This window comes from Massilia sp. 01N410 (assembly GCF_056399665.1).
In genome coordinates this window covers 1-45,073 of the sequence record NZ_JBFTRV010000031.1, presented here as the reverse complement: position 1 = coordinate 45,073, position 45,073 = coordinate 1, and the positions used below count along the sequence as shown (strand labels likewise).

The window sequence follows — 45,073 nt, the reverse complement described above, 5'->3', positions numbered from 1 at the left end:
AAGTCGAGTTCGAACACGCGCAGCGGCTGCTGCACATAGGTCGAGGGCGTGGCGATGGCGACCAGCGGCAGGATCACGTCGCACTTCTTGACGTGGTACTCGACCCATTCCTTGTTGATCGTGATGTCGCCTTCGAAGAAGTGCATGCGTGACGCATATTCTTCATTGGCGAGAAGATCCCCGATGCGCTCGGAGTTCATGTCCATGCCGTAGACTTCCCAGTCGGTCGTCTCGAGGATGCGCTTGGACAGGTGGTGGCCGATGAAGCCATTGACGCCGAGGATGAGGACTTTTTTCATGTGCTAGCTTTCAAATTGTCGCGGTGATGCGGTGGCGCGGCGTGTGCAATTGTAGTACGGCGCGCCGGGGCGCTCATCATAAACAATCGCCCGTGAAGAATTCGTGAAGAAATAGTGAATTTTTCGTGAAATCCATGCTGTCAGGATCCTTTCAGGCCGAGCAGCACATGGGTGCCTGCGCCTTCGGCGCTATGAACCTCGATTTGCCAGCCGCAGCGCTCGCAGATCTTCTTCACGATCGCCAGGCCGATGCCGAAGCCGTCGCCGCGTCCGCCCGGTGCGCGATAGAAACGTTCAAAAACGTGGGGAAGGGCATCCGCGGCGATGCCGGATCCGGTATCGTCGACCGATAGGGTGCCGTCGCGGTAGGCGACGCGGATCTCGCCTTCTTCCGTGTGGCGCAGGGCATTGTCGATCAGGTTGGACAGCACGATGCCGAAGGCGGGCGCGTTAGCCTGGATACATGCTTCGGCGTCGACGTCGACGACGATGCGCACCGCCTGCTTTTCCAGCCGCTCGGCGTAGCGCTCGACGATGGCGCCGACGAGCTCCGCGAGCCGGACCGGCGCGCCCACCGTCTCGGTCTCGTCGCGCGCGAGGGCAAGCAGGCACTCGACCAGGGCATGCATGTCCTCCGCCGCCTGCTCGATCTGCAGCAGGCGCTGGCGCGACTTGGCGTCGAGCGCGCTGGCCACCGGTTCCAGCAGCTCGCAGCTGGTGCGGATCCGGGTGAGCGGGGTGCGCAGCTCGTGGCTGACGTTGGCGGTGAACTCCTTCTCCCGCTCGACCATCGCAGCCATGCGGCAGTGGTAGTCGTTGACGGCTTCGGCCAGCCCGGCCACTTCGCGCTCGTCATAGCTGGCGGGATCGATCGCGGAGGCGGCGCCGGAGCGCAAGTCCTTCACCTGGCGCGCCAGGCCGCCGACCTGCCGCACCAGCAGCCCGGACAGCCAGTAGGCCAGCCAGACCGTCGGCAGGGCGAACAGCGCGGTGGCGAACATCAGCATGTTCATGCCGTTCTTGAAGTGCCTTTCGTAGACGCTGTAGTCGTAGGCGCGCACCACTCTTTCGCTGCCGAAGTGCGTCACCGCCAGATGGACCTCATGTCCATCCATCATGACTTCGTGCACGCCTTCCGGCAGCGTGGCCAGCGACGGCGGCAGCGTAAACCAGGCGCCGCCTTCCGCCGAGACCCGCGCGCCCACCCTCGGATCGAGCGGGGGCAGGGTTCCCGGTTCGTCGCGCCAGGACTGCAGCAGGTTGCGCATGTCGTCCTCGATGATCGCGTTGATCAGGCGTTCTTCCTGCCCTTCGGCCATGACGCGTATGCCGATCGCCTGCATGACCAGCAGCACCACGCAGGCGGCGAACAGCGCCAGCGCGACCTTCAGCCGCAGGCTAAGGCGCATCGTAGGGATTGCCGGCGCCGATGCGGTAGCCGATGCCGTGTATGGTCTCGATCGGGTTGGGCTCGCCCTCGGCGGTCAGGGCGCGGCGCAGGGTGTGCATGTGCGCGCGCAGGGTGTCGCTGTCGCGCAGCATCTCGCCCCACACGGCGGTTTCGAGTTCGGCGCGGCGCAGGACCTGGCCCGGAGTGGCCATCAGCAGCTGCAGCAGGTGCAGGCATTTGCGCGGCAGCCGGATCGGCCGGCCGGCGCGTTCCACCTCCAGCGTGCGCGGGTCGAGGGTGATGTCCCCGCAGCGCAGCGCGCCCGGAACGACTTGGCCATTGTGGCGCTTGATCAGCGCCGACAGCCGCGCGCCGACTTCCTTCAGCGAAAACGGCTTGACCAGGTAATCGTCGGCGCCGTGGCCGAAGCCTTCCAGCTTGTCGTCCAGCGTGTCTTTCGCCGTCAGCATCAGGACCGGGGTGTCGCGGCGCGCTTCCTCGCGCAGCTTGCGGCACAGGGTGAAGCCGTCCATGCCGGGCAGGGCGACGTCGAGCAGGATCGCGCTCCATTGGGCGCTGACCGCATGATGCAGGCCGGTCACGCCGTCGGCCGCATGTTCCGGGGTATAGCCCGAGGCTTCGAGGTAATCGTAAAGATTGGCGGCGATGGCCGGGTCGTCTTCGATGATGAGTACGCGCATGAGGTGTGCAGGAGGGAGGACGAAGCCTCCATCATGCCATACCTTTAGAGCCGGCGGCCCGCCGCGCAGGCGTCGACCAGCCGCTCCAGGCGGGCGGCGCGGGTTTCGGGCCTTTTCGCACTCGTTATCTGGTGCAGCACGCGCCGGCGGTAGCCGGGCGGGCAGCCGTCGAAATAGGTCCAGGCGGTCGGCTGTTCGCGGAAGCGCGCCAGCTCGGCGGTGGAAAGTTCAGCCGGCGTTTCCCGCTCGTGCGAGTACACGCGCGAACGCTCCTCGGAACGGCGCGCGAAGGCGGCCTCGCCGGCCGGCGCCATCAGGCCCTGCTCCCTCAGCGTCGCCACCTTGTCGATGTTGACCGCGCTCCAGATCGAGCCGGGCTTTCGCGGCGTGAAGCGGATCGTGTAGCGTTCATCGTCGACGCGCTTGCGCACGCCGTCGATCCAGCCGTAGCACAGGGCCTGGTCGACCGATTCGGACCAGCTCATGCTGGGGCGGCCGCTGCCGACCTTGTGGAAGCCGACCAGCAGTTCCGCCGCTTCGTGCGCGTGCGCGGCCAGCCAGGCACGGAAGGCGCCGGCATCGTCGAAGTAGACGGGATCACTCACCGATGCGGACCGTCTCGTCGCGCGCCCGCGCCAGCAGCAGGCTGCGTTCGCGCTCGTTCTGCGTGAGGCCGGCGGCGCGTTCGAATTCGGCGCGCGCCTCGGCGTGGCGGCCCAGTTTGGCCAGCAGGTCGCCACGCACGCTGGGCAGCAGGTGGTAGTTGGCCAGCCGCGGTTCGTCCAGCAGCTGGTCGGCCAGCGCCAGGCCCTCGGCCGGGCCGTAGGCCATGCCCAGCGCCACCGCGCGGTTCAGTTCGACGATGGGCGAGGGCAGCAGGGCGGCCAGGGCGTCATACAGCGCGGCAATGCCGGCCCAGTCGGTGGCGTCCGCCGTTAGCGCGCGCGCATGGCAGGCGGCGATCGCGGCCTGGAGGCCGTAGGGGCCGAGGCTGCCCAGGCGACCGGCGCGCTCCAGCGCCGCCAGGCCGCGCCCGATCAGGAGCCGGTCCCAGCGGCTGCGGTCCTGGTCCAGCAGCAGCACCGGTTCGCCGTTCGGGCCGGTGCGGGCGCGCTCGCGCGAGGACTGGATCTCCATCAGCGCGACCAGGCCGTGCACTTCGCCTTCCTCGGTGGCCAGCTCGGCCAGCACCCGGCCCAGGCGCAGCGCCTCGCGGCACAGGCCCGGCCGCAGCCAGTCGGCGCCGGCGCTGGCGGAATAGCCTTCGTTATAGATCAGGTAGATCACCTGCAGCACCGAGGCCAGGCGCGGCTTGCGTTCTTCGCCGCGCGGCACCTCGAAGGGCACCCTGGCCTCCGCCAGGGTGCGCTTGGCGCGCACGATGCGCTGGGCCACCGTGGCTTCCGGCACCAGGAAGGCGCGCGCGATCTCGGCGGTCGACAGGCCGCCGATCAGCTTGAGGGTGAGCGCCGCGCGCGCCTCGCCGGACAGCACCGGATGGCAGGAGACGAAGATCAGGCGCAGCACGTCGTCGTCGATCTCGTTGTCCGCCATCTGCGCCAGTTCGGCCAGCTCGTCGGGCTGGCGCTGGCCGTCGCGCAGCTGTTCGTCCATCTCCCACGACAGCTCGCCCTCCTTTCCGGCGCGCATGCTGGCGTGGCGCAGGTGGTCGAGGGCGCGGTGCTTGGCCACCTGCATCAGCCAGGCGCCCGGCCGGTCCGGTACGCCGCCGGACGGCCAGCTTTCCAGCGCCTGCAGCATGGCGTCCTGGGCCAGCTCCTCGGCGATACCGACGTCACGCAGCATGCGTGTCAGCGCGCCGACGATGCGCGCCGACTCCATGCGCCAGACCGCTTCGACGACGCGGCCGATGTCGCTTCCGCTCATGCCTGCACGGATACCTTGCGCAGGGCGGCGTCGAGCTGTTCGGCGCGCAGGCTGGCGTCGGCGCGGCGCTGCTCGTCGTCCATGGCCGGCGCCAGGTCGTCGAGCGTCATCGCTTCGCGGATCTCGACTTCGACATGCGGGCCGGTCGGATAGGGCAGGGTGCGCGCCCAGGCGATCGCATCCGCCATCGAGCCGGCCCGGATCATCCAGAAGCCGGCGATCAGCTCCTTGGCTTCCGCGAAAGGGCCGTCGATGACGTCCGTCTTGCCGCCTTTGAAATGGAGGCGGGCGCCGCGTGCGCTGGACTTCAGGCCGTCGCCGGCCAGCAGCCTGCCCTGTGCCGCCTGCGCGGCGTTGAAGGCGTTCAGGTCGTCGAGCATCTGCTGCGGCGGGATGCGGTCGCGCTCCGTGCCTTCGTCCGAACGCAGGAGGATGACGTAGCGCCGGTCGCCATCGTCGTCGGCCGGCGTGACCTGGGCGCAGCCGCCCGGGCAGCCGGTCTCGCGCAGTTCCAGCATCGCTTCGCCGGTCGGCTGCACGTCGCTCTGCGGCCAGCGCTTCAGCTGCTCGATCGCGGCTTCCTTCGACGCCGCCTCGAACACCGTGAAGCCGGCCACCAGTTCCTTGGCCTCGGCGAAGGGGCCGTCGGTGACGGTGTCGACGCCCGGACCCAGCTTCAGGCGCACGGCGCGGCTGCTGGGGCGCAGGCCCAGGGCCAGCCCGAGCCGGCCCTGGTCCGCCAGCGCCTGGTTGAATTGCTCCATGTCGGCGAGGCCCTGGGCGGACGGCGGCGCGCCCGCTTCGGTGGCCTCGTCGGCCTTGCGGATGACCATGAACTGCATCATCGTCTCCTCAGCGCGCCGCGGCCTGCTCGCGCCGGCGCTCTTCCTGTTCGCGCAGCTCGGGTGTGAGCGCGTCGCCGAAATCCTCGGCAGAAAAGATCTGGCGGATCTCGATGTTGCCCGGCTTCCCGCCGTAGGGATTCGGGCAGCGCCGCATCCACTCGATCGCTTCCTGCTTCGAGCTGACCTCGATGATCCAGAAGCCGGCAATCAGCTCCTTGGACTCGGTGAACGGACCGTCGACCACGGTGCGCTTGTCGCCGTCGAAGACGATGCGCGCGCCCCTGCTGGTCGGGTGCAGGCCTTCGCCGGCCAGCAGCACGCCGGCCTTGACCAGTTCTTCGTTGAACTGGCCCATCTCGGCAAGCTGCTGCCGGGTGGGCATGACGCCGGCCTCGGTGTCGGCATTGGCCTTGACGATCACCATGAATTTCATTGCTGCGCTCCCTGCTGGTCGCCGCAGCCCTGGCTCTGCTGCATCGCCTTCTGCATCTCTTCCTGCATCTGCTCGGGCGTCATGTCGCGCTTGTGGGTCGCGATCGACCAGCGGTGGCCGAAGGGGTCTTCGACCTGGCCGTAGCGGTCGCCCCAGAACATGTCTGCCATCGGCATGACGGGTTTGGCGCCGGCCGCCACCGCCTGCTGCCAGGTCGCGTCGGCATCGTTCACGTACAGGTGGATGAAGACCGGGGTGCCTTTCAGGGCCAGCGGACCGTTGCTGCCCCAGTCGGGAAAGTCGTCGGCCAGCATGACGCGCGAGTCGCCGATGCGGATCTCGGCGTGCATGATCTTGCCGCCGGGGCCGGGCATGCGGCCGATCTCGGTGGCGCCGAAGGCTTTCTTGTAGAACTCCAGCGCCGCGGCCGCGCCGGCGCACACGAGGTGGGGCGTGACGGTGTGGAAGCCTTCGGGGATGGCACGTACCTGTTCTTGCATGATGGATCTCCTTATCCGGTTGTTTTGGGGCCTGCTATCACTACGACGAAGCATGCGGCCCGGTTTCGACATCGCCAGGCCAAAATATTTTCGGAATTTTCGATACGGTATGACGACTGTCGTACGAAGTCGAGAAAAAGATATCCAACAGCGAGGTTTTTCGCAGTCAGGCGCGCTCTATGCGTAGTGCATAACAACCGTAGGCGGTAAGGCATGCCGCCCGCATCCCGCTTCTTGCCGCCAAATCGTTCTCTTTAAAAATGACTCTTGAAATCCTTATTCGTATCCCAATATCGTCCCGGTCTGTTTAACCCCTGAACATAACGAGGACATAAGATGGCTGTTGCCGAAAAAGAAACCCTTGGCTTCCAAGCAGAAGTAAAACAGCTGCTGCAACTGATGATTCACTCCTTGTATTCGAACAAGGAAATCTTCTTGCGCGAACTGATCTCGAACGCCTCCGACGCCGCCGACAAGCTGCGCTTCGAGGCGATCAACAACGATGCCCTGTACGGCAACGATCACGAACTGAAGATCAAGGTCTTGTTCGACAAGGAAGCGAAAACCATCACGATCTCGGACAACGGCATCGGCATGAGCCGTGACGAGGTGATCTCGCACCTGGGCACCATCGCCAAGTCGGGCACCAAGGAATTCTTCAGCAAGCTGTCCGGCGACCAGCAGGCGGACGCCGCCCTGATCGGCCAGTTCGGCGTGGGCTTCTACTCGGCCTTCATCGTGGCCGACCGCGTCACCGTCGAGACCCGCCGCGCAGGCAGCCCGGCTTCCGAGGCGGTGCGCTGGGAATCGACCGGCGAAGGCGACTACACGATCGAAGCGATCGAGAAGACCAGCCGCGGCACCGACATCATCCTGCACCTGCGCGAAGGCGAGGACGAGCTGCTGTCGTCGTGGAAGCTGAAGTCCATCATCCGCAAGTACTCGGACCACATCTCCCTGCCGATCGTGATGAAGAAGGAAGAGTGGGACGAAGAGAAGAAGGAAACCGTCGTCAAGGACGAATTCGAGACCGTGAACCAGGCCTCGGCGCTGTGGGCCCGCTCGAAGTCGGACATCACCAAGGAGCAGTACGAGGAGTTCTACAAGCACATCTCGCACGACTTCCAGGCGCCGCTGGCATACACCCACAACCGCGTCGAAGGCCGCAGCGAATACACCCAGCTGCTGTACGTGCCGAGCCACGCGCCTTTCGACCTGTGGGACCGCAACAAGCGCGGCGGCATCAAGCTGTACGTGAAGCGCGTGTTCATCATGGACGACGCCGAGCAGCTGATGCCGGTCTACCTGCGCTTCGTGAAGGGCGTGATCGACTCGAACGACCTGCCGCTGAACGTCTCGCGCGAAATCCTGCAGGAGTCGCGCGACGTGCGCGTGATCCGCGAAGGCTCGAACAAGCGCGTGCTGGGCATGCTGGAAGAGATGGCGAATTCGGACGAGCAGGAAGGCAAGGATAAATACGCGACCTTCTGGAAGGAGTTCGGCCAGGTGCTGAAGGAGGGCATCGGCGAGGACGCCACCAACAAGGACCGCATCGCCAAGCTGCTGCGCTTCGCCTCGACGAATACCGACTCCAGCGAGCAGACCGTGTCCTTTGCCGACTACGTGTCGCGCATGAAGGAAGGCCAGGAGAAGATCTACTACGTCACCGCCGACAGCTACACCGCGGCGAAGAACAGCCCGCACCTGGAGATCTTCCGCAAGAAGGGCGTGGAAGTGCTGCTGCTGACCGACCGCGTCGACGAGTGGATGCTGTCCTTCCTGAACGACTTCGACGGCAAGGAACTGGTGTCGGTCGCCAAGGGCGGCCTGGACCTGGGCAAGCTGGAAGACGAGGCCGAGAAGAAGGAACACGAAGAGACCGAGACCCAGTACAAGGACCTGGTCGAGAAGATGAAGGGCGCGCTGGCGGATAAGGCCAAGGACGTGCGCGTGACGTTCCGCCTGACCGACTCGCCGGCCTGCCTGGTGGCGGACGAGCACGAGCTGTCGGCCAACCTGGTGCGCATGCTGAAGGCGGCCGGCCAGGACGCGCCGGAGTCGAAGCCCATCCTCGAGATCAACCCGAACCACCCGCTGGTGACGCGCCTGAAGTACGAAGACGCGGACCAGGCGCGCTTCGGCGACTGGGCCCACATCCTGTTCGACCAGGCCATGCTGGCCGAGGGCGGCAACCTGAGCGATCCGGCTTCGTTCGTGAAGCGCCTGAACGAGATGCTGCTGGCGACCGCGAAGTAAGCGAATCAGCTTCCCTGTAAAACGGCCGGTGCAGCGATGCCCGGCCGTTTTTTCATCGTCGCAGGCGGCGCTGCAGGGCGTCGGTCAGCGGCTGCAGCACGGCCGCCGTCGCCGCGATCGCCAGCGCGAGCCCCAGCAGCACGGCCGGATCGCCGCGCCGGAAGGTGAGCAGCGCCTGGCAGGCGCAGATCACCAGGCTGTGCGAGAGGTAGAGCGTGAAGGTGTGCGCCGACACGAAGCGGATGGTCCGTGCGGCGCCCAGCAGCCGGGTGAAGCCGGCGTGGCGTGCGCAGGCGAAATTCGCCAGTACCAGGATCGCCACCAGATAGTCGGACAGCACGCGGTCGGCGCTGCCCATGCGGATGCCGGGGAAGGGCCAGGCGGCGCGCGCCACCAGCCGCAGCCGCTGTTCCGGGTCGTACCAGGTCCACAGGGCCGCCAGCAGCAGCGTGACGGCCCAGCCGGCGCGGGCGATACCGCGCGGGATGACCTGCGTCTTCTGCCAGCGGTACAGGAAGACCCCGGACAGCCACAGCGGCAGCAGCAGCCACAGCCTGGGGCCCATCAGGGCAAGCACGGCCAGGCCCAGCAGGCGCCGGTGTCCCTTCAGGTAGTGCATCGCGCCGAACAGCACGTAGTACCAGGCTTCGTAGTTCAGCGACCAGTAGGGTACCAGCCAGGGCGGCACCTCGACGAAGCTCCACAGCTCGCCCAGGAACAACAGGTGGAAGGGGATGTAGAGCCAGGGCTTGTGCAGCTGGTAGGCGCCGTTTACCGGCAGGTGGAGCAGCTTGATGGCCAGCGCCGCCAGGCCGAAGGCCAGCGCCAGCATCGGCAGTACCACCGAATACAGGCGCGCACAGCGGGCCCTGACGTAGTCGCCCAGCGAGGGGTTGCGCTGCTCGGCGCTGTAGGCGATCACGAAGCCGGACAGCACGAAGAAGGCGATCACGGCTTCGCGCCCGAGGTCGGCGACATGGGCGATCTGGTAGTCGTCGAAGATACGGAAATAGCCGAAGTGGGCCATCACGACCGCGCAGGCGGCCAGGATGCGGACCAGGTCGAGGTAAAGCGAAAACGGCTTGTCCAGCCCGGCCTTCACGGCCGGGGCGGCGCTCAGGGGTGCAATGTCGAGCAGAAGTCCTCCAGCATCCGCTCGCCCTCCGGCCACGGCCCGTAGCCGCTGGCGCCGTTGATGTGTCCCGCGTCGCCGATCTCCACCAGCCTGCTGCCCCAGGCGCCGGCAAAGGCGCGCGCGCGTTCGATGTGCAGGTATTCGTCGTTGGTGCTGGCCACGACCATCGAAGGGAAGGGCAGCGCCTGCATCGGGATCGGCGTGAAGCCGTTCGCGGCGGCCGGATAGGAGGGCGCTTCGACGTCGCTGGGCGCCACCAGGAAGGCGCCGGCGATCTTCAGCGGCGAGCCGGCCTGGAGGCAGGCCCATTGCGCCCACTGCGCCACCAGCATGCAGCCCAGGCTGTGGGCGACCAGGATGGGCCGGCCTTCGCAGGCCGCGATCGCGGCATCCAGCTCCGCCACCCACTCATCGCGTTGCGGGTTGTTCCAGTCGCGGTGGGCGACCCGTTCCCATTTCGAGTACTTGCCTTCCCAGTGGGTCTGCCAGTGCTGCGGGCCCGAGTTCCAGAGGCCGGCCACGATCAGGATGTCGCATTTCATAAGGCGGTCCTCAGTGCAAACAGTTCCGGGAACAATACCACGTCGAGCATCTTGCGCAGGTAGCTGACGCCGGCGGTGCCGCCGGTGCCGGTCTTGAAGCCGATGATGCGCTCCACCGTCGACACGTGGCGGAAGCGCCAGGTGCGGAAGGCGGTCTCCATGTCGACCAGCTTCTCGGCCAGCTCGTACAGGGCCCAGTGGTGTTCGGGGTCGCGGTAGACCTCGAGCCAGGCCGCCAGCACCGAGTCGTCGTGGACGGTCGGCTGGGTCGGATCGACATCCAGGCGCGCCTGCGAGACCGGCAGGCCCGAACGCGCCAGCAGCCGCACCGCCTCGTCGTAGATCGAGGGCGCGTGCAGCTCGCGTTCGAGCAGGGCGTGGTGCTCGGGCATGACCTGGTGCACCGCCAGCATGCTGGCGTTCTTGTTCCCGAGGATGAATTCCAGTTCGCGGTACTGGAAGGACTGGAAGCCGCTCGACGCGCCCAGGTAGGGGCGGATCGCGCTGTACTCGGGCGGGGTCATGGTGGCCAGCACGTCCCAGGCATGCACCAGCTGGTCCATGATGCGCGCCACCCGGGCCAGCATCTTGAAGGCCGGCGGCAGTTCATCCTTGCGGATCTGTTCGCGCACCGCCTGCAGTTCGTGCAGCATCAGTTTGATCCACAGCTCGCTGGTCTGGTGCTGGATGATGAACAGCATCTCGTTGTGGTTCGGCGACAGCGGGTGCTGGGCGCTCAGGATCTGGTTCAGGCCCAGGTAGTCGCCGTAGCTCATGGACTCCTTGAAGTCCATTTTCGCGCCATGCCACTCGGCTTTCTTTTGATCGTCCATGTCGGCTCCTTCAGGTCACCGCGCCGCGCGCCGCATGGGCGTCGTAGCTCTCGTTGTCGAGGATGTCGCGCAGGATCTCGACCGCATCCCAGACGTCGGCGTAGCGCGTGTACAGCGGCGTGAAGCCGAAGCGCATGATCTCCGGCTCGCGGTAGTCGCCGATCACGCCGCGCTCGATCAGGGCCTGCATCACCGCATAGCCTTGCGGGTGGGTGAAGCTGACCTGGCTGCCGCGGCGCGCATGCTCGCGCGGGGTCACCAGGCCGAGCGGGTGTTTCGCGCAGCGCGCTTCGACCAGGGCGATGAAGAGGTCGGTCAGGGCCAGCGACTTGGCGCGGATGGCCTGCATGTCGGTCTCTTCGAAGATCTCCAGTCCGCACTCGACCATGGCCAGCGAGGTCACCGGTTGGGTGCCGCACAGGGCGCGGCCGATGCCGTCCGCCGCCGTGAAGCCGTGCGACATCGCGAATGGCGCCGCATGGCTCCACCAGCCGGTCAGCGGATGGCTGAAGGCGGCCTGGTGGCGCTGCGGTACCCAGATGAAGGCCGGGGCGCCGGGGCCGCCGTTCAGGTATTTATAGGTGCAGCCGACCGCAAAATCAGCGCCGGCGCCATGCAGGTCGAGCGGGACCGCGCCGGCCGAGTGGGCCAGGTCCCAGACCGCCAGCGCGCCGGCCTCCTGGGCGTGCCGGGTCAAGGCCGCCATGTCGTGCTGCCAGCCGGTGCGGTAGTTCACGTGGGTCAGCATCAGGACCGCGCAGTCGGCGTCCACCGCGGCCGCGATCTCTTCCACGCTGTCCACCAGGCGGATCGAATAGCCGCGGTCGAGCCAGCGCGCCAGGCCGTCCGCCATATAGATGTCGGTCGGGAAGTTGCTGCGCTCGGTGACGATGAGCTTGCGTTCCGGCGCTTTCCGGCGCTGGATCTCCAGCGCGGCGGCCAGCGCCTTGAACAGGTTCAGCGAGGTGGTGTCGGTGACCACGACTTCGCCGGCATGCGCGCCGATGAGCGGGGCGAGGCGGTCGCCGAGGCGCTTGGGCAGGTCGAACCAGCCGGCGGTGTTCCAGCTCTTGATCAGGTCCTGGCCCCATTCCAGGGCCACCACCTCGTGGACACGGGCCAGGGATGCGCGCGGACGGGCACCCAGCGAATTACCGTCCAGGTAGATCACGCCGTCGGGCAGTTCGAAGCGGTCGCGCAGCCGCGCCAGCGGATCCTGGGCGTCGAGGGCGGCGCAATCGGCGCGCGAGGATATCGATACTTTAGTGTTCATGCGTTCTCCGTGGCGGGCAGGGCGCGCAGGATCGCGCGTACCGGGCTGGCATCCATGCCGGCCAGTTTCAGGGGCAGGGCGATCAGTTCATAGTCGCCGGGCGGCACCTCGTCCAGCACCACGCCTTCGAGGATCGCCAGGCCGTGGCGGCGCACCGCGTGGTGGGCGTCCAGGGTTTTCGAGTCCTGCGGGTCGAGCGAGGCGGCGTCGGTGCCGACCAGGACCACGCCCCTGGCGGCCAGCAGGGCGATGGTCTCGGGGGCGATGGCCGGGAAGGCCGGGTCCCAGGCCTGCCGGGGCGCGCTGGCGTAGGTACGCAGCAGCACCCGGGGAGGCGTGCCGTCCAGCCGGGCTTCGATGTCCTCCGGCCTCACCGTCTTGACGCCGACGCAGTGGATGACCCGGCAAGGGCCGAGATAAGGCGTGAGTTCGACGGCGTCGATGCTGCGGCCCGTCGGATCGTAATGGGATGGCGCGTCGGTGTGGGCGCCGAGGTGGGTGGTCATGGTCATGCGGCTGACATGGACCGGGCAGCCATCCCGGATTTCCCAGGTGGGGCTGGCCTCGAAAGGGGTGTCGCCGGGCCAGACCGGGATGCCGGCCGAAATCGTCGGGCTGATATCCCAGAGTGTAGGTGCGGGCATGCGTATATAGGAATGAATGCGCGAAGCCGGCAGTGTAGCAAGAAATGCATGATCAAAAAAATTTTCGCGAGAACCCTAAAGTTCCCCGAAACCCGTCCGATAACCCATCCAGATGCCCGCGATTCGGTCGAAAATTTTTTTGCGAAAAAGCCTAAAGTTCTCGAAAAGCCATCCGATAACGGTCTGTAGAGGGACTTGAGGCAGTAAAAAAGTCGAAAAATATTTTGATTCGACCCTAAAGTTCCCAAAACGGTTGACGTTAACCAACGCAGACGCAGATTCTTCTCGGCGTCGACTGGCCCGAGAAGGCCGATTTATTGAACATCTACATCCGCCCGTTTTCATAGGGGCGCGACCCCGATCCGGGAGGGTTTGTCAGACAAACTCCTACGGGTCGTCTTCGTCTTTGCCGGACGAAAAATACAGACACTCTCCAATACACTAAAAGTTTCCTCACAGTCAGAATCTATCTCAACGGCAACACAAACCGCCGACCAGATAGATCACACCGGAGAGATGGAAATGACTGCGAACGACATGATGGCTGAAATTCGTGATGCTAACCTGAGCTACCTGATGCTCGCCCAGCAGATGATTCGCGCCGACAAGGTCACCGCAATTTTCCGCCTCGGCATCTCGGCCGACATCGCCGACCTGATCGAAGGCATGAGCAACGCCCAGATCCTGAAGCTCGCCGGCGGCAACATGATGCTGGCCCGCTTCCGCTTCGACGACACCGCCATCCTGTCGATGCTCACCAGCCACAGCAAGGACCGCGCCCTGGCGCAGTCGCACGCCGCCATCCTGATGGCCGGCCAGCCTGCAGAAGAAATCGCCTAAACCTCCCCGCTGCCCGGCCCCCCGCTGCCTGGTTAGCACCGGGGTAGAGCAGAGTTGGCGCCGGGGTCAGAGCAGAGTTAGCGCTGGGGTCAGAGCCCGAACTTGCTTTTTTGGGGCTCTGGCCCCGATTTGAAGCCACCAGGAGTGAGTAAGTCATGAGCAAAAAAAGCGTAGTCTCGGAAGCCCAGGAAATCCAGCTGGCCATCGAACTGATCCAGCTCGGCGCCCGCCTGCAACTGCTGGAAAGCGAAGTCTCGCTGTCGCGCGAGCGCCTGCTCAAGCTGTACAAGGAACTGAAGGGCGTGTCGCCGCCGAAGGGCATGCTGCCGTTCTCGACCGACTGGTTCCTGACCTGGCAGCCGAACATCCACTCCTCGCTGTACATCAATATCTACAAGTTCCTGGTCGAGCACGCGAACGCCACCGGCGTCCATGCCGTGATGAAGGCCTACAAGCTCTACCTGGAACAGATGCCGCCGGAGCCGGGCGAAGAGCCGCTGCTGTCGTTGACCCGCGCCTGGACCCTGGTGCGCTTCTTCCAGGGTGGCATGCTGGTGCTGGCGCCTTGCTCGAAATGCAAGGGCAAGTACGTGGTCAATGCGCTAGACCTGAATAACGACTACCAGTGCGGCCTGTGCCACATGCCTTCGCGCGCCGGCAAGACCCGCAAGGCCAAGGACGCTGCCGCGCTCGCCGCCGCCTGATCCGTTTCTCCCGGTGAGCGCCGCCGCCTCGCGCCGGATACGGCGCGCCCCCGCCATCCGCGCGCTGCTGCTGCAAATCCTTGCCTTCCCCCTGATGCTGGCCACGGTGTGGCTGCTGGCGCGGGCCGGCATGCCGCTGTCCCTGTTCGGCGTGACCCTGGTCCAGGGCGCCTGGGCGGCGCTGCTGTCCTGGCGCGCCCGGCTGGCGAGCTGGTGGCGCGCCATCCAGTTCCTGTTTCCGCCAGCCCTGCTGCTGGCGCGGCAGGGCGCCGACGCCCTGGCCCTGCCGCCGGCGGCCTTCCTGGCCGTGTTCCTGTTCCTGCTCCTTCTATATTGGTCGACCTTCCGCACCCAGGTGCCGTACTACCCGTCCGGACGCCGGGTCTGGGATGCGGTTGCCGCGCAGTTGCCGGCCGACCGGCCGCTGCGGATCGTCGACATCGGCAGCGGCCTCGGCGGCCTGGTGCTGGAGCTGGCGGGCCGCCGTCCCGACTGCGAAGTCACTGGCATCGAGCTTGCGCCCTTGCCCTGGCTGGCCAGCAGCCTGCGCGCCAGGCTGGCGGGAAGCCGGGCGCGTTTCCTGCGCGGCGATTACGAAAACCTCAATTTCGGCAATTTCGACGTGGTCTTCGCCTACCTGTCGCCGGCTGCCATGGACGCCCTGTGGCGCAAGGCCGCGGCCGAGATGCGTCCCGGCAGTGTACTTATCAGTTACGAATTTACTATTGCCGGGCGCGAGCCCGAGCAGCGCCTTGTAACTGGCGATAGCAGGAAAATTCTTTACATTTGGCACTTTTGAGCCACATTCCCGGCACTTTTACTTGCCCGTAGTTCATTCTCAAGCTAATCTAGTTCCCTACGTAAATATTTCAACCGGGCACGTCCCCGGCTTCACAGAACGGGAGTCCCGTGTTTGTCATTGTTGGTTACGTCATAGTCGTCGCGTCCGTGATTGGCGGTTTCGTCCTGAGCGGCGGCCATGTGGCTGCGCTCATGCAGCCGCTCGAAGTGCTGATGATCGCCGGCGCCGCTCTCGGCGCTTTCTTCGTCGGGAATACCCCGAAGGCCGTGAAGGCCACCATGAAAGCGATCCCGACCCTGTTCAAGGGCTCGAAGTACACGCGCGAGATGTACATGGAGCTGATGTCGCTGATGTTCGACGTGCTGTCCAAGGTCCGCAAGGAAGGCCTGATGTCGATCGAAGGCGACATCGAGACCCCGGAGCAGAGCCCGGTGTTCTCGAAGTATCCGATGGTGCTGGCCGACCACCATATCGTCGAATTCATCACCGATTACCTGCGTCTGATGGTTTCCGGCAACATGGATGCCTTCCAGATCGAGAACTTGATGGACAACGAGATCGAGACCCACCATCATGAGGGCCACGTCCCGGCCCAGTGCATCGCCAAGCTCGGCGACGGCCTGCCGGCTTTCGGTATCGTGGCCGCGGTGATGGGAGTGGTGCACACCATGGAATCGGTCGGCGCGCCGCCGGCGGAGCTGGGCATGCTGATCGCGCACGCGCTGGTCGGCACCTTCCTCGGCATCCTGCTGGCCTACGGCTTCGTCGGTCCGCTGGCCAGCCTGCTGGAACAGAAACTGGAGGAGTCGACCAAGATGTTCCAGACCGTGAAGGTGACCCTGCTGGCCAGCCTGAATGGCTATGCACCGGCGCTGGCGGTCGAATTCGGCCGCAAGGTCCTGTACTCGACCGAGCGTCCGACCTTCGCGGAGCTCGAAGACCACATCAAGAAAGCGAAGAGCAAGTAATGGCGGACGAAGGCCAGCGGCCAATCATCGTCAAGAAGATCAAGAAGGGCGGCCACGGACACCACGGCGGCGCCTGGAAGATCGCCTACGCCGACTTCGTGACGGCGATGATGGCCTTCTTCCTGCTCATGTGGCTGCTCGGCTCGACCACCAAGGGCGACATGGAAGGCATCGCCAACTACTTCAAGACCCCGCTGAAGGTCGCCATGCAGGGCGGCTCGGGCAGCGGCGACAGCGCTTCGATCCTGCGGGGCGGCGGCCAGGACCTGACGCGCCGTAACGGCCAGGTCAAGAAGGGCGAGATCGAAGCCGACAAGAAGACCTACGACCTGAAGGCCGCGCGCGCCGCGCTGGAACACGAGGAAGCGGCCAAGCTGCAGAAGCTGAAGGAACGCATCCAGGCGACCATCGACGCCAATCCGGTCCTGAAGAAGTACAAGAACCAGCTGCTGCTCGACGTCACCAGCGAAGGCCTGCGCATCCAGATCGTGGACGAGAAGAACCGCCCGATGTTCGAGAGCGCCAAGGCCGAGCTGCAGCCCTACACCCGCGACATCCTCGACGTGCTGGCGCTGGTGCTGAACGACGTACCCAACCGCCTCAGCCTGTCGGGCCATACCGATTCCACGCCCTACCAGACCGAGTCGGGCTACAGCAACTGGGAACTGTCGGCCGACCGTGCCAATGCCTCGCGCCGCGAACTGGTGCGCGGCGGCCTGGCCGAGTCCAAGGTGCTGCGCGTGGTCGGCCTGGCGGCCGCCAACCACCTCGATCCGAAAGATCCGTTCAATCCGGTCAACCGCCGCATCAGCATCCTGGTGATGAACAAGCGCACCGAGGAATCGGTGCTGCGCAACGGCGGCAACGGCGGCAATTCGCTGGACGTGCCGGACGATGCCGACGGCGCCGTGAAAGCGGTGGCACAGGCGACGGGTGTCGGGATGGCGCCACCCGTCGGGCGGCGGCCCGACGCGCCAGCGGCAGCGGGGCGCAGTCCCGTGGCGGCTCCGGAACAGGCGGCGAAGTAAGGCGCGGAGTGTACTGGAGGACTCAATGACAAGAAAAAAGATTTTAGGGTCACACGTGAAGCGCCTGCTGTCGGGCGTGTCCGACCACGGTCGGCGCCACCTGAACGAGGTCGAGACCGACCTGGTGCAGACCACGCTGCTGCTCGAGGAAGCCGTCGAGAAGCTCACCTCCAGCTTCATGGCGATCCACCAGGCGGTCGACGCGCGCCAGCAGAGCATCAACCGCCTGCTGGCCGGCGAAGCCCCGTCGGCCGAGGAAAGCGAGAAGCTGACCGGCATGTCGGGCGAGATCGGCCAGCACGTGAACTCGGCGATCACCAGCATGCAGTTCCAGGACATGACCAGCCAGCTGCTCGACCGCACGCTGCGCCGTGTGTCCGGCCTGCGCGAATTCCTGACCACGCTCGGCGAGCACGGCGCCGACATCGCGCCCGACAGCCACAGCGAGGAAATCGTCGAGCGCCTTGGCAAGGTCAGCATGGCGCTGGCGATCCAGTCGCTCGAGCTGCGCAGCATGTTGAGGAAGTCGGTGGAGCAGCGGCATTTGGAGAGTGGCGACGTCGAGCTGTTCTGACCGTATCTGGCTAAACGAACGATAACTATGAAATTCGGGGTCAGAGCCCCTTTAAAAGAAGAACCGGGCTCTGACCCCTTCCCCCCCGAGGAGCACACAGAAAATGGCAAAAACGATTCTTGCGGTTGACGATTCCAGTTCCCTGCGCCAGATGGTGGCGTTCAGCCTGAAGGCCGCCGGCTACCAGGTGGTGGAGGCTGTCGACGGCCAGGATGGCCTGGACAAGGCGAAGCAGCAGACCGTGGACCTGGTCCTGACCGACCAGAACATGCCGAAGATGGACGGCCTCACGCTGATCAAGTCGCTGCGCGCGCTGCCGACCTACCAGAAGGTGCCGATCCTGATGCTCACCACCGAATCGTCGGACGAGATGAAATCGAAGGGCCGCGCCGCCGGCGCCAACGGCTGGCTGGTCAAGCCCTTCGATCCGCAGCGCCTGATCGAGGTGGTCAAGAAAGTCATCGGCTAAGCCGATCAGCGACAAGCGATAAGCGACAATCATGACCATCGACATCAGCCAGTTCTACCAGGTCTTTTTCGACGAGGCGGAAGAACTCCTCGCCGAGAAGGAGCGTCTGCTGCTGGCCGTCGATATCGCCGCGCCGGACGCGGAAGACCTGAATGCGATCTTTCGCACCGCTCACTCGATCAAGGGCGGGGCCTCGACCTTCGGCCTGAACGACATGAGCGAAGTGACCCACGTGCTGGAGTCGCTGCTGGACCGCATCCGCAAGGGCGAGATGGCGCTCACGAGCCAGCACCTCGACGCCTTCCTGGCTGCCAAGGACATCCTCAAGATGCAGCTCGACGGCCACCGCAACGGCGCCTTCGTCGACCAGGAAGCCGTCGCCAACGTGCGCATGATGCTGCACGAGCTGTCCGAAGGCGTCATCGTGCCGAGCCACCAGCCGACCGTGCCGTCATTCCTGCACGCCGAGCAGAAGCAGGAAGTGCGCGAAGGCGCGCACCGCTACAAGATCGAGCTGCCGGAGATTCCCAAGCGCGACGTCGACGCCCTGGTCGACGAACTCGGCCTGCTGGGCCGCGTCTCGGTGACGCCGCTGGCCGGCGGCCGCAGCGCCCTGATCATCATGACCCACGAATCGCTCGACGACATCGTCGCGATCTGCTCGTTCGTGCTGAATCCCGAGGACCTGAAGATCTTCGAGGCCCCGCCGCTGACGCCGGAGCAGCGCGCCATCGAAGCCCTTGAACGCGCCCGCATCGAGGACGAGCAGGGCTACGGTTTCTTCGATCCCTCCGATCCGGTCGATGCGCCGCAGGTCGAGCAGTCCGACGACGAGCGCGGCTACGGCTTCTTCCAGCCGATCGAACAGATCCGCCTCGAAGCCGGCATCGTCGCCGAAGCGACGCCCCTGCCTGCCGTGCAGATCCGCCAGGAAGCGCTCGAAGCGATCGAGGTGGCCTCGGAGAAGAAGGCCGCCAAGAAGGCCGCCGACGCCGCCCACGCGCACGCCGAATCGAGCTCGATCCGCGTCTCGATCGAGAAGGTCGACCAGCTGATCAACCTGGTCGGCGAACTGGTGATCACCCAGGCCATGATCGAGCAGCGGAGCGACGGCCTCGATCCGATGATCCACCAGCGCCTGCTCGCTTCGGTGTCGCAGCTGACCCGCAATACCCGCGACCTGCAGGAAGCGGTGATGTCGATCCGCATGATGCCGATGGACTTCGTGTTCTCGCGCTTCCCGCGCATGGTGCGCGACCTCGCATCCAAGCTGGGCAAGAAGGTCGACTTCATCACCAACGGCGCCGCCACGGAGCTGGACAAGGGCCTGATCGAGCGCATCGTCGATCCGCTGACCCACCTGGTGCGCAACTCGATCGACCACGGCATCGAGATGCCGGCCGCCCGCGTGGCCGCCGGCAAATCGGAGTCGGGCCGCCTGTTCCTGTCCGCCGCCCACCAGGGCGGCAATATCGTGATCGAGGTGGCCGACGACGGCGGCGGCCTGAATCGCGAGCGGATCCTGGCCAAGGCCAGGGAGAACGGCCTGGCGGTGTCGGAGAACATGACGGACGCCGACGTCTGGCAGCTGATCTTCGCGCCGGGCTTCTCGACCGCGGAAATCGTCACCGACGTCTCCGGCCGCGGCGTCGGCATGGACGTCGTCAAGCGCAACATCACCCAGATGGGCGGCACCATCGACATCCGCTCGGCCAAGGGCTTCGGCACCACCATCCTGATCTCGCTGCCGCTGACGCTGGCGATCCTGGACGGCATGTCGATCCGCTGCGGCGACGAGATCTACATCCTGCCGCTCGGCTTCGTGGTCGAGTCCCTGCAGCCGGCACGAAGCGACGTCAAGGAGATCGCCGGCCAGGGCAGGGTGGTCAAGGTGCGCGGCGAATACCTGCCGCTGGTTCCGCTGCACCAGATGTTCAACATCGCGCCCTGCTTCACCGATCCTGCCGAAGGCATCCTGGTGATCCTCGAGACCGAAGGCCGCAAGGCCGCGCTGTTCGTCGACGAACTGGTCGGCCAGCAGCAGGTCGTGGTGAAGAACCTCGAATCCAACTACCGCAAGGTGGCCGGGATCTCCGGCGCCACCATCCTCGGCGATGGCGGCGTGGCGCTGATCCTGGACGTGGCGGCGCTGCTGCGCTCGTCGCGTCAGCTGACGGACGATACCGTCGTTTTATAAAAACTCTCTGAACCTAGGAACCGACATGTCCACTCAACCGACCACCAAACCGGCCGACGCTCGCGACGGCAGCGGCAGCGAATATCTCGCCTTCACCCTCGGCTCCGAGGAGTACGGCATCGACATCCTGAAAGTGCAGGAGATCCGCGGCTACGAAGCCGTGACCCGCATCGCCAACGCCCCCGAATTCATCAAGGGCGTAATCAACCTGCGTGGCATCATCATTCCGGTGGTGGACATGCGCATCAAGTTCAACCTTGGCACCCCGACCTACGACCAGTTCACCGTCGTGATCATCCTGAACATCGGCGGCCGCATCATGGGCATGGTCGTGGACAGCGTGTCGGACGTCACCACCCTGATGCCGGAGCAGATCAAGCCGGCGCCGGAAATGGGCACCGCCTTCAATTCCGACTACCTGATGGGCCTCGGCACCGTCGACGAGCGCATGCTGATCCTGATCGACATCGACCGCCTGATGTCGTCCAGCGAAATGGGCCTGATCGACAAGATGGCAGCCTGAGTACGACAGGGTACCGGATTCGCGGCGCAGGGATAGCTTCGTCTTTACAGATCCAAAGGTAATAACGTGCCGCTTCATACCAAGCAGGAAACAGGCAAGGAATTCGAGTTCACACGCGCCGACTTCGAGCGCGTGCGCGGCCTGATCTACCAGCGCGCCGGCATTTCGCTGGCCGACAGCAAGCAGGAGATGGTCTACAGCCGGCTTGCGCGCCGCCTGCGCGCAACCGGCATCGAGTCCTTCTCGCGCTATCTCGACGGCCTCGAAGCCGGAAGGATGCCGCACGAGTGGGAAGCCTTCACGAATGCGCTGACCACCAACCTGACCTCGTTCTTCCGCGAGGCCCATCACTTCCCGCTGCTGGCCGAGCACGCGCTCAAGGCGCGCCGCCGGCATGCCGGGCCGCTGACGATCTGGTGCTCGGCCAGCTCCACCGGCGAAGAACCGTACTCGATCGCGATGACCCTGTGCGAGGCCTTCGACACGCTCACGCCGCCGGTGTCGATCATCGCCACCGACATCGACACCAACGTGCTGGCCACCGCCGGCGCCGGCGTCTATCCGATCGAGCGGGTCGAGAAGCTCGAGACCGCGCGCCTGCGCCGCTTCTTCCTGAAAGGGAAGGGCGCCCAGGAGGGCCTGGTGCGGGTGCGCCCCGAGCTGCGCCAGCTGGTCAGCTTCCGCCCGCTCAACCTGCTGGCCGACGGCTGGGACCTGAAGGGACCGTTCGACGCGATCTTCTGCCGCAACGTGATGATCTACTTCGACAAGGCCACCCAGCGCAAGATCCTGTCGCGCTTCGTGCCCCTGATGAAGCCGGACGCCCTGCTGTTCGCGGGGCACTCCGAGAACTTCCTGTATGTGTCCGACTCGCTGCGCCTGCGCGGCAAGACGGTGTATGAACTGAGCCACGGCTGACCGTCGCTACACTCCGGTACCTATCATGGATACGAACAGCCAATTCGCCACCAACGTCTATTACGACCGCACCTTCGACTGCGACGCTGCCAAGATCCTGCCCGGCGAGTACTACTACACCGGGAAGGACATGCTGATCGTGACGGTGCTGGGCTCCTGCGTCTCGGCCTGCATCCGCGACCGCGTCAGGGGGCTGGGCGGCATGAACCACTTCATGCTGCCGGACGGCGGCGATCCCGGCAACCCGGTGTCGGCCTCGATGCGCTACGGGAGCTATGCGATGGAAGTGCTGATCAACGACCTGCTGAAGGCGGGCGCCCGCCGCGAGCACCTGGAAGCCAAGGTCTTCGGCGGCGGCGCCGTGCTGCGCGGCTTCTCGGCCATGAACGTCGGCGAGCGCAACGCCTCCTTCGTGATGCAGTTCCTGAAGACCGAACGGATCCCGGTGCTGGCCGAAGACCTGAACGACATCTACCCGCGCAAGGTGTACTTCTTCCCGCGCACCGGCAAGGTGCTGGTCAAGAAGCTGATGCAAACCCATAACGATACGCTGGCGAAGCGCGAGCTCGATTACGCCAGCCGCCTCAAGGTCGCGCCGGTCGGCGGCGATATCGACCTGTTCTGACGAAAGGGCCCCACATGAATTCCACGAACAAGATCAAGGTGGCGATCGTCGACGACTCGGCCCTGATCCGCAGCGTGATGACCGAGATCGTCAATTCCCAGCCCGACATGGAAGTGGTCGGGGTGGCCCCCGATCCGCTGGTCGCGCGCGAACTGATCAAGCGGGTCAATCCCGACGTCCTCACGCTCGACGTCGAGATGCCGAAGATGGACGGCCTCGACTTCCTCGAAAAGCTGATGCGCCTGCGCCCGATGCCGGTGCTGATGGTGTCCTCGCTGACCGAGCGCGGTTCCGAGATCACCATGCGCGCGCTGGAACTGGGCGCGGTGGACTTCGTCACCAAGCCGAAGATCTCGATCCAGGCCGGGATGCGCGAGTACACGGAACTCATCACCGACAAGATCCGCGGCGCCGCGCGCGCCCGCATCAAGCCGCGCACCCTGCATGCACCGAGCCAGGGCGCGCCGCTGCCGCAGCTGCGCAGCCCCCTGACCTCGTCGGAAAAACTGATCATCATCGGCGCCTCCACCGGCGGCACCGAGGCGATCCGCGAATTCCTGATGCAGATGCCGTCCGACTGCCCGGGCATCCTGATCGCCCAGCACATGCCGGAAGGTTTCACCAGCTCCTTCGCCAAGCGCCTGGACTCGCTGTGCCGCATCAGCGTCAGCGAAGCCCAGGGCAACGAGCGCGTGCTGCCCGGTCACGCTTATATTGCGCCGGGCCACTCCCATTTGCTGCTGTCTCGTTCGGGCGCGAACTACATGACCAAAATCGAGCAGACCGAACCGGTGAACCGCCACCGGCCTTCGGTGGACGTGCTGTTCCGTTCGGCCGCCCAGGCGGCGGGCAAGAATGCGGTCGGGGTGATCCTGACCGGCATGGGCAAGGACGGCGCCCAGGGCATGCTGGAAATGAAGCAGGCCGGCGCCTACAACTTCGCCCAGGACGAGGCTTCCTGTGTCGTGTTCGGCATGCCGCGCGAGGCGATCGCCATCGGTGCCGCCCATGAAGTGGGCGCCCTGACGGCCCTGCCGGGCATGGTGCTGGGCCAGCTGGCCGCCCAGGGCGGCCGGGCGTTGCGTGTTTGATCCGCGCGAGCGTCTTAACCCTCGGTTTTATCGCCGTAGAGCAACAAAAATGCTATGCTTAGGCCTGCTTTCGCAGTGTCGAAGTCCAACCAACACATACAGATAAAGTAACAACGGAGTATTTCATGGCTGATCCAAAGATGCGTTTTTTAGTTGTTGACGATTTTTCGACGATGCGGCGCATCGTGAAGAATCTGCTGAAGGAACTGGGTTACGCCAACGTTGACGAAGCCGAAGACGGCGTCCAGGGACTGGCCAAGCTGCGCAGCGAGCAATTCGACTTCGTGGTGTCGGACTGGAACATGCCGAACATGGACGGCCTGACCATGCTGCAGAACATCCGCGCCGATCCCGCCCTGGCCAGCCTGCCGGTGCTGATGGTGACCGCCGAAGCCAAGAAGGAAAACATCATCGCGGCCGCCCAGGCCGGCGCCAACGGTTACGTGGTGAAGCCTTTCACCGCGGCGACGCTGGACGAAAAGCTGAACAAGATTTTCGAAAAGATGGGAAAGGCCTGAAATGACTGAGCAGACGGCCGATTCGGGCTCGCACGACGAGGTCCTGAGCCGGATCGGGCACATGACCCGAGCGCTGCACGAGAACCTGCGCGGACTGGGCCTGGACAAGCTGATCGAAAAGGCCGCCAGCGACATCCCGGATGCGCGCGACCGTCTCGATTACGTGGCGCGCCTGTCGGAACAGGCTGCCAAGCGCGTGCTGGACGCCACCGACGCCGCAGGTCCCCTGCAGGACGGCATCGACGCCTCGGCCGTGGAGCTCGGCCGTTCGTGGCAGTCGCTGCTGGACAGCGGCGAGGGCAGCGCGGAATGGCGCGCAATGGCCGAGAAGACCCTCGCCAGCCTGGCCGGATCGCGCAGCGCCGCCAGCGCCACCAAGGGCCACCTGATGGACATCATGATGGCCCAGGACTTCCAGGACCTGACCGGCCAGGTGATCAAGCGCATCACCGGCATCGCCCAGAACCTCGAAAAGCAGCTGGTGCAGGTGCTGGTCGATTTCGCGCCGGCCGAGGTCAAGCGCGAGTTCGATAACAGCCTGCTCAACGGCCCGCAGATCAAACCGGAAGGCAACGCCGAAGTCGTCGCCGACCAGGGCCAGGTCGACGACCTGCTCGACAGCCTCGGCTTCTAAGCTTCACATCCCGGTGCGCCAGCGGACGGCGCATCGCCCTGTTTCACCTCGGCGCTTATCAATAATGCATCAAACCAACTTCATCGTCCGTGAACCTTTGCTTGACCCCAAGCAACGCGTAATTGGTTACGAACTCTGCTGGCAGCAGCAGAGCGGAAGGGAAGTGGGCGCCGACGATCTCGAGTCGCTGGTCGGCTTCGTCGCCGAGCAGCTGGTCGACGAGGAAAACGGCTGGCTGCTGCGCGACAAACTGCTGTTCCTCGACGCCGTGCCGGCCATGCTGTCGACCGACGCCCTGCACGCGCTGCCACCGGAGCGCACCGTGCTGTCCCTGAGCGTGCGCGACCTCGCCAACGTCGACACCCGCGCCGCCGTGCAGGCCCTGCGCGCCGGCGGCGTCGGCATCTCGCTGCGCGGCGCCAACCTCGACCTGCTGGGCCGCAACCTGTCGATCATCGCTTCCTACGCCGAAGTGCGCTTCAGCGGCGCCGACGTGGCGACGCAGGCCCGCACCTACGCCACCGTCAAGCAGTCGACCCTGCGCATGGTGGGCCGCCCGGTCGCCACCTGGGCCGACTTCGACGCCTGCGCGGCGCTGGGCCTGGACGCCTTCGTCGGCAAGCTGCACCTGACCCCGCGCGAGGGCGGCAATGTGAAGGGCATGAACCCGGCCCAGGCCATCATCCTGCAGCTGATGCAGATGGTGCAGAACAACGAGGACGTGCCGAAGATCGAGGCCGTGCTCAAGCGCGACCCGGCCCTGATCTACAAGCTGCTGCGCTTCATCAACTCCGCCGGCTTCGGCGCCGGCCGCCAGGTCGAGTCGCTGCGCCAGGCCATCGCCATGCTGGGCTATGCGCCGCTGTACCGCTGGCTGGTGCTGCTGCTGGCCACCGCCAGCTCGAGCGGCTACTCGCCGGTGCTGATGGAAACCGCCGTGGTGCGCGCCCGTTTGTGCGAGCTGCTGGGCCAGAAATTCCTGCCGCGCGCGGAAAGCGAATACCTGTTCGTGGCCGGCATGTTCTCGCTGCTGGACCGCCTGCTGGGCCTGCCGATGAAGGAAGTGCTGGACACCATCCAGTTGCCGGACGAGGTGGTGCGCGCGCTGCTGACGCGTGGCGGCGTGTATGGACCCTACCTGGCGCTGGCCGAGGCCTGCGAGCTGAATTCGAACCTGGTGGCGTCGATGGCGGCGTCGCTGGAGATCAGTCCGCTGGATGTGAACAAGGCCCATTTGAGTGCGCTGGCTTGGGCGCAGAGTGTTACCACCTGATTTTGGGCCGCGGCGTCTACCGTCGTCCCCGCGAAGGCGGGAACCACGGTGAAGTTTTGCCATCCGGCAAAAATCACCGCTTCATCTGCACCTTGCTCACCGCCCGCTCCAGGCGCTGCTTCATCTGCATGGTGATGTTCGAAATCCTGCACCCGATCTGCACCTGCTCGCCCAGCAGGAAGGTGCGGAAGGGGCGCAGCAGGCGGATCTCGAGGTCGGCCGTGATCGCCAGCGACGGGCCCAGTTCCAGCTCCACGCCCTCCAGCTTCTGGCCGACATACAGTTCGTAGCCCTGGTCGAGCGTCGCGCGCAGGCCTACGCCGCCGCTCGAGAAGTCGTACAGCGGCAGTTCGAACACCTTGCCCAGGTAAGTGAAGCGGGCGCCGTAGCTGCCGCCCAGCGGGCTTTCCAGGCGGGCTTCGGCGCGGCGGTTCAGGACCAGGCAGCTTTCCGGCAGCGGCAGCTCGACGGACTGGCCGCCGCCCGGCACGATGCTCCAGTTGGCGTCGAGCTCGAACTGGATCTTGGCATTGCCGCCCATGGCGGCGACGAAGACCGCCTTGCCCTCGGCGAGGACGCAGTCATCAAGCAGCTCGAGGATGAAGGAGCGGCGGTCCGGATCGACGGCGCCGATGCGCGCCATCACATAGTCCGCGCCCGGCGGATAGATGGTGATGGCTTCGCCGGTCTGGGCCAGGGTCGACAGGCTGTCGAAGATCTGGAAGGCGTCGCTCATCGCGTGCGCGGGCGCGCCAAGCGGAATGCGCTGCACGGCGTCGGACAGTTTGGGCGGACCCTTGCGGATCTGCGTGATGGACGTATCGGTCACGGAACTACTCCTTGAATACTCCTGTAGATTCTAGCAAATCAAGTTGCCATACTCTAAATGAAATTTTCAATAAAGAAAGTAGTGTGGTTCAGATTTCCAGATTATCGATCAGGCGGGTATTGCCCAGCTTGGCGGCGGCCAGCACAACCAGTTGCTCACGAGCAAGGTATTCGTCGTGGCTCGGCGCCCCCAGGTTCATGCGCTTGCGGATCGAGACGTAGTCCGGCTTCCAGCCGCGCGCCGCCAGGCGGTTCATCGCGTCCTGTTCCAGGGCTTCGAGGTCGGCGTGGCCGGCGCGGCTCTGCTCGGCAACGTAGTTCAGGGTCTGGTAGAGGAAGGGCGCCTCGGCCCGTTCTTCGCTCGACAGGTAGCCGTTGCGCGAGGACAGTGCCAGGCCGTCCTCGGCGCGGAAGGTCTCGGCGCCGATGATCTCGGTCGGCAGGGCGAACTGGCGTGCCATGTTCCGCACGATCATCAGCTGCTGGTAATCCTTCTTGCCGAACACGGCCACGCGCGGCTGCACGCAGGAGAACAGCTTGGTGACCACGGTGCAGACGCCGTTGAAGAAGCCGGGGCGGAATTCGCCCTCCAGGATGTTGCCGAGATTATCCGGCGGCTGTACGCGGTATTCCTGCGGCTCCGGATACAGGTCCTTCTCGGTCGGCGCGAACAGCACGTACACGCCTTCCTTCTCCAGCTTCTCGACGTCGGCCTGGAAGGTGCGCGGGTATTTGTCGAAGTCCTCGTTGGGGCCGAACTGCAGGCGGTTGACGAAGATCGAGGCGACCACCGGGTCGCCGTGACGGCGCGCCAGGCGCATCAGCGACAGGTGGCCCTCGTGCAGGTTGCCCATGGTCGGGACGAAGGCGGTGCGCAGTTGGCCGCGCAGTTGGTCGCGCAGTTCGTCGATGGTGGAGATGATTTTCATGGTGTCGTAATAAGGCTCAGGCCGGCGAATAAGCCAGCCGAACATAAATGGGCGCGAATGGTTCGGCCTGGGTGATTTCGATCAGGGTTTCCTTGGCCAGCTCGAGCATGGCGACGAAGTGCACGACCACGACCGGCACGCTGGCATGTCCCGCGAACAGCTCCGAGAATTCGACGAAGCGCTGGGACTGGAGTGTACGCAGGATCGCCGACATGTGCTCGCGCACCGAGAGTTCCTCGCGGCCGATCCGGTGGTGCTGGATCAGCTTGGCGCGGCGCAGCACGTCCATCCAGGCGCGCTGCAGGTCATTGGCGTCGACCTGCGGCCATACCGGCGCCAGCCCTTGCTCGACCGGCAGCGAAGGCCGCTGGAAGTCGCGCTCGTATTGGGGCAGGGCGCCGATCTGCTGGGCCGCCAGCTTGATCTGCTCGTATTCCAGCAGGCGCCGCACCAGTTCCGCGCGCGGGTCGCCGACATCCTCGATCAGCTCGTCCTGGCGCTTGGGCAGCAGCATGCGCGACTTGATCTCGATGAGCATGGCCGCCATCAGGAGATACTCGGCCGCCAGTTCCAGGTTGTGCTTGCGGATCTGCTCGACGTATTCCAGGTATTGCAGGGTCACCTGCGCCATCGGGATGTCGAGGATGTTGAAGTTCTGCTTGCGGATCAGGTACAGCAGCAGGTCGAGCGGACCTTCGAAGGCGTCGAGGAAGACCTCGAGGGCGTCGGGCGGGATGTACAGGTCGTTGGGCAGGCGCAGCAGCGGCTCGCCGTAGAGGCGGGCGATGGTGGCCTCGGCGGCATCGGCCGCCGCGTTCAGGCCGTCTTCCTGGCCGGAAGCGGCAGCCTGGTCCGCGATGGCGCCCTCATCCTGCGGGGAGCCGGCAAGCCCTTCGGGCCCGTCCGGGGCCCCCGGCGCCGGGGCGCCGGCCGCCTGCTCAGGCGCCATCGTCGTCAGCCTCAGCCGTCAGCCGGCTTCAGACCTTGGACTGGTAGGGATAAGCCTGCTGGCGGATGCGCGACTCGTTGACGCGGCGCTGCTCGTCCAGCGACAGCGGCGACTTGTCCCACAGCAGGGCACGGCCGGCGACCTGGCGCTCGTCCATGCCAGGGGTTTTCTCTTTCAGTTCCTTGATGAACTTGGTGTGGTCGGATTCGTAATTCGAGTGTTTCGTGAACAGGCCCATGGCGCTCTTTAGACTCTAAAAAAGGTACAAACGTTCGATTTTACCGCGCTGCAGCGATTACTTATGCAGTTCGTTGAGCTGGCGGGCGATGATGTCGTGGTTGAGCCACAGCACCGGTGCGATCTTCTCGGCCGCGCCGTGGAACATCAGCGGACCGGTGCCTTCCACCACCAGCGAGGACAGGTGGTCGGTGACCAGCGCTTTCCTGTCCTGGTGCAGGGAGGTGATCTCGTCCGAGGTACCGATCATCAGCTCGGCCAGCTCGGGGCTGTTGTCCATCGGCCAGGCTTCGAAGTTGCGGAAGCCGGCGCTGGTCTCGGTCTGCAGATAGGATTCCAGCTTGTCGAGAATGCCCTGGACCGATTCGCCCTCGTTCAGCAGGCTCTGGCAGATGTCCCACTGTTGCTGGGCCCAGGCGCCGCCGCCTTCTTTTTTCAATGCCGTCAGTAGCGGGAACAGCGACAGTTCGACGCCGACGAAGATGTCGGAGGAATTGGTGCGGATTTCCGGGCAGTTGAACACGGTCGCGTAGACGCCCTGTTTCCAGGCCGCTTCGGCGATCGACTCCAGGCGCATCTTGGCGTAGCCCTGGGTGTAGTTGGTATAGGTCTGCCACTTGTACTCGCCGCCGATCAGGACTTCGGTGCCGTGGTAGCCGTAGGCGGTGTAGCGCACTTCGCCGCCTTTCGCCGTGATGCGCTCGCGGATCGGGGCCGAGGCGTCGATCAGGTGCTTGAGCGTATTGGCCGAGACTTCGTCGAAGTTCATCAGGATCAGCTTGCCCAGGTCGCTGTCGAGCAGGGCGCGCGAGGACATGAAGCGCTCGCCGCGGCCTTTGTAGATGCGGTTGGCGATCGCCAGGAAGGCCTTGATGCGCGGGATGCCGCCGGCCATCGTGTGCGCGAAGAACACGTTGGCGCCGTCCGGGATCAGCTTGTCGATTTCAAGCATGGCTTCCTTGGCCGAGCTGGCGAAGCGGGCCACGCCGGCCTGGCGGCACAGCTCGATCTTGTCCCAGTCCAGCTTGTCGTCCTGCCAGCTCTTGAGGGTAATACCGGACAGCATCTCGGTCGGGTTCTGTTCGCCCGCCGGTGCGTCCATGTCGAAACCGGCCATCAGCGGCACGTTGATGATGCGGCCGCCCAGCTTGGCTTCCGCTTCCGCGTGCTCTTCCGCCGTCAGGGCGCGCAGGCTGCCGTCGTCGTTGCGGCGGCCCACGGTGATGCCCAGGATCGTCATGCCGGCCTTGCGCGCCTCGTCGATCAGGCCGTTCACGTAGCCACGGCCGAACAGCTCGCCGAACAGGACGAAGACGTCACCTTGACGGAACAGGTTCGCTTGCGGGATGTGTCGCAGGGCTTTGTATTCGGTCATATTATTCGTTACCACTCAAAAATAAGAAGGACGGGGCGGCACGGATGCGCCCGGTTATTGTTCAAAACGCCGCATTATACTGCCACTGCTGCGCTGAAATTAATAGCTGTTTGCCAATCAACGAATACGCATGCCAGGCTGGGCGCCGGACACCGGCTCCAGCAGGTACAGGCCCGGATTCGCCTTCTCATCCTTGGCCGATGCACACAGCACCATGCCTTCCGAGACGCCGAACTTCATCTTGCGCGGCGCCAGGTTGGCGACCATCACGGTCAGCTTGCCGATCAGCTGCTCAGGCTGGTAAGCCGACTTGATGCCCGAGAAGACATTACGGTAACGGCCTTCGCCCAGGTCCAGGGTGAGGCGCAACAGCTTGCTCGACCCTTCGACATGCTCACAATTGACGATCTTCGCCACGCGCAGGTCGATCCTGGTGAAATCGTCGATCGAAATTTCCGGCGCCAGGTCTTCGACATCGCCCGCTTCCGCTGCCGGCGCGGCGGCTTCGGCAGTGGTGTCGGCAGCGGCAACCGGGGCCGGCGCCGCAGACGTAGCGACGGCCGGCTTGTCGAACAGGTCCTCGACCATCTTGGCGTCCACGCGCTGCATCAGGTGGCTGTAGGCGCCGATGGTGCGGCCCAGCATCGAGTTCCACACGTTCTCGCCCTTGGTATCGTCCCAGGAGAAAGCCGCGTCGCCCAGGAATTCCTGGACACGCGAGGCGACGAAAGGCAGCACCGGCGACAGCATGATGCTCAGCTGGCGGAACAGGATCAGGGCGGTGGTGCAGACATCGTGCAGCTCTGCAGTCTTGCTCTCGTCCTTGGCCAGGATCCAGGGCTTGTTCTCGTCGACGAACTGGTTGGCGACGTCGGCGATTGCCATGATCTCGCGCAGCGCACGGCCGAACTCGCGGGCTTCGTAGCTGGCGGCAATCGCCGCCTGGCGCTCGCCGTCCTCACCGTTCAGGGCGCGGGCAATCCACTGTTTCGCGGTGTCGGACAGTTCCGATGCCAGCTTGCCGTCGAACTTCTTGGCGATGAAGCCGGCGCAGCGGCTGGCGATGTTCACGTACTTGCCGATCAGGTCGCTGTTCACGCGGGCGACGAAGTCGTCGCCGGTGAAGTCCAGGTCCTCGACCTTGCTGTTCAGCTTGAACGCCAGGTAGTAGCGCAGCCACTCCGGATTCATCTTCAGTTCGAGGTAGCGCAGCGGCGAGATGCCGGTGCCGCGCGACTTCGACATCTTTTCGTTATTCACGGTCAGGTGGCCGTGGACATTGACCTTCAGTTTGTCGATCACCGGGTGGCCGGAGAAATTCAGCATGGCCGGCCAGAACAGCAGGTGGAAGGAGACGATGTCCTTGCCGATGAAGTGGACCTGCTCGGCCGCCGGATCTTTCAGGAAGGCTTCGTAGTCGATGCCTTTCTTCTCGAAGTAATTCTTGAGCGAAGCCAGGTAGCCGACTGGCGCATCCAGCCAGACGTAGAAGAACTTGCCCGGTGCATCGGGAATCGGGATGCCGAAGTAGGGCGCGTCGCGGGAAATATCCCAGTCGGCCAGCTTCTCGCCGTTCTCGCCCAGCCACTCCGACACTTTATTCACCATCTCCGGCTGCAGGCGGCCCGGGGTGTTCAGCCATTCCTTCAGGAACTGGAAGCAGCGCGGATCGGACAGCTTGAAGAAGTACTGCTCGGACGGCTTCAGGACCGGCGTCGCGTGGGTGAACACCGAGTACGGATTGATCAGTTCGGTCGGCTGGTAGGCGGCGCCGCAGACTTCGCAGTTGTCGCCGTACTGGTCCTTGGCGTGGCAGACCGGGCACTCGCCCTTGATGTTGCGGTCGGCCAGGAACATGCCCTTGGCCGGATCGTAGAAGCGGTCGACGGTCTTGGTATAGATGAGGCCGGCATCCCGCAGCTTGCGGTAGATGTCCTGCGACAGCTCGACGTTTTCCGGCGAGTCGGTCGAATACCAGTTGTCGAAGGCGATGTGGAAGCCGTCCAGGTACTGGGCGCGGCCGGCGGCAATGCGGGCCACGAATTCCTGCGGCGTCACGCCTTCCTTCTCGGCGGCGATCATGATCGGGGTGCCGTGGGTGTCGTCGGCGCCGACGAAGTGCACCACGCGCTGTTCGCCGCCGTCTTTCTGCATTCGCTGGAAGCGGACCCAGATGTCGGCCTGGATGTATTCCATCATGTGGCCGATGTGGAAGGCGGCGTTGGCGTAGGGCAGGGCGGTGGTGACGAACAGCTTGCGTGTCATGGTCGAAAAGGGAGGTTGATAGGTGAAAAAAAGCATTTTACCAGCGGATGCCCCTGAGCGCGCAGTGGGTAATCAGGCCATTTGCCACTTGAACAAGAGTCGATACGCCAATTTACGATAAACTTGCGCATCACATCCGGAGAACCCCATGAGCACCACTGTAGAAGACGTCAAGGCCGCCCTGGCGGCGGTCGTCGACCCGAATACCAATAAAGACTACGTCAGCACCCGTTCGGTCAAGAACGTCCAGGTGGACGGCGACAACGTCGCCCTCGACATCGAACTGGGCTACCCGGCCAGGAGCCAGTTCGCACTGGTGAGGAGCGCCGTCATCGACGCCGTGCGCAAGCTGCCCGGCGTGCAGAACGTCAGCGTCAACGTCACCAGCAAGATCATTTCGCACACCGTGCAGCGCGGCCTGAAGGTGATGCCGAACGTGAAGAACATCATCGCCGTCGCCTCGGGCAAGGGCGGCGTCGGCAAGTCGACCACGGCCGTCAACCTGGCCCTGGCCCTGGCCGCCGAGGGCGCCAGCGTCGGCGTGCTGGATGCCGACATCTACGGCCCCTCGCAGCCGACCATGCTGGGCATAAACGGCCGTCCGCAAAGCCTGGACGGCAAGACCATGGAGCCGCTCGAGAACCACGGCGTGCAGGTGTCGTCGATCGGCTTCCTGATCGATCCGGACGAACCCATGGTCTGGCGCGGCCCGATGGTCACCCAGGCCCTGCAGCAGCTGCTGGAGCAGACCAACTGGCGCGAGCTCGACTACCTGGTCGTCGACATGCCCCCGGGCACCGGCGACATCCAGCTGACCCTGTCGCAGAAAGTGCCGGTGACGGGCGCCGTGATCGTCACCACCCCGCAGGACATCGCCCTGCTGGATGCGCGCAAAGGCTTGAAGATGTTCGAGAAGGTCGGCATCCCGATCCTCGGCGTGGTGGAAAACATGAGCATGCACATCTGCTCGAACTGCGGCCACCATGAGGCCATCTTCGGCGAAGGCGGCGGCGAGAAGATGTGCGCCGACTTCGGCGTCGACTTCCTGGGCCGCCTGCCGCTGCAGCTGTCGATCCGCGAACAGGCCGATTCCGGCACCCCGACCGTGGTGGCTGAGCCGGACGGTCCGGTGGCCGCGATCTATAAAGAGATCGCGCGCAAGGTGGCGGTGAAGGTGGCGGAGAAGGCGAAGGATATGACTGCCAAGTTTCCGACCATCGTTGTAAAGAACGACTAAGCAAACACCGTCGTCCCCGCGAAGGCGGGGACCCAAGTCCGTTGAGCCGTCGAGACGCATGCGAACTTGGATTCCCGCCTGCGCGGGAATGACGGGTAACCAATATGCGCATCCACTCCCTCCGCACCCGCCTGCGCGCCCTCGGCGCCCTCCCGCTCCACGAGGACCGCATCCTGCGCGACTGGGTCCGCAATGCCGGCCACGACCACGGCCGCCGCCGCCCCGTGGATTTCCTGCCGAAGCCGGTACGCGAAGCACTGCCCGGGATCGACGCCGAACTCGACGGCCTGGCGCGCATCCTCGGCACCCATCCGGCCGAGGACGGCTCCGCCCGCCTGCTGGTCGGCCTGCAGGACGGCCAGACGGTGGAATCGGTGCTGTTGCCGCGCGACGGCGTCTGCGTGTCCAGCCAGGTCGGCTGCGCGGTCGGCTGCCAGTTCTGCATGACGGGGCAGAGCGGCCTGATCCGCCAGGTGACGAGCGGCGAGATCGTCGCCCAGGTGGTGCTGGCGCGCCGCCAGCGGCCCGTGAAGAAGGTCGTGTTCATGGGCATGGGCGAACCGGCCCACAATCTCGACAATGTGATGGAAGCGATCGAGCTGCTGGGCGTGGAAGGGAATATCGCCCACAAGAACCTGGTGTTCTCGACCGTCGGCGACCCGCGCGTATTCGAGCGCCTGCCCGCCGGACGGGTGAAGCCGGCGCTGGCGCTGTCGCTGCACACGACCAAGGCCGATCTGCGCGAACGCCTGCTGCCGCGCGCGCCGCGCCTGACGCCGAAGGCGCTGGTGGAGGCGGGCGAGCGCTATGCGCGCCTGACCGGCTACCCGATCCAGTACCAGTGGACCTTGCTGGAAGGCGTGAACGACGGCCAGGACGAACTGGACGCCGTCGTCGAGCTATTGCGCGGCAAGTATGCCGTGCTGAACATGATTCCGTATAACGCCAACGAAGGCTTGCCCTTCAAGCGCCCCGGCTGGGACAAGGCCGAGGCCATCGCGGCCTGGCTGTTCGAGCGCGGGATCCTCACCAAGCTGCGCGATTCGGCGGGGCAGGACGTCGATGGTGGCTGCGGGCAGTTGCGGGCGCGGGCGGCGGCGCGGCCGGTCAGGCTCATCCGCACCGCGTAGCTCAGCGTTCACACCTGCGCCGCTTACGCCGCCCGCTCCGCCTTCTCGATCCGCTGCCCCAGCTGGCGCGCCTTCACCAGGTTGCGCCCCGCATGCTTGGCCTCGTACATCAGCTGGTCGGCCAGCGCGATCATGCCCTGCGGCGTGACCGCATGGCCGCCGCCGAAGTCGGCGCCGACCACCCCGAAGCTGGCCGTGGTGCCCAGCGTCAGGCCGCCTTCCAGCTCGATGCGCTGGGCGGCGAAGGCGGCGCGCACGCGCTCGGCCAGTTCGAGGGCACCCTCCAGGCGCGTCTCCGGCAGGATGATCAGGAATTCCTCGCCGCCGTAGCGCACCACGGTGTCGATCGATTCACGCGTCATCGCCTGCGCCAGGGTGGCGAAGCTGCGCAGCAGCTCGTCGCCGGCGTGGTGGCCGTGGGTGTCGTTGATCTTCTTGAAGCCGTCGAGATCGCACATGATCAGCGAGAGGCTGAGGCGGTAGCGGCGGGCCCGCGCGATTTCGCCGTCGAGCAGGCCGGCGTTCAGGTGGCGCCGGTTGTAGGAGCCGGTCAGCGGGTCGCGGATCGACAGATTCGTCAGCACCTGCTGGGCCCAGAACTGTTCGCGCCACATGCGCGCATGGCGCTGGGCGACGGTCAGGCCGAACACATTGGCGCACACCAGCAGCATGGTCAGCGAGCTGAGCGGGCGAGTGCCGACCACCTGCTGGGCCCAGGCCAGGGTCAGGAAGGCGAGGCTGGCGCCGATCGAGATCGTGGCCGCGATCACCAGGCGGTTCGGGATCAGGACGTGGATGACCATCGCCATCACCGCCCACGACATGCCGTGCAGCAGGATGTCCCCCGGGCGGTAGGCGATGACGACGAAGTAGCTGGCCGCCCAGCACAGGGTGAAGGCGGTGGCCGCGTGGTGGGATGCGCGCACGCTCGCATCGGGACGCCGCGCGTAATACAGGCAGGCGGCCGCCAGGAAGGGGATCGCCAGGCGTGACAGCAGCGGCACGACGGCGTGTTCGAAGCCGAGGGCGCTGATGTCGGCGGCGCCGAAGACCAGGTAGAACAGCGAGCACAGCAGCAGGCCGCGGCGCAGGTCGCGCAGGATCACGGCCGACTGCTGGTGCAGGAAACCGATTTCGGTGGCGGCGGCGGAGAATTCGCCGCGCCAGGGCGCGAGGGGAGCGGTGCTCGGGTCGTTCGACATGGGGAGGGAGGTGTCAGGCAGGATCGGGAAAAATGATGAAAATGCTGACCAAAGGAGGAAGAGTAGCCAGCTTTTTAATTTCTGTAAAGTAATTATTTGCTATGCAATCCGAGTGAATGCCCTATCTACGACAGGCCGATGGCAAGGCTGTAAAATAGCCCCTTTGGCAAATCAACCATTCCACCACCATGACCGTCCGTACCCGTTTCGCTCCCAGCCCGACCGGCTATCTCCACCTCGGCGGCGCCCGCACCGCGCTGTATTCGTGGGCCTATGCCCGCCACTTCGGCGGCACCTTCATCCTGCGTATCGAAGACACCGACCTGGAGCGTTCGACCCCGGAAGCGGTGCAGGCGATCCTGGATGGCATGAAGTGGCTGGGCCTGGAGCATGACGAAGGCCCCTTCTATCAGATGCAGCGCATGGACCGCTACCGCGAAGTCATCAAATCCATGCTGGAAGCCGGCACCGCCTACCTGTGCTACTGCACTCCGGAAGAAGTCGAGGCGATGCGCGAGCGCATGCGCGCGGCCGGCGAGAAGCCGCGCTACGACGGCACCTGGCGTCCGGAAGAGGGCAAGATCCTGCCCGCCGTCCCCGAAGGCATCAAGCCGGTGGTGCGCTTCAAGAACCCGGAGGGCGGCGAAGTCACCTGGAACGACGTGGTCAAAGGCCCGATCACCATCGGCAACAAGGAACTCGACGACCTCGTCATCGCGCGCAGCGACGGCACCCCGACCTATAACTTCTGCGTGGCGGTCGACGACTGGGACATGAAGATCACCCACGTGCTGCGCGGCGACGACCACGTGAACAACACGCCGCGCCAGATCAACATCCTGCGCGCGCTCGGCGCGGAACTGCCGCAGTATGGCCACCTGCCGATGATCCTCGGCCCGGACGGTCAGAAATTGTCGAAGCGCCACGGCGCCGTCAGCGTGATGCAGTATCCGGAGCAGGGCTTCCTGCCGGAGGCGATGCTGAACTACCTGGCGCGCCTGGGCTGGAGCCACGGCGACGACGAGATCTTCTCGATGCAGCAGTTCACCGAGTGGTTCAACCTCGAGCACCTGACCGCGTCGGCGGCCCAGTTCAACCCGGAAAAGCTGGCCTGGCTGAACAACCACTATATCAAGCAGTCCGACAACGAGCGCCTGGCAGACCTGGCGCGTCCGATCCTGGAGCGTGAGGGCGCCCGGTTCGACGGCGCGCCGCCGCTGGCTGCGGTGCTGGGCCTGATGAAGGAACGCGCCAACACCATCAACGAATTGGCCGACGCGGCGATGCTGTTCTTCCGCACGCCGAATCCTGATGCCGCACTGCTGGCCCAGCACCTGACCGACGCCGTGCGCCCGGCGCTGGCCCAGTTCGCCGAGAAGCTGGAAACGGCGGAGTGGAGCAAGCAGGCGATCTCGGCCGCGATGAAGGAAGTGCTGGCGGCGAATGGCCTCAAGATGCCGCAACTGGCCATGCCGTTGCGCCTGCTGCTCACCGGCCAGCTGCAGACTCCGGCCATCGACGCGGTGCTGGAACTGTTCGGCCGCGAGACCGTCCTGGCCCGAGTGAAAAAGGGTCTCTGATTAGCCTTGTTGGCTATTTGCGAAATGCAAGTGCCTCCGCTATAATGCTCGCACTTCAGCGCTGCGGGGGTATAGCTCAGCTGGGAGAGCGCTTGCATGGCATGCAAGAGGTCAGCGGTTCGATCCCGCTTACCTCCACCAACTCTGAAGTGTGCAGTAGGTAGTAAAGGCAGTTCCGAGGTCCCCATCGTCTAGAGGCCTAGGACATCACCCTTTCACGGTGAGTACCGGGGTTCGAATCCCCGTGGGGACGCCAGGATCGAAAGATCTGGCAAACACAGCGAAGTGAAAACAGAGCTGTGAGAAGTAAAAGCAGTATGTTATGATACTGCCTTCCCGAAACGGGGGTATAGCTCAGCTGGGAGAGCGCTTGCATGGCATGCAAGAGGTCAGCGGTTCGATCCCGCTTACCTCCACCAAGTTTCAGGGAAAAATGGAAGTCCAGGGTCCCCATCGTCTAGAGGCCTAGGACATCACCCTTTCACGGTGAGTACCGGGGTTCGAATCCCCGTGGGGACGCCAAGATTAGATGGATGGTCGCACACCCAGCAGTGCGCCATCGAAGCGGTAAAAGTAGTAAAACAGTTTTAGGTCCCCATCGTCTAGAGGCCTAGGACATCACCCTTTCACGGTGAGTACCGGGGTTCGAATCCCCGTGGGGACGCCAGCATTGCCAGGAGCCGCCTTGGGCGGCTCTTTTATTGAGTAGTTTTGGGGGGTATAGCTCAGCTGGGAGAGCGCTTGCATGGCATGCAAGAGGTCAGCGGTTCGATCCCGCTTACCTCCACCATAATCAGACGGGGTCGGAGCCCAGCCGAGAAATTCGGGCTCTGACACCGTAGGAAGTTCTTAGGTCCCCATCGTCTAGAGGCCTAGGACATCACCCTTTCACGGTGAGTACCGGGGTTCGAATCCCCGTGGGGACGCCAGAAAAAAACCGGAGCAGACCGTCCGCGCATGCGGGAAGGTGCCCCGGTTTTTCTATTTGGTCGTCCCATCCTTTTCAAACGATCATGTCTCCTGAATTCCCGCGCACCCTCGCCATTTTCTGCAAGGTCGTCGACAACTACGGCGATATCGGCATCTGCTGGCGCCTCGCTCGCCAGTTCCATGCCGAGCACGGCATCGCCGTCACCCTGTGGGTCGACGACCTGGCGAGTTTCCGCCGCATCTGGCCGCAAGTCGATACGCGGGCCGACGTGCAGGACATCGGCGGCATCACGGTGCGCCACTGGGCCGGCCAGGATGGCGAATTCTCGCCCGCCGACATTCCCGACGTGGTGATCGAATTCTTCGGCGTCGACATCCCGCCCGGCTATATCGAGGCGATGGCGCAGTGCGAGCCGCGTCCGGTCTGGATCAATTACGAAGGCTTGAGCGCCGAGGAATGGGTCGAAGGCTGCCACAGCCTGCCGTCCATGCATCCGCGCCTGAAGCTGACCAAGCATTTCTACTTCCCGGGATTCACGGACAAGACCGGTGGCCTGCTGCGCGAGCGCGACCTGGTGCCCGCACGCGAGGCCTTCCAGGCCGATCCCGCCGCGATGGCCGCTTTCCTCGGCCGCTTCGGCGTGACGCCAAACGAGATGACGTCGCTGAAGGTGAGCCTGTTCTGCTATCCGCATGCGCCGGTAACGGAACTGTTCGAGGCCTGGGAGCAGGGTGGACAGCCGGTGACCTGCCTGGTGCCCGAAGGTGTGGCGCGCGAAAAGGTCGAGGCTTTCCTGAACAAAGATGCCGACGCCGGCGCGTGCGCCACCCGCGGCGCGCTGACGGTGCGCGTGATTCCCTTCATGCCGCAGACCGATTACGACCGCCTGCTGTGGGCCTGCGACCTGAACTTCGTGCGCGGCGAGGACTCCTGGGTGCGCGCCCAGTGGGCGGCCCGGCCCTTCATTTGGCACATATATCCGCAAGATGAAAACTTGCATCATGTTAAACTCCGCGCGTTCCTGCAAAAGTACGCGGTGAATACGCAGAGTCTGATCGACTTTTCGCTGTGCTGGAACGGTGAGCGGGAAGGACAGATGGACGCACTCTGGACGTCCCTGCAAGCCGAACTGCCGACGATCGCGCGCCGCGCCCAGGACTGGGAAGCGCAGATGTTGGCGAACGGCGACTTGGTGAGCAATCTGCTGAATTTCGTCCGGACGCTTCGATAGGCGGCCGGAAAATATCGTGGTATGATGCTCGGTTACTGCAACTCATTTTATAGCTAAAACTTCCTATGAAACCCGCAAAAGAAATCCGTGTCGGCAACATCATCATGGTCGATGCCAAGCCTTTCATCGTGCTGCGCTCCGACGTCAACGGCTCGAGCCGCACGGGCTTCACCTACAAGTGGAAGATGAAGAATCTTCTGACCAACGCTCCGCTGGAAAACGTGTTCCGCGGCGACGACAAGTTCGACGTGGTCGTGCTGGACAAGAAGCCGGTGACCTACTCGTACTTCGCCGATCCGCTGTACGTCTTCATGGACGAAGAGTACAACCAGTACGAAATCGAAGAAGAGAACCTGGGCGACGCCGTCAACTACCTGAAAGACGGTATGGAATGCGAAGCCGTGTTCTACGACGGCAAGGCCATCTCGGTCGAACTGCCGATCACCATCGCACGCCAGATCATCTACACCGAGCCGGCCGTCAAGGGCAACACCTCGGGTAACGTGATGAAGGAAGCTCGCCTGGAAAACGCGATCGAGTCGAAGCAGTTCACCATCCAGGTGCCGCTGTTCGTCAACCAGGACGACGTCATCGAGATCGACACCCGTACCGCCGAGTACAAGAAAGTCGTGCGCAACTAAGCGACCGCCTCTCAAGAAAAAACGCTGCCCCGGCAGCGTTTTTTTTCGCCCATACGCCGCAGCGTCTTACTGCGACTCCGGCCGGCGGCGCAGTCCGTCCACCAGCAATCCCACCATCTTGCGCGTCAGCGCCGTGTCCTCGTCGGGATTCGCCTTGCACAGCGTGGCCGCCGCGCGCAGCAGTTCGTCGGCCTCGTAGCCGGGCCGGATCAGTTGCCTGTCGACCGCCGCCTGCAGCAGCGAGGCGAGGGCGGGGCGCAGGCGCGCATAGAAGTAATCCGGCAGCGAGGCGTAGGCGGCATGGTCCGACTGCAGCGCGTTCGACAGCCCGCGCTTGGTCAGGATGAAGTCGACATAGCGTTGCATCCAGCGCGCTAAAGCCTCGTCCGGTTCGTACTCGCCCGCGAAGCCGGCGGCGGCATCGGCGCAGGCGTCGATCTGCGACTTCATGACCGCGACGATCAGGTCGGCGCGCTGCGGGAAGTGGCGATAGAGCGTGCCGACGCCGACGCCGGCGCGCTCGGCGATCTCGCGCACCGGCGCATCGACGCCCGATTGCGTGAACACGTCCATGGCCGCCTGCAGCAGGGATTGCAGGTTGCGCTGGGCGTCGACGCGCTTGGCGCGCGGCTGCTGGTCGTCGGCTTCTGGCGAGGCCTGGTCCGGGTCTGGCTTCGTATGCATAAAAAAAATCTATTAAACGGAACGTGGTTCCGGTTATAATTCGGAATCGCGTTCCGTTTTGTAATCCTACCAGAGGAGCTGCCATGTGCCAAACTCAATCATGCATGTTCTGCCGCTACCGGCGGCGGGCCGCCCCGGCAAACCTTCCGGTACCCAGCTGCCCGCAAGAAAATCTCCAGCGCGGCAAGCTGGACGCGGCCGAGCGCAGCGTCCATCCAACGCCGAAGCCGACCGCGGACCGCTCGCGTGCGGCGGCATCGATGGGGCGTCCACCCTGCTGACATACATGCCGTGTCACATGAGCAACTTTACTGCTATGCTCATGCATTATTTGACACGGAGGCTTGTATGAAGCGCAGGGATTTCGTTCGGCTTGGACTCAGTGCCGGGGTGAGCACCAGTATGGCGGCCGGTGCGGCGGCAGTGGCGCCGCCAGCGGGTGCCGCCGGCAACCATGGCGCGGCCTCGTCCAGTATCCTGGACGCCGGTGTCCAGGAGCAGCAGGCCCAGATGGCGGCCGGCAAGCTGAGCTCGAGATCCCTGGTGCAGCAATACCTGGCGCGCATCGCCGCCGTCGACAAGGCCGGCCCGCGCATCAATGCCGTCATCGAACTGAATCCCGAGGCCGTCGCCATCGCCGAACAGCTCGACCGCGAGCGCAAGGCGGGCAAGCTGCGCGGTCCGCTGCACGGCATCCCCGTCCTCATCAAGGACAATATCGCCACCTTCGATGCGATGTGCACCACGGCCGGCTCGCTGGCCCTGGCGGGCGTCCGCGCAAGCAAGGATGCCTTCGTGGCGCAGAAGCTGCGCGAGGCCGGTACCGTCATCATCGGCAAGACCAACCTGTCCGAGTGGGCCAACATGCGCTCGACCCACTCCGTCAGCGGCTGGAGCGGCCGCGGCGGCCAGACCCGCAATCCCTATGCGCTGGACCGTAATACCAGCGGCTCGAGCTCGGGTTCGGCGGCGGCCATGGCCGCCGGCCTCGCCACCCTGGCGATCGGCACCGAGACCGACGGCTCGATCGTCTCGCCGGCCTCGACCTGCGGCATCGTCGGCATCAAGCCGACCCTGGGCCTGGTCAGCCGCAGCGGCATCATCCCGATCGCGCACTCCCAGGACACGGCCGGGCCGATGACCCGCAGCGTGGCCGACGCGGCACTGCTGCTGGGCGCGATCGCCGGCAGCGATCCGCGGGACGCCGCCACCGGCGACGCCCAGGGCAAGGCCGCCGACTTTGCGGCCGCGCTGCGCCTCGACGGCTTGAAGGGCAAGCGCATCGGCGTGGCCCGCAACTTCTTCGGCAGCAGCCCGGCCATCGATGCCGTGATCGAAAACGAGCTGGCGATCCTGAAGGCGCAGGGCGCGATCCTGGTCGACGTGCAGGTGCCGAACGTCGACAAGTACGGCGACAGCGAACTCGACGTGCTGCTGGCCGAATTCCGTCCGGACCTCGAAGCGTATTTGCGCGACTATGCGCCGCATGCGCCGGTCAAGACCATGGCGGACGTGATCGCCTTCAACGAGAAGAACGCCGGCCGCGAGCTGCAGTTCTTCGGCCAGGAACACCTGGTCGCCGCGCAGAAAAAGCCCGGCCTGATTGATGCGGCCTACCGCGAGGCGCTGGCCAACAACCACCGCTATTCGCGCGAAGAGGGCATCGACAAGATCCTCAAGGACGAGAAGCTGGACGCCCTGGTCGCGCCGACCGGCGGCACCGCCTGGCTGACCGACTACATCAACGGCGACCATTACGGCGGCAGCTTCTCCTCGCCGGCGGCGGTGGCCGGCTACCCGCACGTGACGGTGCCGGCCGGTTACGTGCAGGGCCTGCCCGTCGGGATCTCCTTCGTCGGCACCGCCTGGACCGAAGCCTCGCTGATCGGCATGGCCTACGCCTACGAGCAGGCCAGCCTGCGGCGCCGTCCGCCGGTGTTCCCGGCGACCGTCAATCTCAAGGCCTGAGCCCGTGCGCGCCCCGGCCTTGAAACGGTCGCTGTGCCTGGCGATGCTGGGCGCGGCGCTGCAGGCGCAAGCCCAGGACTGGGCCGCGATCGCGCGCCAGGACCTGGACTTCGCCGCCGATGCGATCCGCACCCGCCACGCCGGCTACGTGGCCGGCATGCCGAGCGTGACCATGCCCTTCGAGAGCGGCCTGCGGGTCGCCCGCGCCGAGGCGGAAGGGGTGCGCAGCGAGCAGGACTACCGGCGCATGATGATGCGCTTCGTCGCCGGCTTCGGCGACCCGCACATGGGCATCGACCTGCGCCTGGCCATCCACGGCTGGACCGGCATCGTGCTCGACCAGACCGGGGGCCTGAACAGCGGCCGCTACCGCGTCAGCTGGTCCGAGCCCGGCTGGCCCACGCCGCTGCCGCCCGTCGGCAGCATCGCCCAGTCCTGCGACGATGTCTGGACCGGCACCTGGCTGCAGATGCGGGTGGCGCCGTTCGCCAGCCGCGGCGCCGAATATGCGACGGCATCCGGCGCCTTTGCCCAGCAGCTGATGTTCGACTACGGCCTGGGCTGGACGCCGAAGCAGTGCGTGTTCGTGCTGCCGGACGGCAGCCGCAAGCGCTACGAGCTGCCGCTGCGCGGCGTGCCGGGCGAGGTCGCGCTGCAGCACATCGACCAGATCCGGCCGCGCTTCCGTGCGACGGCCAAGCCGGTCGGCTTGACGACGCTGGGCCCCGGCAAGCACTGGGTCGGCATGCCGGACTTCAATGGCGAACGCTCCGGCGCCGCCTATGAAGCCCTGTATCCGCAACTGGCCGCGCTGCGGAAGGAAAAGGCGGGCTGGATCGTGTTCGACCTGCGCGGCAACGGCGGCGGCGACTCCACCTGGGGCAGCCGGGCGCTGACGGCGCTCTACGGCGCCGCCTACGCCGGCAAGCTGGGCGAGGCCGGCGGCGCCAGCAAGTACCAGATCGCCGATGCCGAGACGGCGAACCTGCTCAGGCGCTACATTCTCGAAGAGAGCCACGCCGCATCGAAGGCGTCGTTCGCAGCCGACCTGCTGAAGGTCGAGGCGGCGATGCGCGCCGGCCAGAAGATGGTGCTGCTGTCCGGCGATCCGGACGCCCAGGCCCGGACCCTGAAGCTGCCGCGGCCGCACGGCCCGCGCATCGCGGCCCTGATCGACCGCACCTGCTTCAGCTCCTGCATGAACTTCGTGCAGCGGCTCGGGGCGGCGAGCGATACCGTGGTGCTGGGCGAAGCGACGATCGGCTATTCTCCCTTCGGCGAGATCAACCGCCATCCGCTGCCGAGCGGACGCGGCGCCCTGGTCATCCCCTCGGCGCTGTTCGGGACGGCGACGGCGACGCGCGAACCCTTCATTCCGGACCTCGCCTTCGATGGCAATATGGCGGACGACGCAGCGCTGCAGAAATGGGTATCCAACACACTCGACAGGATCGAAAAATGACGACACAGACTCTCAAGGAAGCCGCCGTGGACTTCCTGAAAATGACCGCCGCCGGCCAGGTGGAGCAGGCCTTCGAACGCTTTGCCGGCGCCGGTTTCCGCCATCACAATCCGTACTTTGCCGGCGACGCCGCCGCCATCAAGGCCGGCATGATCGAGAACGCGGCGCGCTTTCCCGGCATGCTGTTCGAGGTACAGCGCGCGATCGCCGAGGGGCCGCTGGTGGCCGTCCATTCGCGTGCGCGGATGACGCCGGACGGCGCCGACATCGCGCTCGTCCACATCCTGCGCTTCGAGGGCGATCGCATCGCCGAGATGTGGGACATCGGCCAGGCCCAGCCGGATCCGATGCCGAACGAGAACGGGATGTTCTAATTGGCGCTGTTCGCGCCAAGTGTGGAATCTTTTCTGCAAGCCTGCGGTCCAATGTCGACCTGAACCGTTGACGGAGGCAGCATGCAAGCACGGCAGTTCGAACAGTTCCTGCAACGCCTGTCCTCTCTAACGCGGCGCCAGCGCGACC

General features: G+C 65.1%; 45 protein-coding genes and 7 tRNA genes. 31 read left to right on the top strand and 21 right to left on the bottom strand.

Annotated features, from left to right (window positions below; genetic code table 11):
- The 8 genes from AC1DOP_RS26275 to AC1DOP_RS26240 all read right to left on the bottom strand — a co-directional run.
- On the bottom strand, positions 1 to 299 hold a 299-nt coding region (locus tag AC1DOP_RS26275), incomplete at its 3' end, for an NAD-dependent epimerase/dehydratase family protein (protein WP_477254211.1).
- A gap of 140 nt (positions 300 to 439) precedes the next feature.
- Positions 440 to 1,708, bottom strand: a complete 1,269-nt coding sequence (locus AC1DOP_RS26270; RefSeq protein WP_477254209.1) for a sensor histidine kinase — start codon at positions 1,706 to 1,708, stop codon at positions 440 to 442.
- Positions 1,698 to 2,390 (bottom strand): response regulator transcription factor, encoded by a 693-nt coding sequence (locus AC1DOP_RS26265; protein ID WP_442124465.1) that lies wholly within the window; start codon positions 2,388 to 2,390, stop codon positions 1,698 to 1,700. The genes AC1DOP_RS26270 and AC1DOP_RS26265 overlap by 11 nt, the downstream gene beginning before the upstream one ends.
- A 44-nt stretch (positions 2,391 to 2,434) precedes the next feature.
- Positions 2,435 to 2,995 carry a YdeI/OmpD-associated family protein gene (locus AC1DOP_RS26260; RefSeq protein WP_477254206.1) on the bottom strand — a complete coding sequence of 187 codons (561 nt, stop codon included), beginning with the start codon at positions 2,993 to 2,995 and terminating at the stop codon, positions 2,435 to 2,437.
- Positions 2,988 to 4,277: an RNA polymerase sigma factor gene (locus tag AC1DOP_RS26255; protein WP_477254204.1), complete on the bottom strand. Its 1,290-nt coding sequence runs from the start codon at positions 4,275 to 4,277 to the stop codon at positions 2,988 to 2,990. Before AC1DOP_RS26255 ends, AC1DOP_RS26260 begins: the two co-directional genes overlap by 8 nt.
- Positions 4,274 to 5,119, bottom strand: a complete 846-nt coding sequence (locus AC1DOP_RS26250; RefSeq protein WP_477254203.1) for a YciI family protein — start codon at positions 5,117 to 5,119, stop codon at positions 4,274 to 4,276. Before AC1DOP_RS26250 ends, AC1DOP_RS26255 begins: the two co-directional genes overlap by 4 nt.
- A 10-nt stretch (positions 5,120 to 5,129) precedes the next feature.
- Positions 5,130 to 5,555: a YciI family protein gene (locus AC1DOP_RS26245; protein ID WP_442124461.1), complete on the bottom strand. Its 426-nt coding sequence runs from the start codon at positions 5,553 to 5,555 to the stop codon at positions 5,130 to 5,132.
- A complete protein-coding gene (locus AC1DOP_RS26240) occupies positions 5,552 to 6,055 on the bottom strand; it encodes a VOC family protein (protein WP_442124460.1) in 504 nt (167 codons plus the stop codon). Before AC1DOP_RS26240 ends, AC1DOP_RS26245 begins: the two co-directional genes overlap by 4 nt.
- A gap of 336 nt (positions 6,056 to 6,391) precedes the next feature.
- On the opposite strand from AC1DOP_RS26240, the gene htpG reads away from it, so the two are divergent.
- The gene (htpG, locus tag AC1DOP_RS26235) at positions 6,392 to 8,311 is read left to right on the top strand and encodes a molecular chaperone HtpG (protein WP_477254200.1); all 1,920 of its coding nucleotides are present in this window, start codon (positions 6,392 to 6,394) and stop codon (positions 8,309 to 8,311) included.
- 52 nt (positions 8,312 to 8,363) lie between these two features.
- On the opposite strand, the gene AC1DOP_RS26230 is transcribed toward htpG, so the two are convergent.
- From AC1DOP_RS26230 to kynB, 5 genes are read right to left on the bottom strand one after another with little or no spacing between them, the layout of a single operon-like run.
- A complete protein-coding gene (locus AC1DOP_RS26230; RefSeq protein ID WP_477254198.1) occupies positions 8,364 to 9,413 on the bottom strand; it encodes an acyltransferase family protein in 1,050 nt (349 codons plus the stop codon).
- 14 nt (positions 9,414 to 9,427) lie between these two features.
- The gene (locus AC1DOP_RS26225) at positions 9,428 to 9,988 is read right to left on the bottom strand and encodes an RBBP9/YdeN family alpha/beta hydrolase (RefSeq protein WP_477254196.1); all 561 of its coding nucleotides are present in this window, start codon (positions 9,986 to 9,988) and stop codon (positions 9,428 to 9,430) included.
- Positions 9,985 to 10,821, bottom strand: a complete 837-nt coding sequence (gene kynA, locus AC1DOP_RS26220; RefSeq protein WP_442124456.1) for a tryptophan 2,3-dioxygenase — start codon at positions 10,819 to 10,821, stop codon at positions 9,985 to 9,987. The genes AC1DOP_RS26225 and kynA overlap by 4 nt, the downstream gene beginning before the upstream one ends.
- Positions 10,822 to 10,831: 10 nt before the next feature.
- Entirely contained in the window at positions 10,832 to 12,094 is a 1,263-nt protein-coding gene (gene kynU, locus AC1DOP_RS26215; protein ID WP_477254194.1) for a kynureninase, read from the bottom strand.
- Entirely contained in the window at positions 12,091 to 12,738 is a 648-nt protein-coding gene (kynB, locus tag AC1DOP_RS26210; RefSeq protein ID WP_442124454.1) for an arylformamidase, read from the bottom strand. The genes kynU and kynB overlap by 4 nt, the downstream gene beginning before the upstream one ends.
- A 522-nt stretch (positions 12,739 to 13,260) precedes the next feature.
- Between kynB and flhD the strand changes: the two genes are divergently transcribed.
- The 15 genes from flhD to AC1DOP_RS26135 all read left to right on the top strand — a co-directional run bounded on the left by flhD (position 13,261) and on the right by AC1DOP_RS26135 (position 25,902).
- Positions 13,261 to 13,578: a flagellar transcriptional regulator FlhD gene (flhD, locus tag AC1DOP_RS26205; RefSeq protein ID WP_047826184.1), complete on the top strand. Its 318-nt coding sequence runs from the start codon at positions 13,261 to 13,263 to the stop codon at positions 13,576 to 13,578.
- Between the two features lie 155 nt (positions 13,579 to 13,733).
- Positions 13,734 to 14,282, top strand: coding sequence for a flagellar transcriptional regulator FlhC (flhC, locus tag AC1DOP_RS26200; protein ID WP_442124453.1), 549 nt, complete (start codon positions 13,734 to 13,736; stop codon positions 14,280 to 14,282).
- Between the two features lie 13 nt (positions 14,283 to 14,295).
- Complete coding sequence (locus tag AC1DOP_RS26195) at positions 14,296 to 15,081, top strand: class I SAM-dependent methyltransferase (RefSeq protein WP_477254191.1); 786 nt, start codon at positions 14,296 to 14,298, stop codon at positions 15,079 to 15,081.
- Positions 15,082 to 15,191: 110 nt separating this feature from the next.
- Positions 15,192 to 16,052 carry a flagellar motor stator protein MotA gene (gene motA, locus AC1DOP_RS26190; protein ID WP_442124451.1) on the top strand — a complete coding sequence of 287 codons (861 nt, stop codon included), beginning with the start codon at positions 15,192 to 15,194 and terminating at the stop codon, positions 16,050 to 16,052.
- Positions 16,052 to 17,080: a flagellar motor protein MotB gene (gene motB / locus AC1DOP_RS26185; protein ID WP_477254189.1), complete on the top strand. Its 1,029-nt coding sequence runs from the start codon at positions 16,052 to 16,054 to the stop codon at positions 17,078 to 17,080. Before motA ends, motB begins: the two co-directional genes overlap by 1 nt.
- Before the next feature lie 25 nt (positions 17,081 to 17,105).
- The gene (locus tag AC1DOP_RS26180) at positions 17,106 to 17,654 is read left to right on the top strand and encodes a chemotaxis protein (protein ID WP_442124449.1); all 549 of its coding nucleotides are present in this window, start codon (positions 17,106 to 17,108) and stop codon (positions 17,652 to 17,654) included.
- Positions 17,655 to 17,757: 103 nt separating this feature from the next.
- Positions 17,758 to 18,123: a response regulator gene (locus AC1DOP_RS26175; RefSeq protein WP_442124448.1), complete on the top strand. Its 366-nt coding sequence runs from the start codon at positions 17,758 to 17,760 to the stop codon at positions 18,121 to 18,123.
- A 31-nt stretch (positions 18,124 to 18,154) separates the two neighbouring features.
- Positions 18,155 to 20,320: a chemotaxis protein CheA gene (cheA, locus tag AC1DOP_RS26170; protein WP_442124447.1), complete on the top strand. Its 2,166-nt coding sequence runs from the start codon at positions 18,155 to 18,157 to the stop codon at positions 20,318 to 20,320.
- Between the two features lie 25 nt (positions 20,321 to 20,345).
- Complete coding sequence (locus AC1DOP_RS26165; protein WP_442124446.1) at positions 20,346 to 20,843, top strand: chemotaxis protein CheW; 498 nt, start codon at positions 20,346 to 20,348, stop codon at positions 20,841 to 20,843.
- A gap of 66 nt (positions 20,844 to 20,909) precedes the next feature.
- Complete coding sequence (locus AC1DOP_RS26160; RefSeq protein ID WP_442124445.1) at positions 20,910 to 21,761, top strand: CheR family methyltransferase; 852 nt, start codon at positions 20,910 to 20,912, stop codon at positions 21,759 to 21,761.
- 25 nt (positions 21,762 to 21,786) lie between these two features.
- Positions 21,787 to 22,386, top strand: coding sequence for a chemoreceptor glutamine deamidase CheD (gene cheD / locus AC1DOP_RS26155; protein ID WP_477254185.1), 600 nt, complete (start codon positions 21,787 to 21,789; stop codon positions 22,384 to 22,386).
- 14 nt (positions 22,387 to 22,400) lie between these two features.
- On the top strand, positions 22,401 to 23,477 hold the full coding sequence (locus AC1DOP_RS26150) for a protein-glutamate methylesterase/protein-glutamine glutaminase (RefSeq protein WP_442124443.1): 1,077 nt from the start codon (positions 22,401 to 22,403) through the stop codon (positions 23,475 to 23,477).
- A gap of 125 nt (positions 23,478 to 23,602) precedes the next feature.
- The gene (gene cheY / locus AC1DOP_RS26145) at positions 23,603 to 23,995 is read left to right on the top strand and encodes a chemotaxis response regulator CheY (RefSeq protein WP_442124442.1); all 393 of its coding nucleotides are present in this window, start codon (positions 23,603 to 23,605) and stop codon (positions 23,993 to 23,995) included.
- Between the two features lies 1 nt (position 23,996).
- Entirely contained in the window at positions 23,997 to 24,629 is a 633-nt protein-coding gene (cheZ, locus tag AC1DOP_RS26140) for a protein phosphatase CheZ (protein WP_442124441.1), read from the top strand.
- 64 nt (positions 24,630 to 24,693) lie between these two features.
- A complete protein-coding gene (locus AC1DOP_RS26135) occupies positions 24,694 to 25,902 on the top strand; it encodes an EAL and HDOD domain-containing protein (protein ID WP_477254181.1) in 1,209 nt (402 codons plus the stop codon).
- A 73-nt stretch (positions 25,903 to 25,975) separates the two neighbouring features.
- Here AC1DOP_RS26135 and AC1DOP_RS26130 read toward each other — a convergent pair whose 3' ends face one another.
- The 6 genes from AC1DOP_RS26130 to metG all read right to left on the bottom strand — a co-directional run bounded on the left by AC1DOP_RS26130 (position 25,976) and on the right by metG (position 32,485).
- Positions 25,976 to 26,731, bottom strand: coding sequence for a flagellar brake protein (locus AC1DOP_RS26130; RefSeq protein WP_477254179.1), 756 nt, complete (start codon positions 26,729 to 26,731; stop codon positions 25,976 to 25,978).
- 88 nt (positions 26,732 to 26,819) lie between these two features.
- Entirely contained in the window at positions 26,820 to 27,659 is an 840-nt protein-coding gene (gene panC, locus AC1DOP_RS26125; RefSeq protein WP_477254177.1) for a pantoate--beta-alanine ligase, read from the bottom strand.
- Between the two features lie 16 nt (positions 27,660 to 27,675).
- On the bottom strand, positions 27,676 to 28,608 hold the full coding sequence (locus tag AC1DOP_RS26120; protein ID WP_477254175.1) for a segregation and condensation protein A: 933 nt from the start codon (positions 28,606 to 28,608) through the stop codon (positions 27,676 to 27,678).
- 28 nt (positions 28,609 to 28,636) lie between these two features.
- On the bottom strand, positions 28,637 to 28,846 hold the full coding sequence (locus AC1DOP_RS26115; RefSeq protein WP_442124436.1) for a DUF3460 family protein: 210 nt from the start codon (positions 28,844 to 28,846) through the stop codon (positions 28,637 to 28,639).
- A 57-nt stretch (positions 28,847 to 28,903) separates the two neighbouring features.
- Complete coding sequence (locus tag AC1DOP_RS26110) at positions 28,904 to 30,220, bottom strand: enoyl ACP reductase FabMG family protein (protein ID WP_442124435.1); 1,317 nt, start codon at positions 30,218 to 30,220, stop codon at positions 28,904 to 28,906.
- A gap of 117 nt (positions 30,221 to 30,337) precedes the next feature.
- Positions 30,338 to 32,485 carry a methionine--tRNA ligase gene (gene metG, locus AC1DOP_RS26105; protein ID WP_477254172.1) on the bottom strand — a complete coding sequence of 716 codons (2,148 nt, stop codon included), beginning with the start codon at positions 32,483 to 32,485 and terminating at the stop codon, positions 30,338 to 30,340.
- A 148-nt stretch (positions 32,486 to 32,633) separates the two neighbouring features.
- On the opposite strand from metG, the gene apbC reads away from it, so the two are divergent.
- Both apbC and AC1DOP_RS26095 read left to right on the top strand, forming a co-directional pair.
- The gene (gene apbC / locus AC1DOP_RS26100; RefSeq protein WP_442124433.1) at positions 32,634 to 33,722 is read left to right on the top strand and encodes an iron-sulfur cluster carrier protein ApbC; all 1,089 of its coding nucleotides are present in this window, start codon (positions 32,634 to 32,636) and stop codon (positions 33,720 to 33,722) included.
- A gap of 104 nt (positions 33,723 to 33,826) precedes the next feature.
- Entirely contained in the window at positions 33,827 to 34,852 is a 1,026-nt protein-coding gene (locus AC1DOP_RS26095) for an RNA methyltransferase (RefSeq protein ID WP_477254170.1), read from the top strand.
- A 23-nt stretch (positions 34,853 to 34,875) separates the two neighbouring features.
- Here the strand turns inward: AC1DOP_RS26095 and AC1DOP_RS26090 are convergent, their stop codons facing one another.
- A complete protein-coding gene (locus tag AC1DOP_RS26090; protein WP_477254168.1) occupies positions 34,876 to 36,054 on the bottom strand; it encodes a GGDEF domain-containing protein in 1,179 nt (392 codons plus the stop codon).
- A gap of 188 nt (positions 36,055 to 36,242) precedes the next feature.
- Here AC1DOP_RS26090 and gltX point away from each other — a divergent pair, with 188 nt between their 5' ends.
- The 10 genes from gltX (at position 36,243) to AC1DOP_RS26040 (ending at position 40,437) form a co-directional block, all read left to right on the top strand.
- Entirely contained in the window at positions 36,243 to 37,634 is a 1,392-nt protein-coding gene (gene gltX / locus AC1DOP_RS26085; RefSeq protein ID WP_477254166.1) for a glutamate--tRNA ligase, read from the top strand.
- Positions 37,635 to 37,699: 65 nt separating this feature from the next.
- A tRNA-Ala gene (locus tag AC1DOP_RS26080) sits at positions 37,700 to 37,775 on the top strand.
- Positions 37,776 to 37,814: 39 nt separating this feature from the next.
- A tRNA-Glu gene (locus AC1DOP_RS26075) sits at positions 37,815 to 37,890 on the top strand.
- A gap of 87 nt (positions 37,891 to 37,977) precedes the next feature.
- A tRNA-Ala gene (locus tag AC1DOP_RS26070) sits at positions 37,978 to 38,053 on the top strand.
- A gap of 27 nt (positions 38,054 to 38,080) precedes the next feature.
- A tRNA-Glu gene (locus AC1DOP_RS26065) sits at positions 38,081 to 38,156 on the top strand.
- A 69-nt stretch (positions 38,157 to 38,225) separates the two neighbouring features.
- Positions 38,226 to 38,301, top strand: a tRNA-Glu gene (locus AC1DOP_RS26060).
- A gap of 47 nt (positions 38,302 to 38,348) precedes the next feature.
- Positions 38,349 to 38,424 (top strand) — tRNA-Ala (locus AC1DOP_RS26055).
- Positions 38,425 to 38,487: 63 nt separating this feature from the next.
- A tRNA-Glu gene (locus AC1DOP_RS26050) sits at positions 38,488 to 38,563 on the top strand.
- Between the two features lie 84 nt (positions 38,564 to 38,647).
- Positions 38,648 to 39,796 carry an elongation factor P maturation arginine rhamnosyltransferase EarP gene (gene earP, locus AC1DOP_RS26045; RefSeq protein ID WP_477254164.1) on the top strand — a complete coding sequence of 383 codons (1,149 nt, stop codon included), beginning with the start codon at positions 38,648 to 38,650 and terminating at the stop codon, positions 39,794 to 39,796.
- A gap of 65 nt (positions 39,797 to 39,861) precedes the next feature.
- Positions 39,862 to 40,437 (top strand): elongation factor P, encoded by a 576-nt coding sequence (locus tag AC1DOP_RS26040; RefSeq protein WP_477254162.1) that lies wholly within the window; start codon positions 39,862 to 39,864, stop codon positions 40,435 to 40,437.
- Between the two features lie 66 nt (positions 40,438 to 40,503).
- Here AC1DOP_RS26040 and AC1DOP_RS26035 read toward each other — a convergent pair whose 3' ends face one another.
- A complete protein-coding gene (locus AC1DOP_RS26035) occupies positions 40,504 to 41,121 on the bottom strand; it encodes a TetR/AcrR family transcriptional regulator (RefSeq protein WP_477254160.1) in 618 nt (205 codons plus the stop codon).
- Positions 41,122 to 41,469: 348 nt separating this feature from the next.
- Between AC1DOP_RS26035 and AC1DOP_RS26030 the strand changes: the two genes are divergently transcribed.
- Genes AC1DOP_RS26030 through AC1DOP_RS26020 form a run of 3 tightly spaced genes read left to right on the top strand, consistent with a single transcriptional unit; the run spans position 41,470 to position 44,925 of the window.
- Entirely contained in the window at positions 41,470 to 43,089 is a 1,620-nt protein-coding gene (locus tag AC1DOP_RS26030; RefSeq protein WP_477254158.1) for an amidase, read from the top strand.
- Between the two features lie 4 nt (positions 43,090 to 43,093).
- Entirely contained in the window at positions 43,094 to 44,551 is a 1,458-nt protein-coding gene (locus AC1DOP_RS26025) for a hypothetical protein (protein WP_477254156.1), read from the top strand.
- Positions 44,548 to 44,925, top strand: coding sequence for a nuclear transport factor 2 family protein (locus AC1DOP_RS26020; RefSeq protein ID WP_442124424.1), 378 nt, complete (start codon positions 44,548 to 44,550; stop codon positions 44,923 to 44,925). The genes AC1DOP_RS26025 and AC1DOP_RS26020 overlap by 4 nt, the downstream gene beginning before the upstream one ends.
- Positions 44,926 to 45,073 lie beyond the last annotated feature (148 nt).

Coding starts and splice junctions, on each gene's coding strand:
- gltX (WP_477254166.1), top strand. CDS start 36,243: ATGACCGTCCGTACCCGTTTCGCTCCCAGCCCGACCGGCTATCTCCAC.
- AC1DOP_RS26110 (WP_442124435.1), bottom strand. CDS start 30,220: ATGACCGAATACAAAGCCCTGCGACACATCCCGCAAGCGAACCTGTTC.
- AC1DOP_RS26265 (WP_442124465.1), bottom strand. CDS start 2,390: ATGCGCGTACTCATCATCGAAGACGACCCGGCCATCGCCGCCAATCTT.
- flhC (WP_442124453.1), top strand. CDS start 13,734: ATGAGCAAAAAAAGCGTAGTCTCGGAAGCCCAGGAAATCCAGCTGGCC.
- cheD (WP_477254185.1), top strand. CDS start 21,787: ATGGATACGAACAGCCAATTCGCCACCAACGTCTATTACGACCGCACC.
- AC1DOP_RS26165 (WP_442124446.1), top strand. CDS start 20,346: ATGTCCACTCAACCGACCACCAAACCGGCCGACGCTCGCGACGGCAGC.
- AC1DOP_RS26030 (WP_477254158.1), top strand. CDS start 41,470: ATGAAGCGCAGGGATTTCGTTCGGCTTGGACTCAGTGCCGGGGTGAGC.
- AC1DOP_RS26250 (WP_477254203.1), bottom strand. CDS start 5,119: ATGCAGTTCATGGTCATCCGCAAGGCCGACGAGGCCACCGAAGCGGGC.
- AC1DOP_RS26270 (WP_477254209.1), bottom strand. CDS start 1,708: ATGCGCCTTAGCCTGCGGCTGAAGGTCGCGCTGGCGCTGTTCGCCGCC.
- kynU (WP_477254194.1), bottom strand. CDS start 12,094: ATGAACACTAAAGTATCGATATCCTCGCGCGCCGATTGCGCCGCCCTC.
- kynA (WP_442124456.1), bottom strand. CDS start 10,821: ATGGACGATCAAAAGAAAGCCGAGTGGCATGGCGCGAAAATGGACTTC.
- AC1DOP_RS26245 (WP_442124461.1), bottom strand. CDS start 5,555: ATGAAATTCATGGTGATCGTCAAGGCCAATGCCGACACCGAGGCCGGC.
- cheZ (WP_442124441.1), top strand. CDS start 23,997: ATGACTGAGCAGACGGCCGATTCGGGCTCGCACGACGAGGTCCTGAGC.
- AC1DOP_RS26040 (WP_477254162.1), top strand. CDS start 39,862: ATGAAACCCGCAAAAGAAATCCGTGTCGGCAACATCATCATGGTCGAT.
- AC1DOP_RS26180 (WP_442124449.1), top strand. CDS start 17,106: ATGACAAGAAAAAAGATTTTAGGGTCACACGTGAAGCGCCTGCTGTCG.
- cheA (WP_442124447.1), top strand. CDS start 18,155: ATGACCATCGACATCAGCCAGTTCTACCAGGTCTTTTTCGACGAGGCG.
- earP (WP_477254164.1), top strand. CDS start 38,648: ATGTCTCCTGAATTCCCGCGCACCCTCGCCATTTTCTGCAAGGTCGTC.
- motB (WP_477254189.1), top strand. CDS start 16,052: ATGGCGGACGAAGGCCAGCGGCCAATCATCGTCAAGAAGATCAAGAAG.
- AC1DOP_RS26090 (WP_477254168.1), bottom strand. CDS start 36,054: ATGTCGAACGACCCGAGCACCGCTCCCCTCGCGCCCTGGCGCGGCGAA.
- AC1DOP_RS26020 (WP_442124424.1), top strand. CDS start 44,548: ATGACGACACAGACTCTCAAGGAAGCCGCCGTGGACTTCCTGAAAATG.
- panC (WP_477254177.1), bottom strand. CDS start 27,659: ATGAAAATCATCTCCACCATCGACGAACTGCGCGACCAACTGCGCGGC.
- cheY (WP_442124442.1), top strand. CDS start 23,603: ATGGCTGATCCAAAGATGCGTTTTTTAGTTGTTGACGATTTTTCGACG.
- AC1DOP_RS26035 (WP_477254160.1), bottom strand. CDS start 41,121: ATGCATACGAAGCCAGACCCGGACCAGGCCTCGCCAGAAGCCGACGAC.
- AC1DOP_RS26095 (WP_477254170.1), top strand. CDS start 33,827: ATGCGCATCCACTCCCTCCGCACCCGCCTGCGCGCCCTCGGCGCCCTC.
- kynB (WP_442124454.1), bottom strand. CDS start 12,738: ATGCCCGCACCTACACTCTGGGATATCAGCCCGACGATTTCGGCCGGC.
- AC1DOP_RS26175 (WP_442124448.1), top strand. CDS start 17,758: ATGGCAAAAACGATTCTTGCGGTTGACGATTCCAGTTCCCTGCGCCAG.
- AC1DOP_RS26255 (WP_477254204.1), bottom strand. CDS start 4,277: ATGAGCGGAAGCGACATCGGCCGCGTCGTCGAAGCGGTCTGGCGCATG.
- AC1DOP_RS26120 (WP_477254175.1), bottom strand. CDS start 28,608: ATGGCGCCTGAGCAGGCGGCCGGCGCCCCGGCGCCGGGGGCCCCGGAC.
- flhD (WP_047826184.1), top strand. CDS start 13,261: ATGACTGCGAACGACATGATGGCTGAAATTCGTGATGCTAACCTGAGC.
- AC1DOP_RS26135 (WP_477254181.1), top strand. CDS start 24,694: ATGCATCAAACCAACTTCATCGTCCGTGAACCTTTGCTTGACCCCAAG.
- AC1DOP_RS26115 (WP_442124436.1), bottom strand. CDS start 28,846: ATGGGCCTGTTCACGAAACACTCGAATTACGAATCCGACCACACCAAG.
- metG (WP_477254172.1), bottom strand. CDS start 32,485: ATGACACGCAAGCTGTTCGTCACCACCGCCCTGCCCTACGCCAACGCC.
- htpG (WP_477254200.1), top strand. CDS start 6,392: ATGGCTGTTGCCGAAAAAGAAACCCTTGGCTTCCAAGCAGAAGTAAAA.
- apbC (WP_442124433.1), top strand. CDS start 32,634: ATGAGCACCACTGTAGAAGACGTCAAGGCCGCCCTGGCGGCGGTCGTC.
- AC1DOP_RS26225 (WP_477254196.1), bottom strand. CDS start 9,988: ATGAAATGCGACATCCTGATCGTGGCCGGCCTCTGGAACTCGGGCCCG.
- AC1DOP_RS26150 (WP_442124443.1), top strand. CDS start 22,401: ATGAATTCCACGAACAAGATCAAGGTGGCGATCGTCGACGACTCGGCC.
- AC1DOP_RS26240 (WP_442124460.1), bottom strand. CDS start 6,055: ATGCAAGAACAGGTACGTGCCATCCCCGAAGGCTTCCACACCGTCACG.